Source organism: Gordonia sp. BP-119 (assembly GCF_016924115.1).
In the GTDB taxonomy this organism is placed as follows: domain Bacteria; phylum Actinomycetota; class Actinomycetes; order Mycobacteriales; family Mycobacteriaceae; genus Gordonia; species Gordonia hongkongensis.
Genome location: NZ_JAFFZF010000035.1, coordinates 1 through 57671, shown reverse-complemented (window position 1 = coordinate 57671; position 57671 = coordinate 1). Strand labels below are relative to the sequence as shown.

Annotated in this window: 45 protein-coding genes, 1 tRNA gene and 1 pseudogene (1 of these 47 running past the window's edge); 16 read left to right on the top strand and 31 right to left on the bottom strand. The window is 68.2% G+C overall.

The annotated features are described in order from the left end of the window. The 8 genes from JW364_RS18510 to JW364_RS18475 all read right to left on the bottom strand — a co-directional run. On the bottom strand, positions 1-156 hold the 5' end (the start) of the coding sequence (locus tag JW364_RS18510) for an amidohydrolase family protein (RefSeq protein WP_165629577.1). It extends 1245 nt beyond the left edge of the window; only the first 156 of its 1401 coding nucleotides appear in the window; it begins with the start codon at positions 154-156; its stop codon lies beyond the left edge, outside the window. Further along, positions 153-764, bottom strand: coding sequence for a pyridoxal 5'-phosphate synthase (locus tag JW364_RS18505; RefSeq protein ID WP_165629578.1), 612 nt, complete (start codon positions 762-764; stop codon positions 153-155). The genes JW364_RS18510 and JW364_RS18505 overlap by 4 nt, the downstream gene beginning before the upstream one ends. Then, complete coding sequence (locus JW364_RS18500; protein WP_058249771.1) at positions 761-1561, bottom strand: creatininase family protein; 801 nt, start codon at positions 1559-1561, stop codon at positions 761-763. Before JW364_RS18500 ends, JW364_RS18505 begins: the two co-directional genes overlap by 4 nt. Beyond that, entirely contained in the window at positions 1558-2889 is a 1332-nt protein-coding gene (locus JW364_RS18495; protein ID WP_205333965.1) for an FAD-binding oxidoreductase, read from the bottom strand. The genes JW364_RS18500 and JW364_RS18495 overlap by 4 nt, the downstream gene beginning before the upstream one ends. Beyond that, positions 2886-4064, bottom strand: coding sequence for an ABC transporter substrate-binding protein (locus JW364_RS18490; protein ID WP_205333964.1), 1179 nt, complete (start codon positions 4062-4064; stop codon positions 2886-2888). Before JW364_RS18490 ends, JW364_RS18495 begins: the two co-directional genes overlap by 4 nt. Before the next feature lie 147 nt (positions 4065-4211). Continuing rightward, on the bottom strand, positions 4212-5117 hold the full coding sequence (locus JW364_RS18485) for an ABC transporter permease (protein ID WP_165629580.1): 906 nt from the start codon (positions 5115-5117) through the stop codon (positions 4212-4214). Then, positions 5114-5884, bottom strand: a complete 771-nt coding sequence (locus JW364_RS18480) for an ABC transporter ATP-binding protein (protein WP_068970682.1) — start codon at positions 5882-5884, stop codon at positions 5114-5116. The genes JW364_RS18485 and JW364_RS18480 overlap by 4 nt, the downstream gene beginning before the upstream one ends. After that, complete coding sequence (locus JW364_RS18475; RefSeq protein WP_165629581.1) at positions 5884-7218, bottom strand: amidohydrolase family protein; 1335 nt, start codon at positions 7216-7218, stop codon at positions 5884-5886. Before JW364_RS18475 ends, JW364_RS18480 begins: the two co-directional genes overlap by 1 nt. A 212-nt stretch (positions 7219-7430) precedes the next feature. On the opposite strand from JW364_RS18475, the gene JW364_RS18470 reads away from it, so the two are divergent. Genes JW364_RS18470 through JW364_RS18460 form a run of 3 tightly spaced genes read left to right on the top strand, consistent with a single transcriptional unit; the run spans position 7431 to position 10392 of the window. Beyond that, positions 7431-8090 (top strand): helix-turn-helix domain-containing protein, encoded by a 660-nt coding sequence (locus tag JW364_RS18470; RefSeq protein ID WP_058249777.1) that lies wholly within the window; start codon positions 7431-7433, stop codon positions 8088-8090. A gap of 17 nt (positions 8091-8107) precedes the next feature. Then, positions 8108-9073 (top strand): PDR/VanB family oxidoreductase, encoded by a 966-nt coding sequence (locus tag JW364_RS18465; protein WP_068970684.1) that lies wholly within the window; start codon positions 8108-8110, stop codon positions 9071-9073. Then, a complete protein-coding gene (locus JW364_RS18460) occupies positions 9070-10392 on the top strand; it encodes an amidohydrolase family protein (RefSeq protein ID WP_068970685.1) in 1323 nt (440 codons plus the stop codon). Before JW364_RS18465 ends, JW364_RS18460 begins: the two co-directional genes overlap by 4 nt. Before the next feature lie 205 nt (positions 10393-10597). On the opposite strand, the gene JW364_RS18455 is transcribed toward JW364_RS18460, so the two are convergent. After that, positions 10598-11074 (bottom strand): cupin domain-containing protein, encoded by a 477-nt coding sequence (locus tag JW364_RS18455; protein WP_058249779.1) that lies wholly within the window; start codon positions 11072-11074, stop codon positions 10598-10600. Positions 11075-11238: 164 nt separating this feature from the next. Between JW364_RS18455 and JW364_RS18450 the strand changes: the two genes are divergently transcribed. Next, positions 11239-12327: an alpha/beta hydrolase family protein gene (locus tag JW364_RS18450; RefSeq protein WP_065631450.1), complete on the top strand. Its 1089-nt coding sequence runs from the start codon at positions 11239-11241 to the stop codon at positions 12325-12327. Positions 12328-12471: 144 nt separating this feature from the next. Further along, entirely contained in the window at positions 12472-16725 is a 4254-nt protein-coding gene (locus JW364_RS18445) for an AMP-binding protein (protein WP_205333963.1), read from the top strand. A 78-nt stretch (positions 16726-16803) separates the two neighbouring features. Here JW364_RS18445 and katG read toward each other — a convergent pair whose 3' ends face one another. The 3 genes from katG to JW364_RS18430 all read right to left on the bottom strand — a co-directional run bounded on the left by katG (position 16804) and on the right by JW364_RS18430 (position 20729). Further along, entirely contained in the window at positions 16804-19029 is a 2226-nt protein-coding gene (gene katG / locus JW364_RS18440; protein ID WP_205333962.1) for a catalase/peroxidase HPI, read from the bottom strand. A 46-nt stretch (positions 19030-19075) separates the two neighbouring features. Next, entirely contained in the window at positions 19076-19519 is a 444-nt protein-coding gene (locus JW364_RS18435; protein ID WP_058249784.1) for a Fur family transcriptional regulator, read from the bottom strand. Positions 19520-19712: 193 nt separating this feature from the next. Next, positions 19713-20729, bottom strand: a complete 1017-nt coding sequence (locus JW364_RS18430; RefSeq protein ID WP_205333961.1) for a ferritin-like domain-containing protein — start codon at positions 20727-20729, stop codon at positions 19713-19715. Between the two features lie 321 nt (positions 20730-21050). Here JW364_RS18430 and JW364_RS18425 point away from each other — a divergent pair, with 321 nt between their 5' ends. Further along, complete coding sequence (locus JW364_RS18425; protein ID WP_307814808.1) at positions 21051-22343, top strand: UDP-N-acetylmuramoyl-L-alanyl-D-glutamate--2,6-diaminopimelate ligase; 1293 nt, start codon at positions 21051-21053, stop codon at positions 22341-22343. A gap of 39 nt (positions 22344-22382) precedes the next feature. Beyond that, a complete protein-coding gene (locus tag JW364_RS24460; RefSeq protein ID WP_264186868.1) occupies positions 22383-22514 on the top strand; it encodes a hypothetical protein in 132 nt (43 codons plus the stop codon). A gap of 8 nt (positions 22515-22522) precedes the next feature. On the opposite strand, the gene JW364_RS18420 is transcribed toward JW364_RS24460, so the two are convergent. The 3 genes from JW364_RS18420 to JW364_RS18410 all read right to left on the bottom strand — a co-directional run bounded on the left by JW364_RS18420 (position 22523) and on the right by JW364_RS18410 (position 25531). Then, the gene (locus tag JW364_RS18420; protein WP_205333960.1) at positions 22523-23959 is read right to left on the bottom strand and encodes a CHAD domain-containing protein; all 1437 of its coding nucleotides are present in this window, start codon (positions 23957-23959) and stop codon (positions 22523-22525) included. A gap of 89 nt (positions 23960-24048) precedes the next feature. Further along, positions 24049-24945 carry an MBL fold metallo-hydrolase gene (locus JW364_RS18415; protein WP_068970182.1) on the bottom strand — a complete coding sequence of 299 codons (897 nt, stop codon included), beginning with the start codon at positions 24943-24945 and terminating at the stop codon, positions 24049-24051. Positions 24946-24976: 31 nt separating this feature from the next. Beyond that, positions 24977-25531 carry a DUF6328 family protein gene (locus JW364_RS18410; RefSeq protein WP_205333959.1) on the bottom strand — a complete coding sequence of 185 codons (555 nt, stop codon included), beginning with the start codon at positions 25529-25531 and terminating at the stop codon, positions 24977-24979. A 198-nt stretch (positions 25532-25729) separates the two neighbouring features. On the opposite strand from JW364_RS18410, the gene JW364_RS18405 reads away from it, so the two are divergent. Further along, on the top strand, positions 25730-26506 hold the full coding sequence (locus JW364_RS18405) for a DUF427 domain-containing protein (RefSeq protein ID WP_068970191.1): 777 nt from the start codon (positions 25730-25732) through the stop codon (positions 26504-26506). A 31-nt stretch (positions 26507-26537) separates the two neighbouring features. On the opposite strand, the gene JW364_RS18400 is transcribed toward JW364_RS18405, so the two are convergent. Next, entirely contained in the window at positions 26538-27857 is a 1320-nt protein-coding gene (locus tag JW364_RS18400; protein ID WP_068970184.1) for a TerD family protein, read from the bottom strand. A 151-nt stretch (positions 27858-28008) separates the two neighbouring features. Then, positions 28009-29247 carry a cytochrome P450 gene (locus tag JW364_RS18395; RefSeq protein WP_065631449.1) on the bottom strand — a complete coding sequence of 413 codons (1239 nt, stop codon included), beginning with the start codon at positions 29245-29247 and terminating at the stop codon, positions 28009-28011. A 136-nt stretch (positions 29248-29383) separates the two neighbouring features. Here JW364_RS18395 and JW364_RS18390 point away from each other — a divergent pair, with 136 nt between their 5' ends. Further along, complete coding sequence (locus tag JW364_RS18390) at positions 29384-31279, top strand: glycoside hydrolase family 15 protein (RefSeq protein WP_065631421.1); 1896 nt, start codon at positions 29384-29386, stop codon at positions 31277-31279. Positions 31280-31354: 75 nt separating this feature from the next. Here the strand turns inward: JW364_RS18390 and JW364_RS18385 are convergent, their stop codons facing one another. Both JW364_RS18385 and JW364_RS18380 read right to left on the bottom strand, forming a co-directional pair. Beyond that, positions 31355-32755, bottom strand: coding sequence for a glucose-6-phosphate dehydrogenase (NADP(+)) (locus JW364_RS18385; protein WP_068970185.1), 1401 nt, complete (start codon positions 32753-32755; stop codon positions 31355-31357). 107 nt (positions 32756-32862) lie between these two features. Then, on the bottom strand, positions 32863-33966 hold the full coding sequence (locus tag JW364_RS18380; RefSeq protein WP_068970186.1) for a hypothetical protein: 1104 nt from the start codon (positions 33964-33966) through the stop codon (positions 32863-32865). Between the two features lie 261 nt (positions 33967-34227). Here JW364_RS18380 and clpB point away from each other — a divergent pair, with 261 nt between their 5' ends. After that, positions 34228-36780, top strand: a complete 2553-nt coding sequence (gene clpB, locus JW364_RS18375) for an ATP-dependent chaperone ClpB (protein WP_068970187.1) — start codon at positions 34228-34230, stop codon at positions 36778-36780. A 67-nt stretch (positions 36781-36847) separates the two neighbouring features. Here the strand turns inward: clpB and JW364_RS18370 are convergent, their stop codons facing one another. After that, on the bottom strand, positions 36848-37138 hold the full coding sequence (locus tag JW364_RS18370; RefSeq protein ID WP_139115427.1) for a helix-turn-helix domain-containing protein: 291 nt from the start codon (positions 37136-37138) through the stop codon (positions 36848-36850). Between the two features lie 134 nt (positions 37139-37272). Here JW364_RS18370 and JW364_RS18365 point away from each other — a divergent pair, with 134 nt between their 5' ends. After that, positions 37273-38274, top strand: coding sequence for a zinc-binding alcohol dehydrogenase family protein (locus tag JW364_RS18365; RefSeq protein ID WP_223258838.1), 1002 nt, complete (start codon positions 37273-37275; stop codon positions 38272-38274). Between the two features lie 24 nt (positions 38275-38298). Here JW364_RS18365 and JW364_RS18360 read toward each other — a convergent pair whose 3' ends face one another. From JW364_RS18360 to JW364_RS18340, 5 genes are all read right to left on the bottom strand, one after another. Further along, positions 38299-39921, bottom strand: a complete 1623-nt coding sequence (locus tag JW364_RS18360) for an HNH endonuclease signature motif containing protein (protein WP_205333958.1) — start codon at positions 39919-39921, stop codon at positions 38299-38301. Between the two features lie 202 nt (positions 39922-40123). Beyond that, positions 40124-41917, bottom strand: coding sequence for a selenocysteine-specific translation elongation factor (selB, locus tag JW364_RS18355; protein WP_068971197.1), 1794 nt, complete (start codon positions 41915-41917; stop codon positions 40124-40126). Between the two features lie 10 nt (positions 41918-41927). Continuing rightward, on the bottom strand, positions 41928-43244 hold the full coding sequence (selA, locus tag JW364_RS18350) for an L-seryl-tRNA(Sec) selenium transferase (RefSeq protein WP_068971196.1): 1317 nt from the start codon (positions 43242-43244) through the stop codon (positions 41928-41930). 178 nt (positions 43245-43422) lie between these two features. Continuing rightward, positions 43423-43517, bottom strand: a tRNA-Sec gene (locus JW364_RS18345). 33 nt (positions 43518-43550) lie between these two features. Further along, complete coding sequence (locus tag JW364_RS18340) at positions 43551-43841, bottom strand: hypothetical protein (RefSeq protein ID WP_137810378.1); 291 nt, start codon at positions 43839-43841, stop codon at positions 43551-43553. 71 nt (positions 43842-43912) lie between these two features. Here JW364_RS18340 and selD point away from each other — a divergent pair, with 71 nt between their 5' ends. After that, positions 43913-44902: a selenide, water dikinase SelD gene (selD, locus tag JW364_RS18335; RefSeq protein ID WP_374100851.1), complete on the top strand. Its 990-nt coding sequence runs from the start codon at positions 43913-43915 to the stop codon at positions 44900-44902. Positions 44903-45362: 460 nt separating this feature from the next. Here the strand turns inward: selD and nrfD are convergent, their stop codons facing one another. The 3 genes from nrfD to fdh are packed head-to-tail and all read right to left on the bottom strand — an operon-like array spanning position 45363 to position 50851. Then, positions 45363-46475: an NrfD/PsrC family molybdoenzyme membrane anchor subunit gene (gene nrfD, locus JW364_RS18330; protein WP_137810376.1), complete on the bottom strand. Its 1113-nt coding sequence runs from the start codon at positions 46473-46475 to the stop codon at positions 45363-45365. After that, positions 46472-47521 carry a 4Fe-4S dicluster domain-containing protein gene (locus JW364_RS18325; protein ID WP_205333957.1) on the bottom strand — a complete coding sequence of 350 codons (1050 nt, stop codon included), beginning with the start codon at positions 47519-47521 and terminating at the stop codon, positions 46472-46474. Before JW364_RS18325 ends, nrfD begins: the two co-directional genes overlap by 4 nt. Then, a complete protein-coding gene (fdh, locus tag JW364_RS18320) occupies positions 47522-50851 on the bottom strand; it encodes a formate dehydrogenase (protein ID WP_277243149.1) in 3330 nt (1109 codons plus the stop codon). It abuts the gene before it with no gap. A 165-nt stretch (positions 50852-51016) separates the two neighbouring features. Here fdh and JW364_RS18310 point away from each other — a divergent pair, with 165 nt between their 5' ends. Beyond that, positions 51017-51904 (top strand): alpha/beta fold hydrolase, encoded by an 888-nt coding sequence (locus JW364_RS18310; protein WP_068971115.1) that lies wholly within the window; start codon positions 51017-51019, stop codon positions 51902-51904. Positions 51905-51918: 14 nt separating this feature from the next. Here JW364_RS18310 and JW364_RS18305 read toward each other — a convergent pair whose 3' ends face one another. After that, positions 51919-53466 carry an MFS transporter gene (locus JW364_RS18305; protein WP_205333954.1) on the bottom strand — a complete coding sequence of 516 codons (1548 nt, stop codon included), beginning with the start codon at positions 53464-53466 and terminating at the stop codon, positions 51919-51921. Next, positions 53463-54047 carry a TetR/AcrR family transcriptional regulator gene (locus JW364_RS18300; protein WP_068971108.1) on the bottom strand — a complete coding sequence of 195 codons (585 nt, stop codon included), beginning with the start codon at positions 54045-54047 and terminating at the stop codon, positions 53463-53465. The genes JW364_RS18305 and JW364_RS18300 overlap by 4 nt, the downstream gene beginning before the upstream one ends. Positions 54048-54155: 108 nt before the next feature. On the opposite strand from JW364_RS18300, the gene JW364_RS18295 reads away from it, so the two are divergent. Together JW364_RS18295 and JW364_RS18290 are read left to right on the top strand one after the other, a co-directional pair. Continuing rightward, a complete protein-coding gene (locus JW364_RS18295) occupies positions 54156-55253 on the top strand; it encodes a GIY-YIG nuclease family protein (RefSeq protein WP_205333967.1) in 1098 nt (365 codons plus the stop codon). Positions 55254-55349: 96 nt separating this feature from the next. After that, positions 55350-56166, top strand: a pseudogene (locus JW364_RS18290) (SDR family NAD(P)-dependent oxidoreductase). Positions 56167-56179: 13 nt separating this feature from the next. Here JW364_RS18290 and JW364_RS18285 read toward each other — a convergent pair. Continuing rightward, complete coding sequence (locus JW364_RS18285; RefSeq protein WP_068971106.1) at positions 56180-56902, bottom strand: hypothetical protein; 723 nt, start codon at positions 56900-56902, stop codon at positions 56180-56182. 384 nt (positions 56903-57286) lie between these two features. Between JW364_RS18285 and JW364_RS18280 the strand changes: the two genes are divergently transcribed. After that, entirely contained in the window at positions 57287-57547 is a 261-nt protein-coding gene (locus tag JW364_RS18280) for a hypothetical protein (protein ID WP_205333953.1), read from the top strand. The last annotated feature ends 124 nt before the right edge of the window (positions 57548-57671 follow it).

Sequence of the window (57671 nt, the reverse complement as noted above, 5' to 3'; positions counted from 1 at the left end):
GTCGAGATCGTGGCGGGGGAGCGGTGCGTCGGCCGGCGGTGAGCCCTCGCCCATCCCGGAGATCCGGCCGTCCTCGCCCACCGACAGCCATCCCCAGAACCAGGGCCTATCGCCGCTGACCGGCAGTACGAGGGCGTTGTGGTAAGTGCCGGTCATCCCGGTAGAACCTCCGAATTCCAATGATTTCCGTTGTCGGTGAACCGTACTCGCTGCGACGGCCCGTCCGGGTCGCCGCGCCAGAAGGTGATCTCCCGCAAGTCGACGGCGTACCCGGTCCAGGTGGGCGGTGCGGTCAGTCGCGGGTGGGCCGAGTCGTAGTCGGACCATCGCCGACGCCGCTCCTCGGGTGGCAATGCGGCGAGGTCGTCGTCGTTCAACCATGCCAGGAGTTGCAGGTACCGGGAACGGCGCGAGTAGGCCTCGGACAGTTCGTCGTCCGACGCTCGCCGGACGTCACCGTGCGCGACGACCTGCCGGCCGACGGCGGGCCAGGCGATCGCGATCGAGGCCCGGGGGTTGTCGGCGAGTTCGGCCACCTTGGCCGACCGGCTGTCGGTGTGGAAGTAGACCGCGGTGTCGTCGGCCTCGGTGATCAGCACGTGTCGGACCCGGGGATAACCGTCGGGGCCGCACGTCGCCAGTGCCATCAACGGCCGTGGCTCGTCCGACGGGGGAAGCCAGTTCCGCAGCAGCGTCATCGGGTGGACCGAGAGCTGATCCGCGCTCGCGCAATCGGTTCCGAACCCGGTACCGCTGGTGATCAACGCCCCACCCGGCCCGGGTCGAAGGTGGCGATCTCCGGCAGCGCGGCGACCAGGTCCTCGACGCGCTCGTCGAAAAGCTTCGCGCCGATCGAGGCGTCGGCTCCAGTGGGGTCGCCGATCACCCCCGACTCGGCGAAATCGGTGGACAGCCAACCGAATCGGACGGTGCCGGCGAAACCGACGTGCCCGGCGTCGGCGACCGCGTCCGCCACCGTCGCGACCGCCTTGTCCATGTGCACGAGATCCGGCCGGAGGTGCAGCATCATCGAGGTCTCCGCCCAGCCCGCGTGGATACCGAGTCCGCGCTCGGTGGGACCGGGGTGACCCGGGCCGGAGGAAAAGAAGGTCTGCAGGTCGAACCGTCGTCGGAGTTCGCGCGCGGCGACCTCGATCAGTGCGGAGTTGCCGCCGTGCGCGTTGAGGAACAGCACACGACGCGCCGGGGTCTGTGCGAGCGACGCCCCGATGTCGACGATCGTCTCGAACAGGGTGCTCGCCCGCAGCCAGATCGTGCCCGGGAGCCGCGAGTGCTCGTCGGATTTGGTGTAACCCAGCGCCGGCAGGAGCCAGACATCGTGCCCCGCGGCGGCACCGCGGTCCACGACGGCCTCGGCGACCGACTCCGCGACGATGAGATCGGTGGCCAACGGCAGGTGCGGGCCGTGCGGTTCGATTGCGCCCGTGGGTAGTACGAGAATCGAGTCCCGCGACAGGGTGGTGCCGATCTGTTCGGTGGTCAGCTCGGCATAACGCCGATGCGCGGCCGGGCGCGTCGTCCTGGTGGTCACCGTGTTCACATCCACCTTCCGGGATTGAGCAGACCCTTCGGGTCGGTCTGGTGCGCCAGCGCGCGGACGCGCTCGGCATCGAGATCGACGTACCACTGGTGCGGGGAGTGGACGCCGACCCCGAGATCCTCGAGTGCGGCGACGCCGTCGATGACCTGCTGCGGACTGCGGTAGATCCCGTTGAGCATCCCGAACATCATCTCGTGGCCGACCTCGAGATGCAGCATGCCGCCCTCGTACACCTTCTCCACCTCCTCGAGCCGGGTGACGAGTGCGTCCCCGCGTACCTCCATGTGGAACCACCTGTCCGGCTGCGACTTCTGCAACCACCACGTCGGGTGGTTGTAGGACAGCGTCGACAGCTTGACCGTCTCGGCGATGCCCTCGCGGACCGCTTCGACGCGGCCGCCGGCGGCGACGACCAGGTCGGTGGTCTCCGCCAATGCCCGGGCGTCGATGATCCCGCGCACGCTGGCGCGACCGCGGACGAGCGCGGGGTCGTCGGGCAGCGCCCCCGTGATGACGGGGCCGTCCGCGGACAGCAGACGCGGCTTCGGTTCGACCGCCGCCAGTCGGAGCGCCGCGTCGAACGCCTCGCGTGTGGAGCCGAAACTCGCGTACACGCAGCGCCATTCCTGCAGCGGTTCCACCCGGATGGTGGCGCCGACAATGATGCCGGCGACCCCGTAAGTGTGCACGAACGGGGTTGCGTCGTCGCCCTCGAGATGGACCACCTCGGCCTCGCCGGTCGCATGGACGACATCCAGTGCGTCGACGAACCCCTGATGGTTGCGGCCGTGCACGATCGTGCCGGTACCAGCCGAACCTCCCGCCAGGAACCCGCCGAGCGTCGACTGGACGGTCGACGGGTACATCCACAGCTGGCTGCCGTGCGACCATGCGGTCTGTTCCAGGTTGATCATCCGCGCGCCCGCCTGGGCGGTGACCGACCGGTCGGTGACGTCCCCGATCGCGGTCAGCGACGTCATGTCGAGGACGAGTCCGCCGAAGCGCGGGATGACCTGGCCGTAGTTCCCGGTTCCCTTGCCGCGCGTGGTGATCGGTACGCCGCGGGCGACCGCCGCGCGGACGATGTGGGGCACCGCGTCGGCCGTGCGTGGGTAGCACACGAGATCGGGTCGGCCGAGATCCTGCGCCGACAGGATCGGACTCATCCCCGAGCCGTCGCGGGCCGCGCGTTCGAGCGCGCGGGGAAGTGAGCTGATGCCGCGCGGGCCGACGATCGCGAGCAGGTCGTCGGCCAGCGCATCGACGTCCTCGGGGCCGAAGTCGGGGCGTCCCTCGTCGGTACCGACCGCGACCACCGGAGCGGTCATGACGGCAGGCCCACCGAGGTGTCGATGAAGCGGTTGGTCGCGATCGCCTCGGGCGTCAGGCCGTCGGCTGCGGGCGTGCCCTGCTCGGTGAAGATCGGCCCGGTCACCTCCATCACCCGGGCGACGCGCGCGGTGTCGAAGTTGCCGATCGTCGTGTCGGTGCCGTTGCTCACCAGGTTGAGGTCGGCCATCGTCTCCCGTGCGTAGTCGGCGTTCCGCTGGGAGTACACCCACCCCGTGTCGTACTGCTCGACGGCGTCGAGGATGACCGCGTCGGCCGCCTGCGGCGACGCCAGATAATCGACCGAACCGCGCTGCAACACCGGCACCAGCTGCTCGAGGCAGGCGGCGTTCTCTTCCAGTGCGTCCGAGCGAACCGCCACCGACGACTTGTAGGACGGGAAGCCGACGTCGTGGATCAGCTGGTACTTCACCGGCTTCTGCCAGCCCTCGACCTCTTCCTGGTAGACCTGTGGCTCGGAGCTGGCGAACCCCTGCTGGGCGGTCTTGCCGCCGTCGGAGACGAAGTTGGCCGGCGACCCGTCGTAGCTGCCGTCGACCTGCGCGGAGGAGAGGACGCCCGACCCGGTCAGGTAGTCCATGTAGGTGGCCCCCTCGAAGTACAGGACGCGCGCGTTCGCCGCCTTGAGGTCGGCGATCCCCTGGACCTGCGGGTAGGTGGCGGGATCCCACATGATCATCTGCGGACTGATGTCGAGCGGTGCCATGACCGCCGTCGTCGGGTTGTCCTTCGAGTTCTGGATGGCCTGATCAGTGTCGACGTAACCGAGGAGGATCTCCGGGTCGGAGTACATCTGCGAGGTCACCGACTGGAAGCCGATGGCGGGTCCGCCGGCCCGGATCTCGATGTCGACGCCGGTGTATTCGCCGCGGTCGAAGAGCGGACCGACGACGCGCTTGTTGCCGGCATTGATCGTGGGGTCGGGGCCGAGGAGTTGGTAGAGGTGGCCGTGTTCGGCCTCCGGGTTCCAGTCGGTCTGGATGACGACCTTGTCGGGACAGTTGGCGCTCAGGTCGACCGGGCCGACCGCCCCCGTGTAACCGGAGGATTCGGTGCTCTCCCCGGAACTGCATGCGGCGGTGAAGGCGAGGGCGGCGGCGACGACGGCGACACCGGTGGTCTTGGACAGGCGACGCCAGACGGGTGTGTTCATGAGATGAGTTCCTTTTCGGGCTGAGAGATTTCGGAAGTTGAATGGAGGATCATGGGGTGTCGACGACAGGGGACCCACCCGCTGGTTGAGCCGGCACCGAGCGAAGCGAGGAGCCGAGTCGAAACCACCCGGCGAGAGAAGATCAGGTCAGCGCTGGTACCAGCGTCCGACGATGCGGTTGCCGAGCCAGCCGAAGAACCAGAAGACGGCCACGCCGAGAAGTGAGGCGAGCACGATCGAGGCGAACAGTTCCTCGGCTTGCAGTCGCGACCGGTAGTTGTCGATCAGGATGCCGATGCCGGGATTGCCCTGCTTGAAGAAGAAGTCGCCCACGATGGCGCCGACCACCGACAGGCCCGCCGAGATGCGGAGACCGGCGAAGATGGCCGGCATGGCGGCGGGGAACTCCAGCTTGCGCAGGATGGTGACGCGGCTCGGATGGTGCAGGGCGAAGAGATCCCGCATCTGCCGGTCGACCGATCGCAGGCCGAACAGGGTGTTGGAGACGATCGGGAACAGCGAGATCAGTACACACACGAAAACCCGTGCACTGAAGCCGAATCCGAACCAGAATCCGACCAGGGGGACGAGCGCCAGGATCGGGACGCACTGCAGGACCACGGCATACGGGAAGAGGGCGTTCTCCATCAGCCGCGACTGCGACATGATCACCGCCCACGTGATGCCGATGATCGCGGCGATCGCCAGGCCGGTCAACGCGACAGTCGCCGTGCGGCTCAGGGCCTCCCACATCGCCTGGGCGGAGTCGCCCAGCAGTCCGTCGGTGACGACCTGGTGCGGGGGCGGCATCAGGAATCGACGGCCGGGATCGAGCACCGCGTAGCTGACGAGGTACCACGCGCCGATGACCAGCGCCAGCACGACGAGCGGTGCGGCCACTCCGACCATCTTCGAACGGGAACGGCCCCGTCGACCCGTGCGCGCGGCCACGGCGAGCTCGGTGGTCGAGCCCGGGTCGGGTGTACCGCCCTTGCCGGTTTTCGGGGTTCGCACGCCCGGGGCGGTCTCGGTGCCGGTGTCGGGGGCGCTCATGAATGTGCCTCTCGGAGTGCGCGGGAGATCCGGCCGGCGATCGTGCCGAACTCCGGCTCGAAACGCAGGTCGGGCGACCGGGGATAGTCGAAGGGGACCTCGATCTCGTCGACGATGGTTCCCGGCCGTCCCGACATCACCAGGACACGAGTGGACAGGAACGCCGCCTCGGCGACCGAGTGGGTGATGAACAGGCCGGCAAAGCGTTTGACGGCGAACAGCTCGGTCAGGTCGGTGCCGAGCCGTTCGCGGGTCAGTTCGTCGAGTGCGGCGAACGGCTCGTCGAACAGGAACAGGTCGGGATCGAGCGTCAGCGAGCGGGCCAGCGACACCCGCATCCGCATGCCGCCGGACAGCATGTGCGGCAGGTGCTTGTCGAACCCGGTCAGCCCGACCGTCTCCAGTGCCGCGCGAACTCGTTCGCGCCGTTCGGCTTTCGGTGCACCGTCGAGTTCACCGAGCAGTGCGACGTTGTCGGCCACGGTCCGCCACGGGAGCAGGGTGGCGTCCTGGAACACGTAACCGATCCGTTCGGCACCGCTCTGCAGGTAACCGTCGGTGATCGTCTCCAGTCCCGACGACAACCTCAGGAGGGTCGACTTGCCGCAACCCGATGGGCCCACGACGCTGACGAACTCGCCCTCCCGCACGGTCAGGTTCACGTCGCGGAGGGCGTGAGTGCCGTCCGGATAGGTGAGCTCCACGTGTTCGAAGCCGACGAGCGGGTGACCGAGTGCCGGTCTGGGGGTCGTTGCTGGTGAACTCATCATCTCTCCATGCCGACGGGGGACAGGCCCAGCGGTGATGCTGCGGCTGAGGACATTCCGGCCGGTGATGCTCCTGCCGGGGACGGAACCGGGAACGACGGGAACGCCGTCCAGGTGGTGGACTCGGTGCGTGCGACCGCCGTTCCGTTCACGATCACGACCCGGTCGGCCGGCGCGGTGGCGATGACCTCGGTGAGATCGGCGCCGCGGATGGCGACGAGGTCGGCGCGGGCTCCGACGACGGGGCCCGCGGGCTCCAGTCCGAGCACGGCACGTGCGTCGGAGGTGACGAGATCCGTTGCGGTGTCCGGGTTCTGATGTGCCGCGGTGATCAGCAGGGCGGCGGTCTCGAGCGGGTCGGCCCGGCCCACGGGATTGAACGGGTCGCGGATGTTGTCCGCACCACCGGCGACGCGGACGCCGTGGTCGCGCAGCACGTCGATCGGCGTGATGCCTCGTCGCCCCGCGGACGGGCCGGATCGGCCCTGGAGGTACAGGTTCGTCACCGGCAAGGCGACGACCGAGACACGGGCCCGTGCGAGCGCCCGTGCGACCCGTTGCAGGTCGGCGGCGGCCAGGGTGTCGAGGCGGCAACAGTGGCCGGCCGTGCGGATCCGGTCGTCGGGCCACTCGGCGACGCGGTCGGCGAAGGCCTCGATGGTCAGGTGGTCACCGTCGAGGAATTCATCGACGTGCAGGTCGGCGCCGATACCGCGCGCTTCGGCGAGGTCGAGCAGTCTCGTGAGCTCGGCGAGCGGGTCATCGGCGATGTGCGGGGCCCCGCCGACGAGGTCGACGCCGGCGTCGAGCGCGGCCTCGATGTGCGCGGTGGGCGTGAGTGGGCTCGCCAGGACCGCGACCTGGATGTCCATCAGTCCGCGCAGGTGCTCTCGGACCTCGGTGAGCACGCGGACGGCTCGCAGTGGGTCGTCGTGCGAGAGCACGTCGGCGTGGGTGCGCACCGCGGTGATGCCGTTGCGCAGCATGGACGAGGTCGCCCGGAGAGCGCGCGTCCGGAAGGACTGCTCATCGAGGGAGACGCTGCCGGCCCGCCAGGAGGCGATCGCGGCGTTGAGGTCGCCGCTCGGCGGTGACAACTCCGGCCACGACAGGGCCTTGTCCAGGTGGGCGTGGGGTTCGGCGGCGGGTGGGAGCAGCAGGTGGTCGCGGAGATCCAGCCAGTCGGCGGGATGTGGGACATCGGGAGAAAACGGTGTGACGGCGCGGACGCGGTGGATACCGTCGGCATCGGCGGACAGCTCGACATCGACCATTGACCCGTCGGCCAGTGATCCGGTGATGCCCGGCACGGGCGCTGTCTGCTGAGTCGGCATTGATGACACTTCCTCGAGAACATCGAAATGGCGTGCGACGGTGCACGACTGGGTCGGTGGTCCCGCTGTGGCTGGGGTCGGCGGGGTTGGGGCGGTTCGTGATACTTGTTGATCACGTCAACACGTCCGAATATAGGAATGCGCTGTTGCCACGACGTTAACCAGCGCTGCGGGCGTGTAACCATCGGTTCTGCAGGAAGGGTGTGAGCCACATGGCGCTCGACGAGCCGGACGTCGCGCAGGTGTCGCTGGGTGCCGAGATCCGCCGACGACGTAAGCAGCATGGCCTCACGTTGACGAATCTGGCTGCGCAGGCCGGTATCTCGCATCCGTTCTTGTCGCAGCTCGAGCGCGGATACGCGCGTCCGAGCATGACGACCCTGGAACGGATCGCCAGGGCGCTGGACACAACCCAGGTCAGTCTGATGCTGGCCGCGGACCCTGCGCACGTGGCGGGGGCACCGTCTCCGGCACCCGTCGGGACGCAACTGGTGCGTGCCGGCGAGGGCGCGATCCTTCCGCAGGCCGGCGACAACGCCGGATACGCCCGGTTGCTCGTTCGAGGAGACGCCGCGTTCTTCCCCCAGGAGCAGTTGTTGAACCGGCGGGACTACGGCGAGTACTTCCAGCACGAGCAGGACGAGTGGTTGCATGTCGTCGACGGCGAGGTCGAGGTCGACCTCGGCGACGGAAGTCTCCTCGAATTGCGAAGAGGCGACAGCCTTTACTACGCTGGCGGCATTCCCCACCGGTGGCGGCTCACCGGTTCCGAGGCCGCTCGGCTCGTCGTTGTCCAGGCGTCAACGCAGGTGTCGGAGATCCGCGACGGTGGGGGTGGTTCCCGTGGCTGGGAATCCCGGCGGAGATCGTAATACCTAGGAGATCTCCGATGTCTGTGTCAGCGAACGACCTTCGAGATGGACTGCGTGTCCGTGTGGTGTCACGGCGCCGGCTCGCCCGTCGGGTGGACGAATTCGTCCTCGCGCCGGTCGGTGTCGCCGCGCTGCCGTCGTGGACCGCTGGATCGCACGTCGATCTGCACACACCGGCCGGCCCGGTCAGACAGTACTCGTTGTGTTCCTCCCCTGACGACACGAGTACGTACCGGATCGCCGTCGAGCGGCGGATCGACAGCCGGGGCGGTTCGGACTCCGTGCACGACGACATCCAGGTGGGCGGCGAGGTGTGGATCAGCCCGCCGCGCAATCACTTCGCGCTGACACGTGCACTCGGTTATGTGTTCGTGGCCGGTGGTATCGGCATCACCCCCGTCCTCGCCCTCGTCGACGAGGCCCGCCGTACCGGGCGGCCGTGGCGGCTCGTCTACGTCGGACGGTCCCGGGCGGAGATGGCCTTCGTCGACGAGATCGAACCCAGGTACCCCGGACTGGTCACGATTCACGAGTCGGCCCACTCGGGGCGCCTGGATCTCGGTGGCGTCTTGGCCGGGCTCGCCCGCGGCACCGCCGTGTACACCTGCGGACCGCCGTCGATGCTGGAAGCCGTTGCGCAAGTGTGTGAGCCGCAACCGGCCGTGGATTCGTTCGCCGAGAAGTTCACCGCCACGACGACGCAGTCCGCGGCTGACGCGGAGTTCGAACTCTCCCTTGCCTTCTCGGGCGTGACGGTGACGGTGCCGCAGGATCGCACCATCCTCGACGTCTTGGACGGACGTGGGGTGGTGGCGCCGTCGTCGTGCCGCGAAGGTGTCTGCGGAACCTGTGAGACGGGGGTGGTCAGCGGCGAGGTGGACCACCGCGACTCGATCCTGTCGCCGGAGGAGCGGTCCGAGAACGAATCGATGATGATCTGCGTGTCGCGGTGTACGAGCGGTCGTCTGGTGCTCGAGCTGTGACGGTCACGGTGCTCACCGGCGCCGTGGCGGTCCTACGTGACGCGTCGATGGTCACGCGCGATCCGGTCGTGGTCGACGACCGGCGGATCGGGGCCGCGGTCGGCGGCCGGACCGCCGCGGACGAGGTCGTCGACGTCTCGGGGTGCGTCGTCACGCCCGGTCTCGTGAACGCGCACCACCATCTGCTGCAGACCGCGTTCCGGTCGCGTCCGGAGAGCCGGTCGGTACCGATGCCGCAGTGGCTCGGCCTGATGGCGCAACGCTATTCATCGGTCGGTGTCGACCCCGAGCTCGTCGCCGCGGCAGCGGCTGCCGGTCTCGCGGAATCCCTGCTGTGCGGTGTGACCACGGTCGCCGACCATCATCTGACCTGGCCCGGTGGTCAGGACCCGGTCGCGTTGGCCGGAGGGACCATCGATGCCGCCGCACGGGTCGGTGCGCGATTGGTCTTCGTCCGGGGCACTGCTCGCGACGACCCGCAAGCCGCAGCCACATCGGTCGAGGACATCCACCGAACCCATCTGGGTGCGGGGGCAACCGGCACGAGCGCGGACGGGATGCTGCAGCTGGCCGTCGGCCCGTCCGGCGTGCACAGCGACGGGCCGGAGACCTTCGCGACGCTCGGCGAGGTCGCATCCCGACTCGGCCTGCGTCGTCGTACGCAGGCGAACGAGCAGGTCGATGTGCAGGTCGCCGCGGAACGATATGGGCGGCGTCCCCTCGAGTTGCTCGACGAGTGGGGTTGGCTCGCCGACGACGTCACGCTGGCGCATCTGTGCGAGATCACCGACGACGAAGTGGCTCTGGTCGCGCGATCGGGAGCGTCTGCGACCCACGCGCCCGGGTGCGACGTGCCGATGGGATGGGGCGTCGCGCGGGTTGCGGCGCTCGTGTCCGCGGGTGTGCGGGTGGGACTCGGCACCAGCGGCGGCGGGAGCAACGACGCCGGGCACCTGCTCGCCGATGCCCGCCTGGCCGTTCAGGTCTCGGGATTGATCGGCGAACCCGTCACGGCCCGAGAGGTTCTCGCGATGGCGTCCGAGGGTTCGGCGGCAGGTCTCGGCCGCAGCGAGCTGGGGCACCTCCGGCCCGGTGCCGCCGCCGACCTCTGCGTGTGGGACTGCTCGGACGTCTTCGACGCCGGGGTCACCGACCCGGTCGACGGCCTGCTGTGGGCCGGCCCGGGCCGGCGACCCCGCGACGTCATGGTCGCAGGTCGGTGGGTGGTACGCGACGGAGAACTCGTGACCGCTGATTCACGTTCGCTCGCAGCCGACCTCGGGACACTGCTCGACTGGCGGCAGCGTTCTGCTCCCTGATCCGAGTGAACCACAGAACCGCTGGTCCGTTGGGTGCAGCGACGGCCTCCCTCTGCTCCCTGAGGTGCGAGCGAAGCGAGCCACGAAGGGCTTCGCAACATGCCTCACCAGGCCCTTCGTGGCTCGTCGCTATCGCTCCTCACTCCTCAGGGAGCAATGGGGTCGCTTCTTTCGGATCAGCAAGCAGGGGCTGGCTCGCCCGCCGTCAGGAAGTGGCCGTCGCACACGGCGGTGCGGGTGCGTCCTCGGACAGCGGCTTGTTCAGGGGCATCAGGTACAGGACGACAAGTACGACCGGGGTGGTCCCGAGATTGGTTCCCTCGTGGGTGTTCGCCTTGCCCCCGGGTTCGGCGATGATCTCGCCGGTCCGGTACACCACCGGCTTGCAGTCGGAGCCGGGGTGGGTAAGCGTGCCCTGCCGGACCAGTCCGTAGAGCGGGCCGTCGTGATAGTGCCACCCGGTGGTGCCGCCGGGGGCGATGGTGATCTCCCGGACCTCCACGTGTACGCCGTCGGGCACGAAGGGTAGGAGGTCGGCCGGGATGTCCGCCTTGGCCAGGCTGACCGCCGAGATTCCGGACGAGGGCGTGGAATTCGCCGTCCCCGACGACATCGCGAGCGGCGTCAGGAGAGCGGCCGCGGCGGCGAGCGTCGCGACGGCGGTGCGCAGGAGTGGTGTCATCGTCCGACCGTACGTCGGGCCGACCCACCTCATACCCGATTCGTCCGATTCTGTTGTGCAACAGTCCTGGACGATTGACCCGAACGGTCCTGGGTACAGAGCGGTGTGCATACGATGACGGGACCGAGTCGGTGATGATTCGGTACGAACTCGAGGAGCCGCGGATGTCTCGCTTGCCGAATGTCGTGGTCGTCGGCGTCGCCGTCCTGTCCATGGTGATGGGCGTGGCGGGTGTGCTCGTGCCCTCCGCGGGAACCGCGGCGGCGGACACCCTCACCGGTGTCCGATACGCCAAGGCGACGGCCGGCGCGCCATACCGGGAGACCTGGGTGTCGCCCCGCAATCTCGTGGTGTCGGTGTGGTCACGGTCGATGCAGACCCAGGTCCCGTCGCTCGTCCAGACGCCCGCGAACCGGAACCAGGCCGCTCCGGTGATGTACCTGCTCAGTGGATCGTCCGGGGGCGAGGACAACGACGACTGGACGCACGCCACCGACGCCAACGCGTTCTATGCCAACAAGAACGTGTGGACCGTGACCCCGATCGGCGGTGCCGCGAGCTACTACGCCGACTGGCGCCGCGTCGACCCGGCCGCGAACTTCCGGTTCGGCGTGAAGACGTCACGGCCCCTGCGGTGGGAGACCTTTCTGACCTCGGAGCTGCCCGCCGCCTTCGAGAACGCGCACGGGGGACGATCCGGCCCGGGACGCTCGCGCGGTGTCGCGGGGATCTCGATGGCGGGTACGGCGGTGCTGCGGATCGCCGAGAACCACCCGGGGTTCTACCGGGCGGTGGGCTCCTACTCGGGATGCGCCGACACCGCGTCGCCCACCGGGCAGTTGCTGTTGCGCAACGTGGCGTTCGTCCCCGGACTCGCCGACGCCAGCAACATGTACGGCCCGCCCGGGGACCCGCAGTGGGCAGCCCAGGATCCGGTGATCAACGCCTACAAGTTCGGGCGTCGCACCCCTGCCCTGTGGATCAGTGCGGCGACCGGATTGCCCGGTGCACACGACAATCTGTCCGACCGGCGGATCGCCGGCAACGTGGGGGAGCTCGCCGAACAGGTCGCGGCCGGCGGATTCGCCGAAGCGACCGCACGATCGTGCACGGTGACGATGGCAAACCGCCTCGCCGCGCTGCGCATCCCGGCCGTCGTCCGGCTCCCGGCGACCGGTACGCATTCCTGGGGGTACTGGGAGGACCAGATGCATGAGTCCTGGCCGATGTTCGCCCGCGCGCTCGGCGCGTGACGCCGCGGGAGATGCACCGCGGACGGCGGTCGTCGTCGACCGCCGGACCTCGCATTTCAGCGTCCGTTCAACTCGGCGCACCTACGGTCGGGGCGTGATCTCCGGGCACGGCTCCACCCGACGAGGCCCAGGGGGCGATCCGCGATGACCGTGACCCGGCGCGGCCTGTGGCTCTCGCAACTGCTGCATCCCGAGGTCTCGCATGTCGTCGCGTTCGGCCTGACCCTGAGCGGCCCGCTCGATGCCGAACGACTCCACCGCACGGCCGGTGCCGTGCTCGACCACGTCGGCTGGTGCGACGTACGTCTGAGTCCTGATCGTTCGCCGGCCGACGGTCATCCGCATCCCCTGCAACCAGCCGGTTCCGGACTGGACCCGGTGGAATGCGTCGACCTGTCCACGTGTGCCGATCCGGCGGCGGCGAGCGACTCGCGCGCCCAGGATTTCCTCGATGACCCCGCCGGTGCCGACCTCGGACTGCCGTTGTTCCGCAGCGAACTGCACGTTCTCGCCCCCGACTCCCACCGATGGGTCGTGCGGGTGCACCACGTGCTCACCGACGGCGCCGGCGTCCTGCGGGTGATGGCGCACATCGCCGCTGTCTACGCGGGTACGGCGCGCCCGGACGAGTTGCGCCTCGCCGACGACCTCGAACTCGAGGCCGAAGAGGAGAGGTACCGCGACTCGCGACGCCGACAGGCCGACGAACAACACTGGGCCCGACGGCTCGACGGCCTCGCGCCGTCCTTGCTGGCCGGTTCCGTCCCGCATTTCACGTCGTCGATCGTGCGCGTCACCGAACCCCTGAGAAGTCCGCGGACCGCATCGTCGGCCGAGTTCGTCACCGCGTTCGCGGGCCTGTGCGCCCGGCTCCTCGACACCCCCGACGTGGGGCTGAGTCTCCCGGTCGCCGCACGTACCTCGGCGGCACGTCTACGGGCGGTGCAGCCCGTCTCCAACGTCGTGCCGTTGCGCCTCGACGGAATCGGGGACCGCGACGCCGGGCAGGCCCGCGTCGACGTGTCGTCGGCACTGATCGAGGCACTGCGTCACCAGCGCCACCATCGCGAGGACATGCTGCGGAACCAGCACGGGCTCAACAGCTTCGGTGCGGTGGTCAATCTCCTGCCGGGCTTCGAACCGCCCGCTGTCGACGGCTTGCACTGGGGACTCGAGGTGATGCGGACCGGACCGATCTCCGACGTCGCGGTGACCCTGCACCCCGCCGATCAGAACGGCCGCCGGGCGGTCACCTGGGAAGCCCCGGCCGCGGTCTTCGACACCGACGCGCTGGCCACTCTCGCCCGACGCTTCGACCGGCATCTGACCGCCACTCTGCGCGAACTGGACGGCGGCCCCCGGATTCCGGACGATTCGGTGTTCGTCGACGGCGAGTGGGAGCGGTTCCGGTGCCGGAGCGGTCCACCGGCACCGGCCTTCACGCCGACCGTGAGTCATCTGGAGGACCACTGGTCGTCGGATCCGGCGGCCGTGGCGATCATCGACGGTGAGGTGTCGGTGTCCCGGCGCGAGTTCGAGCGCCGGGTGACTCGCGGAACCCGCCTGCTCCTGGAAGCCGGAGTCGGGGCCGGTGACCGGGTGGCGGTGTCCATCGAGCGGTCGGCGGCCTCCGTCGTCGCGTTCTGGTCGGTGCTGTGTGCGGGCGGCGTATGGGTGCCGGTCGGCGATCCGTTCGCACCGGACGCGAGAACGAGGGATCTGCTCGATCGCTCCGGCGCCAAGGTCGGATTGTGCGTGCCGGGCGCCCCACGCCCGGGCTCGATCCGGTGGCTCGACCTCGAGCACGACGACCCCGGCTCCCCGATCGCCGATCGGTGGCCGGGTTTGGAACGCGGGCCCGACGATGCCGCCTACCTGCTGTTCACCTCGGGTTCCACCGGAACGCCCAAAGGCGTGATCATGCCCCACCGCGGCCTGCCCGCCCTGATCTCGGAGATCCGACAGACGTACGCTCTGACACCCGGGTCACGCATCCTGCACGCGTCGTCCCCGACCTTCGACACCGGGATCGTCGAGATGCTGTGCGGGGTCGTCTGTGGGGCGACCGTTGTCGTCGCGCCGAGGTCGGCACCCGGCGGTGATGCACTGGCACAGCTGATCCGACGGCATCGCGTCAGTCACCTCATCGTCACGCCGTCGGTCCTCGACACCCTGCCCCTGGATCTGGCCGACGATCTGGTGCAGGTGATCATCGGTGGCGAACCGCCGTCGCCGCGGGTGGTCGACCGCTGGTCGGGTCGCGTCCGGCTGCGGAATGCGTACGGACCCACAGAAACCCGGTGCAGCATCAACATCTCCGCTCCGCTGCTGCCGGGCGAGGCGATCACTGTGGGCCCGCCGATGGTCGGAGTCGACGAGGCGGTCCTGGATCGCCTAGGCCGGCCACAACCTCCCGGGGCGATCGGCACGCTCCACTGTGCCGGACCGCAATTGGCCGACGGCTATCTCGACGATTCGGCGTCCACTGCGGAGGCCTTCGTGCAGAGCACGTTCTCGGCCGAGGAGGTGATGTACCGGACCGGCGACCTGGCCCAGTGGACCGAGGCCGGTGAGATCCGACTGCTCGGACGCCGCGACGGACAGATCACCTTGCGGGGCTTGCGAATCGAACTCGCTGAGATCGACGCTGCGCTCGGACGATGCACCGACGTGCGGAGTTCCGCGACGATTCTGCGCGAGTTGCCGTCGGGCCGTACCGCGCTGGTGTCATTCGTCGTGCCGCAGGGCACCGGAACGGATGTCGACGCACCCGGGCTGCGTCGCGCGGTCGCCGGTGTCCTGCCGTCGTACATGGTGCCCGCGCTCGTCATCGGCATCGACGCGCTACCCCGTACCGGCAACGGCAAGCTCGACGTCGGAAAGCTGGCGGACCACCCGCTCCCCGGCCGCCGGTCGGCGCGCGGACCCGTCGGCTCGCACGAGACCCTGCTGGTTCGGGTCGTGGGCGAGGCGCTGGGCACTGATGACGTCGATCTGTTCGCCGGCTTCCTCGAGCAGGGCGGCGACTCCCTGGCGGTCATGCGGGTCGTCGGATCGCTTATCGCGGCAGGACATTCCGAGATCGGGCCCGACGACGTGCTCACCGCGCCCGACCTGAAGATTCTGGCCGAGCGGATGGTCGAGCCGGTGCGCCCGGACGTCACCGTACGGCGACCGACCGCACCGGCCGACGATCGTCCGCTCACGTCCGCAGAACGGACGGTCGAACGCGCACCGGGACACCCGCACGGGCAGCTGGTCCGCGTCGGATGGGTTCCACCCGAGACCGGGCGGCCCACCGCTCCCGAATTGCGAGACTTGCTCCGCGCGTTGGCCGATCGGCACCCCGCCCTGCGGTCGAGCTATCCGGACACCCCCGCCGGACCGGTCCAGCGGGCGCTGGCCGGCGGCGCTGACGCAGCGGTCGATGTTGCCGTGCAGGTGGTTTCGGACCCAGACCCGAACCCGGGACGCGAGAGCCTACGCGCACACGCCGAACAGATGTCGGCGTCGCTCGATGTCCGGACCGCGCCGCCGTTCTGCGTGCGGATCCTGGCGGATGCCGACGGCGGTGTGATGGCCGCGGTCGCGGTGTTCCATCACATCGCGGTCGACGGGCACTCGCTCGGAACGCTGGCCCGAGAGGCGGACCTGATCGCCCGCGGAGTGGATGTCCCCGCAATGCAACCCATCTCGCCGCGCGCACCACGCACTGACGACGACATGGACGGCCGGTCGTGGCACCAACTGCTCGGCGAGCCGCCCGCGGGGTCCTTCACCCTGGACGGGCTGGCCCCCGTCTCCTACGCGCAGTCCACGGCGGTTCGTCGCCGGGTTCTCGTCGACGCCGACGCCTACGCACGGTTCCGTGACGGTGCGTCCGAGCAGGGCATGACCCCGTTCGAGGCATTCGGAAGATCGGTGTCGGAGGCGCTCGCGCGACTGACCGGACAAGACCGGGTGATGGCGGCCACCGCGGCGTCGACGCGACCGGCGGGTGCCGAGGACACCGTGGGCGACTTCGTCGTCGCTGCGGTCACGCCGCTCGACGCCCGCGAGGACGTCCGCGACTCGGTCGAGCGCACCCGTCGGTGCATCGCTGCGGCGACCGGGCCGATGGAGGACGTGCTGGACGTACTGGGCCGGCCGGTCGTCGACGGGCGCCTCTTCCCGGTTCCGGTGCTGCTCGGCTGGACCCCGACCATCACCCGGCCGAGTGTGGGCGGTCACCTCTACGTGTTCCCGCCGCGGGCCACGCGATGGATGCTGCAGATCGAGGGCTCGCCGACCGCGCAGGGGGAGCTGCAGGTCCTGGTGACCGGCGCGGCCTCCGCGCTCACGGGGTCCCGGGTCGAGCAGGTGCTCGCCGAGGTCGTCGCGTGCCTGCGGGAACGGTGACTCGAGAATCTCACCGGCAGAGCAGAACACCCCGCGGGCAACGTGCCCGCGGGGTGCCCTCGATCGTGAGATGCCGGATCAGGCCAGATCGAACCGATCGTTGTTCGAGACCTTCACCCACGCCTTGACGAAGTCGTTGACGAAACGCTCCGCCGAGTCGTCCTGCGCGTAGACCTCGGAGAGTGCGCGCAGCTGCGAGTGCGAGCCGAACACGAGGTCGGCAGCCGTTGCCGTCCACTTCTTCTCGCCGGTGGCGCGGTCGGTTCCCTCGTAGACGTTCTCGTCGGAACCGCTCTTCCACTCGGTGTTCATGTCGATGATGTTGCGGAAGAAGTCCGTCGACAGGACGCCGGGCCGGTCGGTGAACACGCCGTGCTTGCTGCCACCGTAATTGGTGTCGAGCACGCGGAGACCACCGACGAGGACGGTCAGCTCCGGCGCGGTGAGGTCCAGCATGTAGGCACGGTCGAGGAGCAACGACTCCAGCGGAGTCTTCTCGCCGTCCTTGCTGTAGTTGCGGAACCCGTCGGCGCGCGGTTCGAGGACCTCGAACGAGTCGACGTCGGTGCTCTCCTGCGAGGCGTCCGTACGGCCGGGGGTGAACGGCACGGTGACCGGGAAACCGGCTGCCTCGGCGGCCTTCTCGATCGCCGCCGCTCCGCCGAGGATGATGATGTCGGCGAGCGAGACCTTCTTGCCGCCCGATGCCGAGTCGTTGAAGTCCTTCTGGACCTGCTCGAGTACCGGCAGCACCTTGGCGAGTTCACCGGGCTCGTTGATCTCCCAGTTCTTCTGCGGCTCGAGACGGATGCGGGCGCCGTTGGCACCGCCCCGCTTGTCGGTGCTGCGGAAGCTGGCCGCCGACGCCCACGCGGTCTTGATGAGCTGCGTCGGGGACAGCGCGTCGAGCAACGTGCCCTTGAGAGAGGTGATGTCGTCGGCGTCGATCAGTTCGTGATCGACCGCGGGCACCGGGTCCTGCCAAATCTGCGGCTCGGGAACCCACGGGCCGAGGTAACGGCTGACCGGACCCATGTCGCGGTGCAGCAGCTTGTACCACGCCTTGGCGAAGGCCTCGGCGAGCTCCTCGGGATGGTCGAGCCACCGACGGGTGATGTCGGCGTAGATGGGGGACTCGCGCAGGGCGACGTCGGTCACCAGCATGGTGGGCGCGCGACCGGGACCGCCGAACGGATCGGGGATCGTGCCTGCTCCCGCACCGTCTTTCGCGACGTACTGCCAGGCCCCCGCGGGGCTCTTGGTGAGCTCCCATTCGTAACCGTAGAGGTTCTGGAGGAACCCGTTGCCCCACTGGGTCGGGGTGGACGTCCAGACGACCTCGAGACCACTGGTGATCGTGTCCTCGGCCTTGCCCTTGCCGTAACCCGACTTCCAGCCCAGCCCCTGCTGCTCGATCGGGGCGCCCTCGGGCTCGGGCCCGATCAGGTCGGCGTCGCCGGCGCCGTGGGTCTTGCCGAAGCTGTGGCCGCCGATGATGAGTGCGGCCGTCTCCTCGTCGTTCATCGCCATGCGACCGAAGGTCTCGCGGATGTCCTCGGCGGCGGCGATCGGGTCCGGCTTGCCTTCGGGGCCTTCGGGATTGACGTAGATGAGACCCATCGTGGTGGCGCCGAGGGGCTGGGCGAGCTCACGTTCGCCGGAGTAGCGCTTGTCGGTGCCGAGCCAGGCGTCCTCCGGGCCCCAGAACACCTCCTCGGGCTCCCAGATGTCCTCGCGGCCGAAGCCGAAGCCGAAGGTCTTGAAGCCCATGGACTCCAGTGCGACGTTGCCCGCGAACACCAGCAGGTCGGCCCAGGAAAGCTTGGTGCCGTACTTCTGCTTGATGGGCCAGAGCAGACGACGGGCCTTGTCCAGGTTGGCGTTGTCCGGCCAGCTGTTCAGCGGGGCGAACCGCTGAGCGCCCTGACCGCCGCCACCGCGGCCGTCGAAGATGCGGTAGGTACCGGCGGCGTGCCAGCTCATACGGATGAACAGGCCACCGTAGTGGCCGTAGTCGGCGGGCCACCAGTCCTGCGACGTCGTCATCAGCGAGACCAGGTCGGCCTTCAGGGCCTCGACGTCGAGCTTCTCGAATTCCGTTGCGTAGTCGAAGTCCTCACCGAGCGGGTTGGACAGCGAGGAATGGGCGTGCAGGATCGAGAGGTCGATCTGCTCGGGCCACCAGTCCTTGTTGGTCAGCGGCGCATGCGCTTTCGGCTTCGGCGAGGGGATCGCCGGGTTCTCGCTCTCGCTGGCACTTGCGGTGTCGGCGTCGGAGTTGGGCGGGCGGCTGTCGGAGGTCACGACATTCCTTTCGAGGGGACTGACAGGCTGCGATCACGGGAGGTGATCAGGTCGGGGCCTTGCTGAGACAATCGGGGCACAGGCCCCAGAAGATGACCTCGGCCTCGTCGAGTGCGAAACCGTGGTCTTCTGAGGGGGTCAGGCATGGGGCTTCCCCGATTGCACAATCCACGTCGGCGATGACACCGCAGGCGCGGCAGACGACGTGGTGGTGATTGTCTCCGGTGCGAAACTCGTAGCGCGACACCGAACCCGAGGGCTGGATGCGGCGGATGAGCCCGCGCTCGGTCAGGGCGTGCAGCACATCGTAGACGGCCTGACGTGAGACGGTGGGCAGGGTTTCGCGTACCGCGTGATAGATGGTGTCCGTGTCGGCATGCGGGTGCTTGTCGACGGCGGCCATCACCGTCACCCGAGGCTGGGTGACACGAAGATCTGCGGCCCGGAGTTGCTGGGCGTGGTCCGATGTCGATGCCACGTCCCCCACCATAGGGGCGTCACCGCCACTTCGCACGGTTTTTCTGGATCTGATCCAAATTCGTGCAAGAGCGGGTGGGACCCCGCGCAGTTGTCGTGTCTCGTTGCGTCTGGCGCCACGTCTCGCGACATCTGCAGATGCTTCCGACAGGCCGACGGCCGCCATCAGGTCGATGGCGGCCGTCGGGGTCGGTCGGTTCGGCAGATCAGCTGTCGATGCCGACCAGGTCCTTGGCGATCTCGGCGAAGCGGATCTCGATCGCGGAGACCACGCGCTGGCGGTTCTTGTGTGCCTCCTCGTAGGCGAGGGTGACCCGCAGGTCGGCCGGCTTGGTCAACTCCTTGACCGCGGCCACCGCGTCGGTGACGTTGAGGTCGACGTAGCCCTCGATCGGGAGGTCTTCCGCCTCAACGGTTCCGGTGATCTCGCGGAGCTGGTGGAGCGCGTCGGCGGCACCCTCGGCGCCGCTGTCACGGGCACTGTCCTCGACTGCCTCGAGTGCGGCGTCACGGCCGGCGGCCACGGTCTTCGACACCGCTGCGCCGGCGTTGCTGACGGCGTCACCGGCTCGCGAGGCGGTCTCGGTCGCGTCGTCGACTGCTCGTCCGAACCGGCTGCGCAGGGTCTCCACGGGGTCGGGGAGCTGGCGGGCGAACTCGGCGGTGCGGTCGATCGCCCACGATGCGCCGAGCGCCGGGGCGGTCAAGGCTCGCGCGGCGAGGCCGCTCGCCCACTGCGACGGGCCGCGACGCAGTGCGGCCGGGCCGCCGAGAGCCTCTTCGGCGAGAACCGTCGTGAGCCAGTGGACGGTCGCCGTGTGGGCGTCGATGAGCTTGTCGGCCAGGCCGACGAGTGATTGGTCATCCTGGCCGGTGGCCAGTGCCTTCAGGTACGTGGCGCGTGCCACGAGCCGCTGCTCGAGTGCGAGGTCATCGAGCAGGGCCTCGTCGAGCGGTTGGGTCTGCTCGGCCAGCGTCTTGGCGACGGCACCGACGCGGCCGAGTACCGGCCGGACGACGTCGACGAGTCCGCCGCGGTCACGCAGGGCGGTCTCGATGGTGAGTGCGCGCTCGCGGGCGTTCTCGGCGTTCTGGGCCAGTTCCTTGCGGATCGCGTCGGTACGGGCCTGGGCCTGCCGGGTCTCGGCGATCTGGATCTCGGTGTGCGTCAACGCGAGGATCGCGCGAAGTTGCTGGTGAACGGTGGTGGTGGAAACGGTCATCGGTTCTTGCTCCCCTCTTGAGCGGGTTGGATCGGCTACACCCCGAGTGTTGCCACGACGAGGGCAGATGTAACACCCCGGTGTGAATCAACCCGGCGCGCCGACTCGAATGCGTTGAGCCACAGCGGGTTCTACAAATTGTGAGGAGCGTCACAACGGTCTACGAGAGCGTGCGCTATGACCGTTTGCCGAGATTTGTGTGGTAGCGGGCCTGCGTCGGGCCCGTACGTCGAGGTTTGGATTCGCCCTCGTCACGGGTACGTCGCGGCGATGGACCCGAAGCGGCGTGTTCGCCACGCGGACCCCGACCCGGGATCCGGAGTGACGGTCGCGCAGATCGCCGACCACCTCGACACCGCCATCCTCGGCGACCTCACAGCCGGGTCGACGGTGGTCCGCGACATCGACGACGATTCCCGCACGATCCGTCCCGGGGACGCGTACCTGGCCATCCCGGGCCGCCGCTGGCACGGACTCGACTTCGAGCGGGACGTGGCCGCGGCCGGTGCCGTCCTCGTGATCAGCGACCGCCCGTCGTCGGTCCTGCCTTCTCTGGTCGTCGACGAACCTCGCCGCATCATGGGGCCGCTGACCTCGTGGTTCCACGGTGAACCATCACGTGATCTGCGGATCTTCGGTGTCACCGGCACGAACGGCAAGACCAGCACGACCCACTTCGTCGATGCGGCCCTCGCGGCGACGGGGGAGGCGGGCGGGCTCATCTCCGGTGCGCGGATCCGGGGCCCCGGGTACGACGTCGTCCCCGCCCGCACGACGCCGGAGGCGTCCATGCTGCAGCGGACCCTGGCGACCTTCCGACGCCACGGCGTCACCTGCTGCGCGATGGAGGTCTCCTCGCATGCGATCGATCAGGGAAGGGTCGACGGCACCGCATTCCGCGTGATGGCGTTCACCAACCTGTCCGACGACCACCTCGACTATCACGAGTCGATGGAGGGCTACTTCGCGACCAAGGCCGCGATGTTCACGCCTGAGCGGACGCAGATCGCAGTGGTCGACATCGACGACCACTGGGGTGTGCGTCTGGCTGCCGGGACCACGACGGAGACCTGGACGTGCTCGACTCGACGCACGGACGCCGACGTCGTCGCCACCGACATCCGGGCCGGGCGTCTCAGCGCCGAATTTACCGTCCACACGCCACACGGGCGATCCCGGGTCGGGCTGCAGGTGTTGGGGCCTCACCAGGTCGGCAACGCTCTACTGGCGCTCACCGCCGTGGTGGCGGACGGCGTCGACCTCGCCGCTGCGGCCGAGGGCGTCTCCTCGGTGACCGGCATCGCCGGACGGTGCGAACCCGTGCATGCCGGACAGCCGTATCGCGCGATCGTGGACTACATGCACAACACGGCGGGACAACACGCGATGTTCCCCTACCTGTGGTCGTTGACGGAGGACGGTCGGCTCATCGCCGTGGTCGGGGCAACCGGCGGACGCGATCCAGGGAAACGAGAACCACTGGGACAGGTCGCGGCGCGTTACGCGGACGTCGTGATCGTCACCGACGAGAGCCCCGAGGACGAGGACCCCGGCGAGATCAGGGCCAGTGTGCTGCGCGGCGCGCACCGGGAAGCGTCGGCGGTCGTCATCTAGGAACCCGACCGGCGGAGCGCATTCTCGACGGCCACGTCCATGGCCGGTGACCGCAACGTGGTCGTGATCACCGGCCGGGGCAGCGACACCTTCCGCAGGTACGGGACCGAGACGTCGTTCTTCGACGATCACACCGAGTTACGGCGCGCGATCCTCGACACGTCGAACTGAACGGGCGATCACTTCTTGCCGGACAGAACGGCGTCGCGGGCCGCGGCGGCCGCATGGAGCTCGCGCTGATACAGGATTCCGTAGGTGAAACCGTTCTCGCCCTTGCGGATTCCCGCGGCAGCGCCCAGTTCCCGCAGGGCGCGGGCGGCAACGGCGGCATCCTGGTGTTCCCCCAGGACGGTCTGGATCTTCTTGTAGCGCTTGGCCTGCGCACGACCGATCGACCCGACGACGGGCGTGGCCAGCTCACCGGCGTAACGGGCCCGCTTGGCCGCCTTGCGCGCCCGATGCAGATCTTCCTCGTGCCCGGAGGCGAGGGCTTGCTTCAACCGCTTGTCCGCCTTGCGCGCCGCGCGGGTGGCGATCTGACGGACCTGCTTCTTCGAGATCTGGTCGTCGACGAGCGGGACTGCCTCGTTCCAGGTCGTGAGGGTCGACAGCAGCCGACGATACCGGTCCGATGTCATCTCGGCGGCGACGTTCTCTCGATGGTGATGCTGCTGAGCGGAGAGTTTTTCCTCGATCCGGGCCGCCACCGGTCCGAGCACCAGCTCGTCGGGCAGTTCGGCGAGGGCAGTGGCGAATCGTGCGCGCAGGACCTCCCGGTCGCGCACCTCGCCGAGAACCCCTGCGAACCAACGCAGTTCGTCGTCGAGTCCCACGAGGTCGCTCGGCTCGAACAGCGGTGCCGCGGTCCGCAGCGTGCTCCGGAGACGGCGGATGGCGACGCGAACGCCGTGCACCGGGTTCTCACCGCGACGCAGCGCGACATCGCCGGCGAAGATGGTCGCGATCTGCTCGTGGACGTAGTCCAGTGCGGCGGCAGCGGCCGGCGACGCCGAGCCGGCTCGGTGCGGTGCCTCGTGACCGATGGCGCGCTCGTACGTCGACGACGCCGACGCCGGACGCGCGCCGGCCCCGACCATCCGTTTGCGTACACCCTTGGGCACCGCATCCGACGACGCGGAGCGCACCGCGACCTCGCGCCAGGACGTGGCGGTGGCGACCGGGCCGGCGGCGGTGGCGGAGACGGTGTCGTCGATCACCTCGTAATCCGTCTCACCGTTCGCGTCGAGATGGCGGTGGCGGGTTCGGTGCGTGTGGACGATCGCCGCGACGCGAAGCGGTTTGCCGCCGCTCAGCCCCCAGAGGGCATCGGCGATCGTCGGCGGAACGGCCGTCGAGGGGGCGTCGATTCGTTCGGTGATGACCTCACCGGGGGAGGGGGTGACGACCCGCCAGCCGGCCGGACGCTCGTCCCCGTCGTCCCCGTCGACGTAGACGACCGTGGTGCCGTGCGCGAGCAGGTCCCGGTCCTCGGTGTCGTAGTACGTGTCGCTGAAATCCGTCGACGTGATCTCGACGTCGCCGGGGTCTCCGAGGTCGGGGATGGCGCTGTCCAGACCGAAATCCCAAGTGTCCGCGCGGGTGGTGTCGGTGTGCACTCCTCGCTCCTCACTCTCGCTGTGTCGCTGACACACCGAGGGTGTCCGAATCGGACATTCGGTAAACGTCGCGGAGCGGAACGATCGCCCTACGAGCGGTGGTAGACGCCGTCCTCGGAACGCGTGACCTGGCCGTGGCGCACGAGCCGTTCGAGGTGGAGTTCGGCTGTCCGTTTCTCCACCGCGTCGACGAAGGGCAGCTGGACATGCGGGCGATACACCAGCCGCTCGGTGGCGATCCCCTCGACCGTGAGTGGGCGGCGCAGCAACTCCAGCAGGCGTTCCTCGCGTCGATGGATGACGGCCTCGTAGTCGGCGAGACGTGATCGGAATTCGTCGGCGCCGGTGACCACGCCCTTCTGATGGAAGGTGCCGTACCAGCGGGCATCGATGTCGCGTACTCGCGCAATCGACGCGAGATAGTCGTCTACGCTGCTCCCCAGGTCGCCGTACATCGGTCCGAACGAGGTGAGGTCGATGTCGGCGAGATAGAGAAAGCCCGTGGGTTCGACGAGGATGCCGGAATGCCCGGCGGTGTGCCCGGGCAGGTGGACGACCGTCGCGGTGACCCCGCCGAGTTCGAAGGCGTGTCCGTCCTCGACCCCGGCGGCCTCGGGGAAGCCGGACGTCAACCGGAAGGTGTCGCCGATCTGGGCGTCGACGCCGGCCCTCTCCTCGTCGGTCAGTCCGTAGTTGTCGAGAAGGACCTGCAGGGATCGCACGCCATCGACGTCGGCGTGATGGGCGAACTTGTCCGCGGAGAAGTACCGGAGGCCAGCGATGTGGTCCTCGTGTGCGTGACTGATCATCACCGCGTCGGGTTGCACCGGGTCGTGGTCGACCTCGAGGGAGGGATCGACCACCAGGGTCCCGGCGGAGCCGCGGACCACGACCGTGTTGCCGTAAGGAAACGCACCGCCATGCGCCGACGCGAGCACGGTCACCTGGTCGAAGTGTTCTTCGATGAAACTCGGCGCGAGGGTCACGTCGTCTGCGTACCGCGGCGGGGGAACGCTGTCAACGGCGGGGGTCGTCGACGGAGTCATCCCGCGCGCCGGTCACTGCGCGGAGCCACAGCGGCACGATCAGCCACGCGAGGGAGAACGTCACGAGGGTGACGATGCCCGCGATCGCCGACGGAACCGGTCCGGCGGTCGCTCCGAAGACGACGGTGACCGCACCGGACAGCGCCAGGCCGAGCAGGGTGAGGCCGGCGAAAGCCAGGTAATGCGCGTAGGTGACGATCAGCGCGAGCTGGTGCTGACGGAACAGGGCCCGGTGCAGCGCCACGGGCGCCGCCAGGAGGATCGCGGCGCCCACGGCACACGACACCGTGATCAGGTAGATCACTCGCAACGTGCCGCCGAGCTCTTCGAAACCGTCATGGAAGGGCAGCGTGAGTAGGAATCCGGTGAGGATCTGCACGCCGGTCTGCACGACCCGCAGCTCTTGCAGCAGCGAATTCCAGTTGCGATCCAGGCGTTGGGTTTCCGTTTCGTCGCGCTGGGCGTGATTCCACGCGGCGTCGCCGGACCCGGGTCTGGTGGGGTCGAGGTCCGACGGGCTGGTCATCTGCTCATCGTCGCACCACGGGGTTTCGTCGAGCGGTGCCTTCGCGTCTCGAAGCGGTTACTGCGCCGGGGCGGGTTCCCGCCGTCGTCACCAGATGTCCGCCCACGACGGAGCCGAACGGTTGACCGATCACGACCGGCGATGCAAAAGCCCGATCTGGCCTGGCGCGCGCGGCGTGACCGGAGGACCATCGGTCACATGGCCACGTCGATGGATGAGTTCACGATGTCCCAGCTGGGTTCACTGCGCTGGGCGGACATGCGGCGACGGGTGCGCGCGCTGGTCGACGGAGAAGTCGTCGTCGACTCCGCGAGGGCCATCCAGGTGTGGGAGCCCTACCGGGTGGTCGGATGCTATGCGGTGCCCGTCTCCGATGTCGTTGCGCCGCTGACCGATGCACAGTCAGTCGACGCCGCCGACGACCACGGACCGATCCTGACACCGGTCGATCCCTTCGACGTGCACACGACGCCCGGTACGACCTGCGACCTCGTGGCCGGCGGACGGACGCTGGCCGGCGCCGCGTTCCGTCCGGACGATGCCGATCTCGCCGGCCACGTCCTGCTGGACTGGTCGGGCTTCGACGAGTGGCGCGAAGAGGAACAGACGGCGGTCGGTCATCCGCACGATCCGTTCCAGCGCATCGACTGCCTCGACACCGGCAGACATGTGATGGTGACGGTGGGAGGATCGGTCCTGGCGGACAGTCGACGCCCGACCCTGCTGCTCGAAACCCACCTGCCGCCCCGACACTATCTGCCGCGCGAGGACGTCCGGATGGATCTACTCGTGCCGTCGGACACGGTCACGGTCTGCGCGTACAAGGGCGAGGCAACCTACTGGTCGGCCGTCGTCGGCGACGAGGTCATCCCTGATGTGGCATGGACCTACACCGATCCGCTCACCGACGCCGAGCCCGTCCGGGACCTCATCTGCTTCTACGACGAGCGGGTCGATCTGACCGTCGAAAGGTGAACAGCCGAAACCGAATCGGTCCTCTCGACGGTCAGAGTTCACCGTCGTAGCGGTCCAGACCGGACCCGCTGTTCTTCTTGCTGCGTCCGGTCGGCGCCTCCTTGGCGCTGCGCACCCACTTCCCGGTGCGGTCGAGCGTGGGCATCCGCTCGGAGAAGAACTTGCTGTAGCGGGTCGTTCCGTCGACCTTCAACACACCGTCCTGCACGTCGATGTGTGCGACCGTCGCCCAGAACGAGTTCTTGCCGTTGCCGACATGGATGAGGATCTCGTCGCTGTCCGGCCCGGGCAGACCGTCCTTGCCCGGTCTGCCGTATCGAATCGCCACTCTGGGCCTGCCGAACTTGTCGATCGCGCCGGCTCCGTTGTCGACGGATTGGTAGACGTTGACGAGGAGATCGCCGTTCTCCTTCGGCAGGACCGTGACCTGCTCGACGGCGGGCTTGTTGCCTCGCCCTGGACCGCGGCTGTCCCCGTGGTGCTCGATGAAGGGCCAACTCCGCAAATCGCCGCGATGCGCCTTCTCGCCACTGATGACCACGTACCGATGAGCGACCTCGTCACGGCAGAAGAAGTACACGTCGAGGTCACCCTTGCCGTACTTCGTCACCCGACCGTCGGCCCCGTACTCCGCGCCCCGTCCGTCCCACTCGAGGCCCACGGTGAGAACCCAGTCCGACGACCCTTTGCGCAGGTCGATCGACGCGGTCTTGTCGCGGGAGTCCTTCGTGATGGAGACCTTGACCTTCGAAAGATTGGCCGGCGGTGCTGCCGAAACCTCCTGCGGCGACTCCGGAACCTGCTGCGGCACAGCGTTCACCGGGGCGCCGGTTGTTGAAGCGGCGAGCTCGGGCGGTTGTTCCGGTGCGTCGTCGACGGTGATCCCGAAGTCGGTGGCGAATGCCGCCAGCCCCTGGCTGTAGCCCTGCCCGATCGCGTCGAGCTTCCACTGTCCGTTCCGGCGGTAGAACCCCACCAGCTGCAGGACGGTCTCGGTTCCGGGATCCGGTGGCGTGAACGTCCACGTGCCCGAACCCGAGATGGTCGCCGTCAGCGAGCCGATCTGCTCGAATGTCTTGTGCTGCGCCTCGGTACTCGCCGCGACGACGATCCGTTCGACGTCGGCGGGCACCGACGTCAGGTCGACTGCACACGAACTCGGCCCTCGGAGCCGGACTCCGGAGGAACTCGGGTTGTTGAAGAAGATCAGGTCGTCGTCGGTGCGGACCTTGTCGGCGGCCGTCAGGAGCACGGCGATGAGATCGACGTCGCCGGGCCACGCGCTCGCGATCTCGACGAGGTGCGCGGTCGTACTTAGGGTGGTCTTGGAGCCCTTCGTGAGCTCGTGCACAACTACTCCTCGAGATGGTGGCCGGACAGTCCCGATGGTAAGCGAGGTGCCGCCCCCTGGCGCATCGCCGACCGATCGGGATCCCGGTCTGTCGACTGTCGGAATGACGCTCCGCCACAACGCTTGTCCGGTGCGCGAATCCGAGGACAGCTCAGCGCAGTGAATACCTGATCGGCAGGTGCTTGAGACCGCCGACGAACACTGTTGCGGCCAGTTCTGGCGTCCCGGCCAGTTCGATGGAGTCGAGCCGCGGGATCAGTTCGGCGAAGAAGCTCCGCATCTCCATCCGGGCCAGAGCGGCGCCGAGACAGAAGTGGACGCCGTAGCCGAACGACAGATGCTTGTTGGGGAACCGGCCGATGTCGAAGGTGAACGGGTCGTCGAAGACCTCCTCGTCCCGATTGCCCGACGTGTAGGCGAGATAGACGGATTCGCCCTTGGCGATGGGCACACCTCGCACCGAGGTGTCCTCGGCAGCGGTGCGCATGAACTCCTTGACCGGTGTGGTCCACCGGATCATCTCCTCGACCGCGGTCCCCACGAGTTCGGGCTCGCGTCGAAGTCGTTCGAGTTCACCGGGGTTCTCGATCAGCGCCCGGAGGCCGCCGGAGATGGCGTCCTTGGTGGTGTCGTGCCCGGCGCTGGCCACGATCACGTAGTACGACGCGGTGTCGACGTCGGACAGGGGCTCGCCGTCGATGAGGCCGTTGGCGATGGCGGACGCCAGGTCGTCCGTGGGGTGCGCGCGGCGTGATGCGGTGAGTTCGCTGAAGTAGGCGAAGAAGTCCAGCAGTGTCGCCATCCGCTCCTCGAGCGTTGCTCCGCGCCGGTATTCGACGTCGTCGGCGCCGAACAACTCCTGCGTGAGCTGATGCATCCGCGGGAAGTCCTCCTCGGGGAGGCCCAGCAGCGACAGGATCACATACAGCGGGAAGCCGACCGCGATCTCCTCGACGAAGTCGCACTCGGGTCCGATGTCGCGCATCCTGTCGACGTAGCGCTTCGCGAGCTCGTCGACGCGGGTCTGTAGGTCGCGCAGGGCTTTCGGACGAAACCAGTCGGCGCCGATGGCGCGGACCTTGCGGTGGTGCGGGTCGTCCATGTGGATCAGGGTGCGCAGTCCGGCACCGGACTCCAGCTGAGCACGTGCCACATCGTCGGCGGCGGCGGTGGTCAACACCGGACGCGGTTCGCTCAGCCACAGGTTGTTGTCGCGCTCGATGTCCATGATGTCGGCGTGCTTGGTGATCGCGAAGAACGGCCGGTAGGGGCCGTGGTCGACACGCGGTACCGGATTGTGTGCCCGCAGGTGGGCCATCGCGGCGTTCAGTCGCGGCTCGTCGGCGTAGGCCTTGGCGTCGGCGAAGACGTTGGCGGCGTCGTCGGTCATGCTCGTGTCCACGCTGCTTGTCGGCACCGTTGTCCTTCCGTCGAGGGTCGATCGCTGTCGAGTGTCCGGTATCGGCGGGTTTCAGACCGGCGTATTGGGGAACCCGGTCGCCCATCCGAGATCAGGCAGGCACCGAATGGCCGGCATGAGCACCCCTTCCGAATCAGGCGAGGACGCGGCTGCGACGGCTCGATGCGACGGCGCGACGACGGCCGACGCCACCGGTGACTATCTGCCGATCGCCGACCACGGTGTCATCGGGGACCTGCGTACCGCGGCCGTCGTGGGAGTCGACGGGCGGATCGACTGGTTCTGTTGTCCGCGGTTCGACTCGCCGAGTGTGTTCGGTTCGTTGCTCGACGCCCGCCGCGGCGGTGCCTGGACCGTGGAACCCATCGACGGAGAGGTCACCACGCGGCAGTTCTACCTCCCCGACTCCAACGTGCTCGTCACCCGCTTCCTGAGCGAGGACGGCGTCGCCGAGGTCCAGGACCTCATGCCGATCGCGCGCCCGCACGATCCTGAACATCGCACGCGGATCATCCGTCGGGTCTCCTGCGTGCGCGGCTCCGTGGAGTTCCGCGTGACGGTTGCGCCGCGGTTCGATTACGGGCGCCAGGCGCACACCGTCGTCGTCGAGGACGAACGCCGACTCCGTTTCGAGACCGACGATCTGGTGCTGCATCTCGCGTCGACGATCGATGTCGACACCGTCGACGACCGGGATGCACAGGCCCACTTCACCGTCGAGACCGGTCAGTGCGTGACGTTCGTCCTCGCCCCCGACCCCATCGGGTCGGAAGTGCTCGACCACGACAGTTCTCCCGCGGTCGTCGCCGCGACGGTCGCATTCTGGCAGGACTGGGTCTCGCGCTCCTCCTACACGGGCCGATGGCGGGAGATGGTGCACCGGTCGGCGCTCACGCTCAAACTGCTCACGCACGAACCGTCGGGGGCGGTGGTGTCCGCGGTGACCGCCGCGCTTCCCGAAGAGATCGGCGGCGAACGGAACTGGGATTACCGCTACGTGTGGATCCGCGATGCCGCCTTCACGCTCTACGCGCTACTGCGGCTGGGTTTCACCGACGAGGCGGGCGCCTTCATGGACTGGCTGACCTGCCGGTTCGACGATGGCGCCGATGAAGCGGGGGATCTGGGGCCGCTGCGGTTGATGTACACCGTCGACGGGGATCCGCCGCCGAAGGAGACCGAACTCGACCACTGGGAGGGTTACCGTCAGACCTCGCCGGTATTGGTCGGAAACGCCGCCGCCGACCAGCTCCAGCTGGACATCTACGGCGAGCTCATCGACTCGGTGTACTTGTACAACAAGTACGGACCGGGGATCTCCTATGGGTCCTGGACGCATCTGTGCACGGTGGCCGGATGGCTCGTCGACAACTGGGATCGTCCGGACCAGAGCATCTGGGAGGTGCGGAGCAAGCCGCAGGACTACGTCTACTCGCGAGTGATGTCGTGGGTGGCCCTCGAGCGGATGATCCGGATGAGTCGGCAGCGCGGTCTACCGGGCGACGTCGCCGGTTGGATGAAGGCCCGCGACGACATCTTCCTGCAGATCATGGAGCGGGGCTGGAACGATGACGTGGGGGCCTTCGTCCAGACGCTCGACTCCGATCGGCTCGACGCCGCGCTGTTGCTCATCCCCGCCGTGAAGTTGTTGTCGCCCACCGATGATCGGTTCCTCCGCACGCTCGAGCGGATCGAGGAAGAACTGGTGAGCGACTCCCTGGTGTTCCGGTACGACACCGACGGCGGGCACGACGGGCTCGACGGTGCCGAGGGGACGTTCTCCCTGTGCTCGTTCTGGTATGTCGAAGCACTCACCCGGGTCGGCCGCCTGGCCGACGCCCGGCTGGCGCTGGAGAAGATGTTCACCCACGCCAATCACCTCGGCCTCTATGCCGAGCAGGTCGGACTCACCGGCGAACAACTCGGCAACATGCCGCAGGCGTTCACCCACCTCGCACTCATCAGCGCGGCCATCAATCTCGATAGACGGCTTGGTGATTGAACTGAGCGCCACGGGATCCGGTTGCGCTTTGTGCCGGTAACCGGGACAAACCACAACCGGATCTCATGTCCGCGTTCAGATCCAGCCGGACCCGCCGCACAGGTCGTCGGCGGCCGCGGGGCCGGTCGATCCAGCCGCATACGGTTGCGGCGCCGGCGGATTCGCCAGCACCGGTGCGGCCACCTCCCACACATGCGCGAGGCCGTCGGGTCGGGTGAACAGCGACCGATCGCCGCGCAGCACGTCGACGATGAGTCGGGCATAGGGCGACAGGCCGTCGGCCACCTTGTCGAGCTGTTCGGTCATGTGGGCGACGGAGAGGTCGGTGCCCGAACCGGGTTCCTTGACGGTGACCGCCAGATCGATGGCACCATCGCCGGCCAGATCGAAGGTCAGCACGGTGCCGTCCTCAGGGGTATCGGTCAGCGGACCGTCGGCGGGGGAGCGGAACACGAGGCTGAGTCGCTGGGAGCTGTGGTCGAGCATCTTGCCGGTCCGCAGCAGGAACGGGACGCCGTGCCAGCGGTTGGTGTCGACCCACAGGCGGACTGCCGCGAACGTCTCGGTGGTGGAGTCCGCGGGGATGCCGTCGGTGTCGCGGTACCCCTCGTACTGGCCGAAGACCACCTCGGTGGGGTCCAGCGGCCGGAACGCCGCGATGACCGACTCCCGCGCGTCGAGCAGGTCGTCGGCGCCGAGCGACACCGGGGGTTCCATCGCGACTTCGGCCGCCACCTGGAACAGGTGGGTGACGATCATGTCCAGGAATGCGCCGGTGGCGTCGTAGAAGGCGGCGCGGTCGGCGATGTCGAGGGTCTCCGGGACGTCGATCTGGACTTCTGCCACGTGTTCGCGGTTCCACACCCCCGAGAACAACCCGTTGGCAAAACGGAGGACGTGAAGGTTCTGGGTGCTCTCCTTCCCCAGAAAGTGGTCGATCCGGTAGATCTGCTTCTCGTCCAGGGATTCGTGGACCGCCTTGTCGAGAGTCCGGAAGCCGTCGGGGGACGTACCGAACGGCTTCTCGTAGACGACTCGGGATCCCTTCGCAAGATCGTGCGCGGCAATGGCTTTCGTGTAGTCGACGAAGGTGGTCGGTGGGAGGGCCAGATAGTGGACCAGTTGAGCACCGTCGCCGACGGCGTCACGGGCCGCGTCGATCACCTCTGGCAGACGGCCGGGGTCGTCGACGGTGAACCCGCCGCCGGCGAAGCGGATGGTCTCGGCGAACGCTTCCCATTCGTCCGATGACACCGACCCGTCCGGACCGAACTCCTCGATCGCGTCCTTCACATGTTGCCGGAATTCATCGTCGGTCCGGTCGCCGCGTCCGTTGCCGATCAGCTGCCATCCGTCGGGGAGCAGGTCTCGCCGGTGGAGTTCGTACAGCGACGGCAGGACCATCCGCTTGGCGAGGTCGCCCGTCGACCCGAAGAGGATGAAGATCACCGGCCCGGTGGAGTTGTCTGTGGTCACTCAATCCATATTGCGCGAACAGATGTGCAGAGTGCGGGATGTGTGCTGGATTCCGTTACCGATCGCGCACTGTGGACGTCAGCGGATCCCTGCGCCGCCGGCCAAGTCTAGTCCTGCGGAGGTCCTGGCAGGGGGAGCGCAGATACCACGGCAGGGCGTAACGCGACGGGAACGACGTACCTGTCGCCCTCGAGCGTCAGCCAGCCTTCTTCGATGTACAACTCGAGCCGACGATGGATTGCCTCGACGAGGAACTCGCTGAGTCCGAGTTTGGGGACCCAGGCGTTGATCTCGGCGATACTCAGCGGTGAATCGCCGAGTCCGCTAATGACCACGCCGATCAAGGACGACGAGAAGTCGATGTCGGGGTTGTATTCCCGAGGAAAGCCGGACCGAACCCATGCGGTGAGACCCACCCGCAGCACGTCGATCCGGGGCTCGTCCCGCCACAGATGGGCGGCGCGCCCGGGACGTGCGCTCGAGGTATTGGCTTCGACGATATCGAGGGCCTGGGCAAAGCCCCACAGGTGATGTAACGACGCGACGTCGCTCATGCTCTTGACGTGAGCGGGGAAGTCGATGTCGAGTCGGCGGGCGAGGTCGCGGGCCTCGGCCGGTTTGAGCCACCGACTCTGCGTGGTGGGGCGGTGCGGACCCAGCCAGTCCAACAGCTCGGTGACCCGCCGGACGGGCTGTGTGTCCAGGAGGGCAGCGCGTTCGGTGGCCTCGTCGACTTCCTCGATTGTCGTGGTCCGTAACTCGAGCCCGGAGGCAAGGGCAAACTGCTCGGCGGCATAGGCCGATACGGATTCGGTGCTGAGCCACATGCCGGTCTCGACCAGGTAGCGGCGCAGCGTCTCGATCGCGATGGCGAGCGGTTTGGCGTCCTGCTGCTGGTTCGACTCGATGTGGTTGAGCATCGACACCATGGTGTCGACGTCGTCGGTAGTCCAGGAGAGCGGATCGAAACCGGGGTTCGTCTGCCCGACGGCGTCGAGCACGATGAACGCGTACGCCCCGATGTGGGTGACAGCTTCCTCGTCGCCGGGGAAGACCTCATCGCGGAGCCACGACTTGAATGATTCGGGAGCAACGTGTCGCCTTGCTGTGCCGAAAAGCGGTACCACGTTGGAGTGGTTGCCACTGCCGGAGTCGTGTTTGCGCTTACGTTGGGCGCGGCGCTTCTTCTTGTCGCGTGAAAGCTGTGACATCGGGCTCAAGAATAGGCGCCCGACTTGTGCGTCGTTCAATACTGCGGATCGGTTTGTCGCGTTCCGGAGAGTCTGTGGCGTCGGGTCCCGAGCCTGGACGGCTGTGAGGGCGGGGGATCGCCAACCCCCGACATCCTGGAGCAAGTGGTCTATGTCACAGAAACTTCAGGCTTGAGCGGAATGCACTCAACTATGTTGGCGTTGTAGACCGCGTATGGCTCATACTTGAGCCTGTTGGACTTAAGAGAAAGGTGCACGCGAGTGGACAGCTTCACCCCCACCACCAAGACGCAGCAAGCATTGAGTTCTGCTGTGCAGGCGGCGGCCAGTGCTGGCAACCCCGACGTGCGACCGGCCCACATCCTCGTGGCACTGCTCAATCAGTCCGACGGCATCGCGTCGCCGCTGCTCAAGGCAGTGGGCGTGGACCCGTCGAGCGTTCGTGCGCAGGCCCAGGCTCTGGTCGATCGCATGCCGACGGTGTCCGGCGCCAGCTCGACGCCTCAACTATCCCGCGAATCGATCGCGGCCGTCACCGCAGCTCAGCAGCTGGCCGGTGAGCTCGACGACGAGTACGTCTCGACCGAGCACGTCGTCGTCGGCCTGGCGACCGGTGATTCCGACATCGCCAAACTGCTGCACAACCTCGGTGCGACTCCGCAGGCTCTGCGCGAGGCGTTCGTCGCCGTGCGCGGCAGCGCACGGGTCACCTCCGAGGATCCCGAATCGACCTACCAGGCTCTCGAGAAGTACTCGACCGACCTGACCGCGGCCGCCCGCGAGGGCAAGCTCGACCCGGTCATCGGCCGCGACACCGAGATCCGGCGCGTCGTGCAGGTGCTCAGCCGGCGGACCAAGAACAACCCGGTCCTCATCGGTGAGCCCGGCGTCGGCAAGACCGCCATCGTCGAAGGTCTCGCGCAGCGCATCGTCGCCGGCGACGTGCCGGAGTCGTTGCGCAACAAGACCGTCATCTCCCTCGACATGGGTTCGATGGTCGCCGGTGCGAAGTACCGCGGCGAGTTCGAGGAGCGGCTCAAGGCCGTGCTCGACGAGATCAAGGGGTCGGCCGGACAGGTCATCACCTTCATCGACGAGCTGCACACGATCGTCGGAGCCGGTGCGACAGGCGATTCCGCGATGGACGCCGGCAACATGATCAAGCCGATGCTCGCCCGTGGTGAGCTGCGGCTGGTCGGTGCCACCACCCTCGAGGAGTACCGCAAGTACATCGAGAAGGACGCCGCACTAGAGCGTCGCTTCCAGCAGGTGTACGTCGGCGAGCCGTCGGTCGAAGACGCCATCGGCATCCTCCGCGGCCTGAAGGACCGGTACGAGGTGCACCACGGCGTGCGCATCACCGACTCCGCATTGGTCGCTGCCGCATCGCTTTCCGATCGCTACATCACCTCGCGCTTCCTGCCCGACAAGGCCATCGACCTCGTCGACGAGGCCGCGTCGCGGTTGCGGATGGAGATCGACTCGCGCCCCGTCGAGATCGACGAGGTCGAGCGGATCGTCCGCCGTCTCGAAGTCGAGGAGGTCGCCTTGCAGAAGGAGACCGACGCGGCGTCGAAGGAGCGGCTCGAGAAGCTCCGCGCCGAGCTGGCCGACCAGAAGGAGAAGCTCAACGAGCTCTCCGCCCGGTGGCAGTCGGAGAAGACCGCGATCGACGCGGTCCGAGACCTCAAAGAGGAGCTGGAAAGGCTTCGCGGCGAGGCTGATCGCGCGGAGCGCGACGGTGATCTCGGACGCGCCGCCGAGCTGCGGTACGGTCGCGTCCCCGGACTGGAGAAGGAGCTCGAGGCCGCGATCGAGAAGACCGGCACGGATCCTTCTCAGGACGTGATGCTGCAGGAGGAGGTCGGACCCGACGACGTGGCCCAGGTCGTGTCGGCGTGGACCGGAATCCCGGCCGGACGCATGCTCGAAGGCGAGACCGCCAAGCTGCTGCGCATGGAAGAGGAACTGGGACACCGGGTCATCGGTCAGAAGGATGCGGTGCAGGCGGTGTCCGACGCGGTGCGTCGTGCCCGCGCCGGTGTCGCGGACCCGAACCGGCCGCTCGGCTCGTTCATGTTCCTCGGCCCCACCGGTGTCGGTAAGACCGAGCTGGCCAAGGCGCTCGCCGAGTTCCTGTTCGACGACGAGCGGGCGATGGTCCGCATCGACATGAGCGAGTACGGCGAGAAGCACAGCGTGGCAAGGCTCGTCGGTGCTCCGCCCGGTTACGTCGGGTACGAGGCCGGCGGCCAGCTGACCGAGGCGGTGAGGCGTCGTCCGTACACGGTGGTCCTGTTCGACGAGATCGAGAAGGCTCACCCGGACGTGTTCGACGTGCTGCTGCAGGTACTGGACGAAGGTCGACTGACCGACGGTCAGGGCCGGACGGTGGACTTCCGCAACACCATCCTGATCCTCACCTCGAACCTCGGTGCGGGGGGCGACAAGGATCACGTCATGATGGCGGTGCGGTCGGCGTTCAAGCCGGAGTTCATCAACCGTCTCGACGACGTGGTGATCTTCGACGCCCTGAGCCCGGAGGAACTGGTGTCGATCGTCGACATCCAGCTCGACCAGCTCAAGAAGCGCCTCGCGCAGCGTCGCCTCGACCTCGAGGTGTCGACCAAGGCCAAGGAATGGCTGGGCGCACGCGGATTCGACCCGCTGTACGGTGCTCGCCCGCTGCGCCGCCTGGTGCAGCAGGCCATCGGTGACCAGCTCGCCAAGCAGCTGCTCGCCGGCGACATCCGCGACGGTGACGTCGTGCCGGTCAACGTCAGTGCCGACGGAGAGTCGTTGGTACTCGGCTGAGTTCGTGACTGACAAGTGAATGACAAAGGGACCCATCCTTCGGGATGGGTCCCTTTGTCTGCGCCGGCTACGGATGTGGGAAGCGGTCGAGGTTGTCCTCTACCCACAGGCGCAGTGCGTCCAGCGGCCCGGCGGCGTCCACCCCGAGTTCCGTCAGTTCGTATTCGACGTGCAGCGGGACCGCCGGATAGACGGTGCGGGTGAGCATCCCGGCTGTCTCCAACCGACGCAGAGTCGCCGTGAGGACTTTGGGGCTGATCCCGTCCAGCCGCACGCGGAGCTCTCCGAACCGCATCGGTCGATCGCGGAGGGCGCCGATGACCAGGGCGCTCCACTTGTCGGCGAGAAGGTCGAGCATCCCTCGGCAGGGACACGACGCAGAGTAGGCGTCTCCGCGATGGGACGGTAGTGACATGGCGCTGGCCTCGATGCTTTCTATTGGATACTAGGAGCCCTTGCGGGTAACTGGGGTCGTGGGGATACCTTAGCGCCATGACACGAGAGATGACAGCCCTGGTCGCGGTCGCTGCGAACTCCGTCGAGGACCCGAGCGCGTTCGCCGAGACGACAATGCCGGTGCCGGCCCCCCGTCCGCACGATCTCCTCGTCGAGGTCCGCGCGGTCTCGGTCAACCCGGTGGACACCAAAGTGCGTGCAGGCCTGCGTGACTCCGATCCGCCGCGTGTTCTGGGATTCGACGCGGCGGGGATTGTCGTCGGGATCGGCGACGAGGTGTCGAGGTTTGCCGTCGGGGACGAGGTCTACTACGCCGGTTCGATCGATCGGCCGGGAACGAATGCCGAGTTCCATCTTGTCGATGAGCGGATCGTCGGGCGCAAACCGTCGTCCCTCGACTTCGGCGCGGCTGCCGCACTGCCGTTGACCACGATCACTGCCTGGGAGTCGTTGTTCGAGAAGCTGCGGGTCAATTCCGCGGACTCGGGAACGATCGTCGTGGTGGCGGGTGCCGGGGGCGTCGGCTCGATGGTCATTCAGTTGTCCCGGACCCTGACTGATCTCACCGTGATCGCAACCGCGTCACGGCCTGAGTCGCAGGAATGGGCGCGAGGACTCGGTGCCCACCACGTCGTCGACCCGAGACGCCTGCGCGAGGACGTGCGGGCATACGCTCCGCGCGGTGTGGACTACATCTTCTCGCCCCACTCGGACGGAAATGTCGAGTCCTATGCCGACATCATGGGTGTACACGGTCAGGTCGTCGCCATTGACGAGCCCGAAGGTCTCGATACCCTCCCGCTGAAGCAGAAGAGCCAGAGTTGGCATTGGGAGTTGATGTTCTCCAAGCCGTTGTTCGCACCGGAAGACGACTCACAACACGAGATCCTCGGCCGGGTCGCCGAACTCGTCGACGCCGGCAAGATTCGCAGCACTGTCAACCGTGAACTGGCTGGTTTCACGATCGAGAATCTTCGTACAGCGCACCGAGTCTCCGAATCCGGAGGGGCGATCGGCAAGGTGGTCCTCACGCGCTGACCACCGCGGATGAGCCGGCGAACTTCACGAGGTGGCGAGTAACTCCATGAGGTGTGCTTCGACGAGGGAGGGCCGGGGCGTGCGTGGTCCGGGTCGGGGTGGTCGGACGTCGATGACGTGGCTGGTTTTCAGCCATGAGCGGCGCGCGTCATGTGGGCGTGGCTCGTCGCCGGACGTGGTGCGTCCGTGGATCTCTCGCCGCACCTGTGCCAGGTGGGCCTGCAACCGCTTGGGTATGTCGGGTCGGCGGTTGATGTATTCGGGGTTGGGCGGTGCGCCGGGTTCGACGTTGAGTCGCCAGGCGCAGCGGCCTTCGTCTGGCCCGGACCGGACGATCCGGGTGGTGTACTGGCCGGGTTGGTCGCCGACCATGCGGTTGTGGCGGGGACAGGCCGGTGCGAGGTCATCGATGTCGGTGAGTCCGCCCTTGGCCCAGTCTCGTTCGGCGTGATGAAGCTCGACCTGGGTGGCGGGCTGATCGCACCCGGGAGCCGAGCACACCTCGCCGTCGGGTCGGGCGAAGGAGACCAGGCGTTGTTCGCGGGTGGCGAGGCGTTTGCCCCGTCCGAAGTGCAGGGGGACGGTGGTGGCGTCTTTGAAGATCGCGAGCCAGGGTTGCATGTCGGCGGCCATCGCGATCAAGTCCCGGATGGGCAGCAGGGTTCCGGTGGCGGTGGTGGCGAGTCCGGCTTCGCGGGTCAGGTCGGAGAGGTCGGCTTTGATGATCAGTTGCACGGGCAGGCCTCGGTGCGAGGTTCCCAGTGTTCCGTCGGCGAAGCCTGCGGCCAGTGCGGCGTCGAGGGCGTCGTGATTGGTCTGGGCGAGAGTGCGGCCGTCGCGGTCGGCTGCCGAGGCCAGGGCGTCGGGGTCGGCGGTGCCGGCCGGTCCGCGAGGCGACTGCGGGTCGTCGGGGTTGTTGAGTCCGGGTTTGCCCCAGACGGCGAACATCATCGTCAGCCGGGCGACGAGTTCGGGTGTCAGGGTGCCCGATATCTTGGCGGTGCCGTCGGCGCGTTGCCGACCGATCCACAGGCCGCGGCGTCGTTTCTGGTCGGTGTCGTCGGCCAGGGTGCCGTCGGGGTCGAGATGGGCGAGCAGCCGCGCGCCGAGCCGGGTGATCTCGGCAGGCGTGTGGGCTTCGGCGATTTCGGCCATCTGTCGTTCAGCGGCGACCTTGATGTCGTGGTCGATGGTGCCCGGGATGCGGTCGAGGACGTCCAATGCGGCCTGGACGTGCGCGGTGCCGACCGTGCCTTGTGCGAACGCTTCGGCGAGACAGGGGTATTCGGGTGGGAGGACCTCGCCGCCGAGGCTGGTCCGGTGGGCGGTGGCGTCCATATGCTTACGGCGGCGCATCGGGTTCGACACTCGTAGCCGGTGGGTCATGAACTGCATCAGGGTGCGGCAGCCGGCCTTGCGTGGCAGGTCGCGGGCGACGGCCTGATCGATCTGCCGGTCCCCGGCGACGGTCAGACGAGCGATGGCGCGTTCGGTCTCCGCGGCCACCTCAGCGAGTTCGGCATCGGTACACGGCGACAGATCCACGGTCTGCAATTTGTCGAGGGTGCGGTGGAGATCGGCCACCAACTCAACGGCACGCGGTTGCGGCGCTGTCGAGTCGCCACCGACGTGTGCGGTGCTGGGCATGACGGTCACCTCCTCCGAGAACCGTTGCTGCGAATGTAGGTTCGAGTGTACACCAATCCAGACGTGCGGCAAGGCCAAACATACTGCTGTGCAATGCTATTCGTTGATGTCGACTTGTCGGTGTCGTGTGGTAGGGGCCTCGGACGGAAGCTCTTCCCGCGATTCACACGGCGACCTGTACGACAGGACCACCGCCCGTTGCTCAGCGCACGACCTCCCGGTGCCCGGCGTCAAGACGGCGGGTCCAACCGCGGGCGTCGAGGTACTCCAGTAGCGGAATGACCACGCGCCGAGTGGTTCCGAGCGCCTGACGAGCGGCGCTGGTGGTGAACGGCTGATCGAGCGAGGCGAGGATGCGCATCGCCAGGGCGGGGGCGGTCGGCAACAGCACGACACCGTCGCGCAAACGGAGAATTCGGCCCGTGCGCTCGGCGGCGGCGAGTTCTCGGGCGCCCAAGCCGAGTGCGGTGAGGTCATCGGCCTCGGGTGCACGGAACGGGTGGTCGGCGAGCCGGCGCTCCAGTGCGCTGACCGCGTCGTCGGCATCACCCAGGGAGGGCTTGTGACCCGGGATTGCCAGGTGCCCGTCGGACGATGACAGCCCGGCTTCCGAGATGACGGTCGCCAGCAGCGTCGTGTCCGGGAGCCCGAGCAGCGCGGGTGCGCCGGCCGCAGAGAGCCCGGCCGACAACGGGTCCCGTTGATGTAGTTCGCGGACGGCGGCGTGAAGCCGTTCCGCCCAGGCGGTGAGGGAGGTTTCGGCGACCCACCACTCGCCGATCACTCGTACGCCGTGGGGAGCGGGCTCGGCGTCGTCGACCAGGCCGAGTCGCGTCAGATCGGTGACGCGCATCGCGCCACGCCGATGCACTTCTTCGGCGGCCCCGGCGCCGTCGGACATGGCCGCCAGCGAGGCAGCGCGCCGTGTTGCGTCGCCGCGCCGGGTCAGCGCCGGGGGATCGGGGTGCAGCACGACGCCACCGCCAACAATCCGTTGGCCGGGATCCCGGAGCACCACCCGATCGCCCCGCGACATCGGCACGGCACGGGCGAGGGTCACACGCGCGTGGTCGCCGTCGAAGGGGCGCAACCGAACCGGTAGCGCCGCTGTGCCGATGTGTGCGACGAGGTGTTCCGGTGCCTCCTCGAAGGACATGCCGCTCACGCGCCGGACATCGGCGACTGCGGAGGTGTGCCAGGCTCCGGGCGTCACGAGTGCGTCGCCGCGCGAGACGTCGTCGACGCCGACGCCGCGCAGATTGATCGCGACTCGGCTGACCGGGCCGGCGCTGGTGAGAGTTGCACCCTCGCTCTGCAATCCACGGACATCGAGTCGCCGGCGGCCGTCAACCGTGAGCAGGTCCAGGGTGTCGCCGACCGAGATGGTCCCGGCGGATAGGGTGCCGGTGACGACGGTGCCGGCGCCGGTGCGGGTGAAGACCCGGTCGATCCAGAACCGGACACGCCCCGAGGTCGACGGCGGTGATGTCCCGGCCAAGACGGCGTCGAGCCGTGTGCGCAGTTCGTCGATTCCGACGCGATCGGGCGCCGACACCACGACCGCCGGCGCATCGGAAAGGCCGGTGCGGCTGAGGCGATCACGCGACAGATCGATCACTTCACGAACGCGGTCGGGCGAGGCCCGGTCGGCTCGGGTGATGACCAGCAGCCCGTACTCGATGCCGAGGGCGGCGACGGCATCACGGTGGTCGTCGGACTGGGCGCTCCATCCCTCGTCCGCGGCGACGACGAACAGGACGACGGGCGCCGGGCCCAGGCCGGCCAGCATGTTCGGGATGAACCGCTCGTGGCCGGGGACGTCGACGAAGGCCACGTCGGCACCGGAAGGCAGTGTGGTCCAGGCGAAACCGAGGTCGATCGTCAGCCCGCGGCGTCGTTCCTCCTCCCATCGGTCCGGCTCGATCCCGGTCAGAGCACGCACCAGTGTGGACTTCCCGTGGTCCACGTGTCCGGCGGTGGCCACCACGTACTTCACGAGCGCGACTTCACGACGCGCCCAGAGCCTGTCGGATCGCGGCGAGTACCCGCACGTCGTCGGCTTCGGGAACGCAGCGCAGGTCCACCAGACACGCGTCGTCGTGAACGCGGGGTAGGACGGCCGGATCGCCGACGCGTAGGCGGGCGGCCGTTGCGACCGGAAGCCGCACCGCCCACCCCGGCAGCGGCACGCCGGGTGCGCCACCGCCACCCACCCGTCCGTCATGGGCGACGATCGGGAATCCGACTGCCGTGCCCAGGGATTCGGTACGCACGCGAAGTCTGTCGGGATCGGCGTGGAGGTATTCCCAGACGGGGGGTCGTGGCCCGCCGACGGTTGCCTCCATCGCAGCCAGTGCCAGCTTGTCCGCGCGAACGGCCCGTGCGAGTGGGTGTTTCGCGAGACGCTGAACGAGCGCTCCATCGCCGAGGAGGAGTCCGGCCTGTGGTCCGCCCAGGAGTTTGTCGCCGCTGGCGATGACGAGGTCGGCGCCGGATTCGAGTGTCGTGGTGGCGTCGGGTTCGTCGGGCAGCAGCGGGTCGGGTTGCAGGAGTCCGCTGCCGATGTCGGCGACGACGGGCACGCCGTGCGCCCGGGCGAGGCCGCGCAGCTCGGAGAGCGATGTCTCGCTGGTGAAGCCCTCGACCCGGAAGTTGCTCGGATGCACCTTGAGAATTGCTCCGACGTCGTCGTCGGTGAGGGCGTCGGCGTAGTCGCGTGCGTGGGTGCGGTTGGTGGTGCCGACCTCGTGTAACCGGGCGCCTGTCGACGCGATCAGTTCGGTGAGCCGGAAACCTGCGCCGATCTCGATCATCTCGCCACGACTGATGACGACTGCACGCCCGGCCGCCAGCGCGGTCGTCGCCAGTACCAATGCGGCCGCACCGTTGTTGACCATCAGCGCGTCTTCCGCTGCGGGACAGGCTCGTAGGAGAGCGCTGCGGGTGGCCGCCCCGCGCTTCGACCGGGTGCCGGACTCGAGATCGAGTTCCACGTCGACGTAACCCGACGCCGCGCCGACGGCGTCGAGCGCCGCGGGTGACAGCGGTGCCCGCCCGAGGTTCGTGTGCACGACGACCCCGGTGGCGTTGAGCACGGGGCGGATCGACGAGGCATACGACGCGCTGACCGATTCCACGACGATCCGCTCGACGTCATCCGGTGGCGTCTCGCCGCGGCGGGCCGCGTCCTGGGCCTGGCGAATGATGTCGCGAATCGCTGTGTCGCCCAGTCGTGCACGCGCCGCGGACACCGCGGGCAGGGCCAACAGTGCGTCGGTTCGCGGAATTCGACGGCGCGGATCGGTGACGGGGGGCTTCGACACGGCTCCTCGCTTCGCTCGTCACCGGCTCAGCCGGCGGGGGGTGGGCTCTCGCTTCGCTCGTCTCCGGCTCAGCCGGCGGGGGTGGCTCTCGCTTCGCTCGTCACCGGCTCAGCCGGCGGGGGTGGCTCTCGCTTCGCTCGTCACCGGCTCAGCCGGCGGGGGTCACGGTCGACCCCCCTGGCGGAGGCGGACGGGAATCGAACCCGCCAGGCCGAGATACTCGACCTCCTCGGTTTTGAAGACCGGGGAGCCCACCAGGACCCATACGCCTCCACGCGGTCCCAACCTATCCGACGTGCGGCCGGGTCAGTCCTGCCGGTGCGGCCAGTTGCCCTCGGTGATGAGTTCCTCGAAGTGGCGGATCAACTTCGGGTTGAGATCGTCATCGACGGCACGCTCAAAATCGCCGTCCCACTTCGCAAACCACTCCTCGTCGCGCTTCATCAGGAAGATGGGCCAGCCGTGGGTGATATCGAGTTCGTCGGCGTACAGGTCGGTCGACCCGTCCTCCCGCATGTACCAGTAGTGGTGACCGGATTCCCAGAACGCCTGCAGCTCGCCGGCCGTGACGTAGTACTCGCCGTCTGCTTGCCTCATGAGCCCGATGGTAGCGATCGCCGGAGGACAGCATCGGAGATTACCGGAGGGCTACCCTCGACACGGTGACCGTGCGAAGCGAGACACCCATCCGACTGACCGGCTACGCCCACGGTGGTGGATGCGCGTGCAAGATCCCGCCGGGCGAGCTCGAGCAGGCGGTCGCGGGACTCACCGGCCAGGTCGGCGACGACATCATCGTCGGACTCGACGACGGCGACGACGCCGCGGCAGTGCGTATCCGCGACGACGTCGCGGTGCTCTCCACCGCCGACTTCTTCACCCCGGTCGTCGACGATCCGTACGACTGGGGCCGCATCGCCGCGGCCAACGCGCTGTCGGACATCTATGCCATGGGCGGCACCCCCGTCGTCGCCATCAACCTGGTCGGCTGGCCGCGGGAGGTGCTGCCGATGGAGCTGATGACCGAGGTGCTGCGCGGCGGTCTCGACGTCGGGGCGCAGGCCGCCTGTCCGGTGATCGGCGGGCACACCATCGACGATCCGGAACCGAAGTACGGCATGGCGGTGACAGGGGTGGCCGAACCCGGCCGGTTGTTGCGCAACGACGCGGCCGAGCCGGGGCTGCCGATCACCCTGACCAAACCGATCGGGGTCGGACTGTTGAACAACCGGCACAAGCAGACCGGCGAGGTGTTCGACGAGGCGATCGCCCTGATGACGACGCTCAATCGCGATGCGTCGAGCGCCGCGGTCGCGGCCGGCGTCCGCGCGGCGACCGACGTGACCGGCTTCGGCCTGCTCGGGCATCTGCACAAACTGTGCCGCGCGTCGGGGGTCGGCGCGGTAGTCGACCGCGCTTCGGTGCCCGCGGTCGACGGGGCGGCGCAGGCACTTCGGGACGGTTTCGTGTCCGGGGGTACCCGCCGCAATCTCGACTGGGTGCGTCCGCACCTCACGGTCGGTTCCGGTGTCGCCGAGGACGACCTGCTGTTCCTCGCGGACGCACAGACCTCGGGCGGGCTGCTCGTGGTCGGCGAGGTCCCGGGCTACCCGGTGATCGGCGAGACGGTGGCGGGCTTCGGGATCACGGTGCGCTGACCCTTCGTGGCTCGTCGCTTGCGCTCCTCGCACCTCAGGGAGCAGGGGTTATGCGCCTCTTTCGGATTAGGGAGCGGTGGGGTCGCCGAGACGGTTGCGGGGATGGGTATCCGGGTTCGCTGACTCGGTCGCCAAGACCCTTCGTGACGCGCCCTCCGCAAGCTCCGGGCGCTCCTCAGGGAGCGGGGGCCTGGCGGCCGTTGTGGACCACGAAAGAACACTCGTGAACGTCCGAAAAACATGCTCCCTGAGGTGCGAGCGAAGCGAGCCACGAAGGGTCACGCAACGTGTCTCACCAGGCCCTTCGTGGCTCGTCGCTTGCGCTCCTCGCACCTCAGGGAGCAATGGGGACCGCCTTTTTCGGATAGAGAGCGGAGGGGGTGGCGCTTGCGCTCGGGAGCGGAGTGCGGCGCTGGCGCTCAGGGAGCAGCAGGGGGCGGCGCTCCTCAGTGGGCACCGCTCAGGGCGCGGGCGGCCCGGTGGTGATCGAGTCGTCGGTGATTCCGGCGGCACGACGGGCCGCGAGGCGGCGCTTCTGCGGTTCGATCGTGTAGCGGGGGTTCTTGGCCGACTCGATGCCGGCGTCGAAGACGCCGAATCGCGTGCAGGCCGACGCGGCGAGCAGTGCGAGTCCCGAGACGACCGCCAGGGGGCGGGAGCGCCCGCTGAGCAACGCGCCCACTCCGCCGGCGACGGCGAGTCGCTCGCTCCAGCGCAGCAGGGTGCCGGCCTTTCCGTGGTGGAGCGGTTCGGCGGCGACCGGGTCCATCCGTCGCTCCGTGAGTCGCATCGCGACGAGGTCGCCGACCACGCCCAGCGCCGCGAGAGTCCGTGCCGGCCCGGCCTGACCGACCGGCGTGGTGACCAGCGCCAGCCCGCTCGACGCCAGGCTCGCGGAACTGACGAACACGAACGGCAGGTCCCGGTGCATGGCGTTCCAGGTCGGCACGGCGGTATCGGAGAGCAGGACCGCGGTGTACACCGCGAGCGGCGGACCCGCCAGCCCGGCGGCCAGCCCGGCGGGGGCCTCGACGGCGCGCAACACCGCACGAAGCGGCCCGAGCGGCAGCCGCGCACCGGTCATCCGGTCGACCTCGGCGACCGCCGCGACGCCGAGTGCCCCGCTGAACGCCGACAGCATCCAGGAACCGACGCTCATCGGCGACGTCACCTTGAACGTGCGCAACATGTTGTAGAACCGGTCCGGCCGTCCGAGGTCGGCGACGAGCGCGATCCCGCCCAGACCCACGGCACCCAGACCACCGAGGCGGGCGTTGCGGCGCAACGCGTCCCGCCCGGTGAGCTGGGCCCCGGCGGCCAGGACGCCGGAGCCGCCGGCGACACCGCCGAGGAACAGGTAGGCGGCCACCTTCTCGTCCCAGGGTGGTGGCTTGACGACGGGATGCCCGTAATACGAGGTGAATTCGGCATCGGGCACCATCGACATCTCACGGTTGCCGTCGCCCTGCCCGAAACCTCTACCCGGTCTGCGTTTTCCGCCACGGCCGAAACCCCGGCCGCGCCGCCGGGGCGGCTCCGGCGGACGGAAGGAGTCGAACTCCGACGAGGTCATCGGCCGCCCCGTAGGAACGAGAGTGCGGCGGCGGCCAGCATTCCGGCCGCCGCGATCCCGGCGCGCTTGTACATGGCCGGCAGGTCCGCGGTGCACACCCGCGGGTCCGGCGGCAGTCCGTAGACCTCCGGCTCGTCGAGCAGCAGGAACACCGATCCGGTGCCGCCGACACCGTCGTTCGGGTTGGCGCCGTAGAGCCGCGCCTCGGTCATGCCCTGCTCGTGCAGCGCCCGGACGCGGGCGTGCGCGTCGTCGACGAGGTCGTCGTGGTCGCCGAACTTGATCGACGTGGTCGGGCAGGTCTTCGCGCAAGCCGGTGTCTCGTCGTCGAGCAACCGGTCGTAGCAGAGCGTGCACTTTTGCGCGACACCGCGTTTGGGCACCTCGGGCTGCTCGCCCTTGCGTTCGCCGGAGCGGGTCGTCGGCGCGGCGGTGCCGTCGGCCCGGCGCTCGACGACGCCGAACGGACATCCGGCCACGCACGTCCCGCAGCCGTTGCAGACGTCGTCCTGGATCACGACGGTGCCGAACTCGGTGCGGAACAGCGCGCCGGTCGGACAGACGTCGAGGCACCCGGCGTGGGTGCAGTGCTTGCAGACATCCGACGACATCAGCCAGCGGAACTCGGGGGTGTCGGGGACTTCGACTCGGCTCGTCGCTTCGCTCCTCGCCGGCTCAGCCGGCAGGGGAGAGGGCCTGGTCGGCAGAGACGAACGATCTTCAGGCGAGGAGCCGGGCATCGCGGGCATGCCCAGTCCGACGAGCGCACGCCCGGACTCGCGGGCCTCGGCGATGCGGTCGGAATTCTGCTCGATGAAGGCGACGTGGCGCCAGGTGCTCGCGCCGAGGGCGACGGTGTTGTCGTACGACATCCCGGTGAGGGCGAGGTCGCCGTCGCGCGGGTTGCCGTTCCATTCCTTGCACGCCACCTCGCAGGCCTTGCAGCCGATGCAGATCGAGGTGTCGGTGAAGAACCCCTTGCGCTCCTTGTGGGTGTTCCAGTGCGCGTCGGTGCTGGGATCGGATGGCCCGGACAGCTGTCCCATCTACTCCTCCGCCTTCCCGGTGATGTGCTGGTTGTCGGTCTCGACGGTGACCCCGGCCCGCTCCTGGTAGGCACGCACCAGGTCGAGCAGTGCCCGGCCTTGCGGCCGGCGCCCGGCGATGACGTCGCACGAGCCCACCTTGGACTCCTGGATCTGCACGTTCGGATCCAGTGTGACCCCGATCAGATCGTTGGCGGCGTCGCCGCTGATCACGGCGTTGGAACCCACGCCCCAGTGATAGGGGAGACCCACCTGATGCACCTGCCGGCCGTTGATGGTCAGCGGCATCATGCGGTCGGTCACGAGCACCCGCGCCTCGATCGCGGCGCGCGGCGACACGATCGTCGCCCAGCCCTCGTTGGTGAGGCCCCGCTCTTCGGCGAGTTCGGGTGAGATCTCGCAGAACATCTCCGGCTGCAGTTCCGTCAGGTACGGCGTCCAGCGGCTCATGCCACCCGCGGTGTGGTGCTCGGTGAGCCGGTACGTCGTGAACACGAACGGGTACACCTCGGAGCCGGGGCTCTCGCCGCTGGGTGCGTCGAGATTGTCCGTGCGGGGGAACAGGACTCGCGATGGCGACTGCTGCTGGGGATACAGCGCGTTGACCACCGGGGATTCCTGCGGTTCGTAGTGCGTCGGCAACGGGCCGTCGACCAGCCCGCGCGGGGCGTAGAGCCAGCCCTTCCCGTCGGCCTGCATGACGAACGGGTCGTCGCCGCAGAGGGCTTCGACGCCGCCGACCGACGGGTCGGGACGAGCATCGGGAGCCAGGTCGACAGGGAAGTCGGGCACGTCGGGACCGACCCACCGCCCGGCGTCGGCGTCCCATTCCATGTACCGCTTGCGTTCGCTCCACGGGCGGCCGTCGGGGTCGGCCGACGCACGGTTGTAGAGGATTCGACGATCCGCCGGCCACACCCAGCCCCACTCGTGCTGGGTGACCCCGCCGCCGCCCTGCGGGACCCGGCGTGCGGCCAGGTTCGACGGCCCGTCGGTGTCCGCGCCGGTGTAGACCCCGGTGTAGATCCAGCAGCCGCCCGCGGTCGAGCCGTCGCGCTTCATCTGGGTGTAGGACGTGAGGTTCGAGCCGGCGTCTTCGCCGTTCACGTGGTAGCCGTTGATCTCCGACAGCACCGCTTCGGGGTCGGGGTTGCCGTGGTCGTCGAGGGGATAGTCCCATGTGACGTCGAGCAGCGGGCGGTCACGTTCGTCGGTCGACTCGGCGAGGCGTTCGCGGATGCGCCGCCCGAGCTCGAAGAAGAAGTCCATCTCGCTCTGGCACTGACCCGGTGGCTCGACCGCCTGGTGGCGCCACTGCACCATGCGCTGGGTCTGCGTGAACGAGCCGGCCTTCTCCACATGCGTGGCCGCGGGGAGGAAGAACACCTCGGTGGCGATGTCCTCGGTGCGCAGCTCGCCGGACTCGATCTCCGGGCCCTCCTTCCACCAGGTGGCCGTCTCGATCATGTTGAGGTCGCGGACGACGAGCCATTTGAGGTGCGACATCGCCATCCGCGCCTGGCGCCCGTTGGCCGATCCGACCGCCGGGTTCTGGCCGAGGACGAAGTAACCGTCGACCTTGTCGGCGAGCATGTCGACCGTCGTCTGGAAGGTCCCGGCGGGCCCGGTGAGCCGGGGCAGGTAGTCGTAACACCAGTCGTTCTCGGCGGTTGCGGCATCCCCGAACCACGCCTTGAGAAGACTCACCATGTAGTCCTCGGCGTTGGCCCAGAAACCCTTCTCGGCCTTCGACGTGATCGCGTCGATGTAGTCGGCGAAACTGTCATGCTTGCCCGCCGAGGGCATCGGCAGATACCCGGGCAGCAGGTTGAACAGCGTCGGGATGTCGGTGGACCCCTGGATGCTCGCGTGTCCGCGGAGGGCCATGATGCCGCCGCCGGGGCGCCCGACGTTGCCGAGCAGGAGTTGCAGAACCGACGCGGCGCGGATGAACTGCGCGCCGAAGGTGTGCTGGGTCCAGCCGGTCGCGTACCCGAAGCACGTGGTGCGCTCGCGGCCGGAGTTGTCGGTGACGGCCCGGGCCAGATACTCGAAGTCGCGCACCGAGATCCCGCACATGTCGCGCACCATCTCGGGTGTGTAGCGCGAGTAGTGACGCTTGACGATCTGGAACACGCTGCGCGGGTGTTCCAGGGTGTCATCGCGCACTGTCGCCCCGTGTTCCAGCGGCGGCCCGCCGGAGCCATGCTCGTGCCCCACCGCGCGGTCCTTCACCCGCGGCCCGTCGTCCGGGTGGCCGGGCGACTCGACCTTGCCGTCCTCGCTGTCGCGGCCACCGTCGTCGGAGTGGGCGGACGGTTCCTCGTAAGCCCAACTGGTGGCGTCGTATTCGCCGGTCTCCGCGTCGAAGCCGGAGAACAGGCCGTCGAGATCCTCGGTGTCGCGGAAATCCGCGGCGATCAGGGTGGCGGCGTTCGTGTAGGCGACGACGTACTCGCGGAAGTACTTCTCGTGCGTGATGGCGTAGTTGATGAGCGCACCGAGCAGGACGACGTCAGAGCCGGCCCGGATGGAGATGTGCCGGTCGGCCACCGCAGAGGTACGGGTGAAACGCGGATCGACGTGAATGATCGTCGCGCCCTTGGCCTTCGCCTCCGACACCCACTGGAAACCCACCGGGTGCGCCTCGGCCATGTTGCCGCCCATGAGAACGATGCAATCGGCGTTGGCCATGTCCTGCAGTGATTGCGTGGCGCCGCCGCGTCCGAACGAGGCCCCCAGACCGGGAACCGTGGCGGAGTGTCATATGCGGGCCTGGTTCTCGATCTGGATCGCGCCCGCCGCGGTGAAGAGCTTCTTGATCAGATAGTTCTCTTCGTTGTCGAGGGTGGCACCGCCGAGCGAGGCGACACCGGTGGTCCGCCGGAGCAGTCGGCCCTCGTCGTCGCGGTCCTGCCAGCCACGGCGTCGGGCCTCGAGGAAACGGTCGGCGATCATGTCGATCGCGGTGTCGCGATCCAGGTCCTGCCACTCGGTCGCGTACGCGGCCCGATAGCGGATCGAGGTCTGCCGCATCGGGTTGTTGACCAACTGCTCGCTCGACGCGCCCTTGGGACAGAGGCGCCCGCGGGAGATCGGGGAGTCCGGGTCGCCCTCGATCTGGACCACCCGCTCGTCCTTGACGTACACCTTCTGCCCGCAACCCACCGCGCAGAACGGGCACACGCTCTGGACCACACGGTCCGCGGTGGCGGTGCGCGGTTCGATGCCGCGTGTCCTCGCCGAGGTGACCGCCGGTCCGCGCCCGAAGACGTCGCCCGACCGCAACTGGCGGAACACCGGCCATTCGAGGGGGCTGAAGGCTGGCACCCGTCCGAGTCTAGACCTCATCGTCTGCGGTTGCGTCTCGACCGTTGCTATCGTGGCGGGTGGAGTGCCGGGAAGTCTGGTCGGCTGCACGTGTGTCGTTGTCATCCCTTGCCGGGCTGATCATCGATGCCGTGTGCCGTGAAGACGCGCCGATGGGATTTCCTGATGATCACCGCATACAAGACCGAATCCGGCCGCGACGTAATCCGACGATGGTGCGAGATCCGGTTGTCGGCAGCAGATTGTGTTGCCGCGCAATGGGAAGTCCAGACGTCGGCGGGGCGGACCAGGATCGTTGCATCCCGGTCTCCCGACCCCGGGACGGCGGCACCCGCCGACCGGCGCACTGTCGTCGTGGTGCCGGGTACGAACATGAACTCGGCGACGATGATCCCGCTGCTGTCCGAACTCGCGCGGAACAACGACGTCATCAGTCTGGACGTGCCCGGCCAGCCGGGGACAAGTGCACCGGAACGTCCGCGGCGACGCGGTCGGATCCCTGCCTACGGGCGGTGGCTCGACGAGGTGCTCGGCGCGACGGTCGCCCATCCGGTGATCGTGCTGGGTCACTCGCTCGGGGCTGCGATCGCGTTGGCCGGTGCCTCATCGCTGATCGCCGGACGCCTACTCGTGTCACCTGCGGGCATCACCCGTTTGGCGGTCTCGCCTCGGACATTGCGCACAACCGTCTCATGGCTGGCCTCGCCTCGGCCGGAACGCTCGTATGATCTGCTGCGAATGATGACGGCGCCGGACAGAAACGTCGATCCCGCGCTGATCGCATGGATGGATCTGGTTGCCGGACACTGCCGTACGAGTCTGGCGCCGGGGCCGTCTGATGAATTGCCGACGGACCGCCCCTTGATGGTGGTCTCCGGCGACCATGACGTCTTCTTGCCGACACTGCGGCTGGCTGAGGTGGTACATGCGCGGCTCGACGTCGAGCTGAAAGTCCTGGACGACTGCGGCCACCTGGCTCCGCACGATCAGCCGAAGCGGATCGCAGAACTTCTCGACCGTCTCAACCGGGAGCTCGTCACCCCGCCCGGATGACAGGCACGACTACGTCAGTGCTGCGCGGCCGTGACATCCGTGCCGCGCGGCACGAGCGCGAAGACGGCCACGGCGACGGCGACCAGCGTGACCCCGCCGACCAGGCTCGTCTGCTGCATGGCGTCGGTGAACGCGGCCGCCGCCCGCTCCGCGAGGCCCGGTGCCCCGGCGGCTTCGGCGAGACCCATGGCGGCGCCGAGGGATTCGCCGGCCGCGTCGGTCACCTCGGCGGGTACGCCGGGGACGGGCTCGGCCGTCAGCGTGGTCCGGTAGATGATCGACGCCACGCTGCCGAGGATCGCGACCCCGAGCACATTGCCCAGGTCGTAGGCGGTCTCTTCCAGCGCGGCGGCGTTGCCCGCCTTGGCATCCGGGGTGCCGGCCATGATCATCGCCGATGCGATGGCCAGTGATCCGATGCCGAATCCGACGAACACCTGGGCGGTGGCGACGGTGCCGTAGTCGAGGCCGTCGGAACCGAGGAACATCAGCGCCATCCCGACGCCGGCGATGCCGATACCGCCGGCCACGACGGCTCGGGCTCCGATCATCCGGGACAGCGGGGCGGCGATCATCGAGGACACGATCGCCGCTCCCGCCACCGGCAACAGCCGCACACCGGCCGCGATCGGGGAGTGGCCCTCGACCAACTGGAGCCACTGGGCCAGCAGCAAGAGCGCCGCCGCCAGTCCGAACATCGAGCCGAGCGCGGCGAGAACACCCGCACTGAACGGCCGGCTGCGGAACAACGAGACGTCGAGAAGCGGCTCGGTGCGTCGCATGCAGCGTCGGACGAACAGGGCCAGGATGAGGACCGCGCCGATCAGGGCCACCCAGGCGGCCGGTGCGAGGAGGCTCTCCTCCTTGGCGAACCGCTTGATGGCCCAGACCAGGGCGACCATGCCGGCGATCGACATCAGCGCACCGACGGCGTCCCACCGGCCCGGCTGCGGGTGCTTCGACTCCGGCAGGATCAGCACTGCGGCCACGATGGCGACCGCCATCAGCGGGACGTTGACGAGGAACGCGGCGCGCCACGAGAAGTACTCGAGCAGAACTCCGCCGACGATCGGCCCGACGGCCGCACCGAGGCCCGACACCGCGGCCCAGAGCCCGAGGGCGGTCGCACGCTCGGCGGGGTCGGTGAAGATGCTGCGCAGCAGGGACAACGTGGTCGGCATGATCATCGCGCCGCCGACGCCCAGCAGCACCCGGACCGCGATCACCGCCTCGGGTGACTCGGCCAGCAGGACCAGTGCCGAGGCCCCACCGAACACCGCGAAGCCGGTGACCAGCATCCGTTTTCGGCCCCACCGGTCGGCCAGTGAACTCATGGAGAGCAGCAGGCCGGCCAGGACGAGCGAGTAGGCGTCGATGATCCACAGCTGCTGATCGGCGGTCGGGCGCAGGTCGCCGGCCAGGTCGGGGAGTGCGACGTTGAGGATCGTGAGGTCGACGGTGATGACCAGCAGGCTGGCCGACAACACGGCGGCCGACGCCCATCGGCGCCGGAAGGACAGGCCGTCTGCGCTGGTGGTCTCGGTGGCGGATCGCTGGGTCATCGTCGGCTCCGGTCGTGCTCGGGGGAGGGCAGCCCGGTCAGGGCCGTCAGGGTGGCGGTCAGGTCGTCGAGGGACAGCGGCGTCCCGTAGAGGAGTGCGTGTATGGCCACGCCGTCGGTGTACGCGGCGATCGCGCGAGCGGCCGTCTGCCCGACGTGCGGGATGAGGATCTCGACCAGCCCGTCGGGCCAGCGAACCGCGAGCGGGCGGAGCGCGGGATCGAGGACGGCGGCCGACACGAGCGCGAGGTCGGCGCGGATCAACCGCTCGTCGGACAGATAGTCGTGGAGCGTCTCGGCGAAGACCGCCGCGGCTGGGCCGTGTTCGGCGAGGGTCTCGGCCACCTCGGCCAGGCCGGAGTCGATGTCGTCGGCCAGGCGGGCGAGCGCTGCCTCGCGCAGATCGTCGAGCGTGGCGAAGTACTGCGTCGTCGAACCGAGCGGCACACCGGCACGTTTCGCGACGAGCCGGTGGGTGAGCCCCTCGGAGCCCACCTCGGTGATGAGCGTGGCGGCGGCCTCGACAATGGTGCGTCGCCGTTCCTCGGGATCTCGTCGGCGGCGGGGCGCTGCCTCGGTCATCACTACCCTTCCAAGTTAATGTACGAATGTACATGTACAAACGTACACTAGCGCTTCGCGGGTTTGCGTGTCGGGTGCTGGCATCATGCGACCATGGCGGTGAACAGGATCGATGCGGTCGAGCTGCCCCGGACGGCGCTCGGCGACTTCTTGTCGTCGTCGGCGTTCGCGGAGATGCTCGACCCGGATGACGAGCGCACGTTCTCCCGCAGTGCGGCGGCCCGGCGCGCCGAGGTCGCCGATGTGGTGCGCGCCGTCGACCGTTTCGCCGGCCGACGATTCGTCGACCGGGAGCGCGCCGGCGAGGTCGTCTTCGGCGGGATCACCGCCGGGGGGCTCGGGGTCCGCCCTTCGGTGGTCGACGAGGTCCTCACCCTGCTGCGGCCGGTCGGCGTCCCCGCGCCCGGTGCCCCGAAACCTGTTCCCCACGAAGCGCAAACGGTGCTCGGTAGTTACGTCTATGCACTGGTCGATCCGCGTGACGCCACGGTGTTCCATGTCGACGCCGGCCGCGGGAACCGCGTATACCGCCATACCGCCGCCGCGCTGGCGGGCGACGCACCCGACCCTGCCGACATCGTCGGCGACGACGATCCGGCCGAGGTCGCGGCCGCCATCTCCGAGCGTATCCGCGACATCGACGCCGACGGGTTCGGCGTCGAACACTGGATTCTGCGGTACGATGTAGATTCTGTCGATTCGGCTGCAGCGCACGCGCTTTCGCTACGACGCACGGTAGTCGACGTCGTCGCTCTGGCCGGATCGGAACTTCCGGAGACGCCGGATGCACAGGGGCCGTGGCGCATCGAGGAGCTGATCCTGCGACATGCGGCGCCGGTGTCGCCGCCGTTGCCCGACGTGTGCGTGCTGGTGAAGGTCGACGAGTCCGCCCGCAGCGACGCCACTGCCGAGGTGATCTACGAATCCGCTCGCAGCGCTTGGCGTGCGGGGCCGCACCGAACCGTCCCCGATCTACCGGTGCTGGTGTTCGCCGACGATCTCGTCCGGGCCGTCCATCGCGTCGACTACTGGGAGTCCTACCGCGACGCCGAGGGAAACCTGGATCCGAAGCGGTGGGTGTACACCGGGAAACCCGACGCCGAACTCGAGGCCCGGTATGTGGGTACCAGCCTGCGCGAGGTCCGGCAAGAACGCGGCGGCAAGTGGAATCCGTCCGGCTGGCACCCGTACGGACACGTTCCCTGAGCCTGTTCGTTGGAACAAACTCGCCTGTCGTGATCCGACGAGGGACGCGCGGTCTGGTACTACTCGCGGCATCGTCCATCGACAGAAAGCCGGCGCATGTCCTCGGATCGACGCAGTTCATTCGACCACCGCACCGCCGTGATCACCGGCGCCTCCGCCGGGATCGGCAAGACGTTCGCGGAACATCTCGCCGCGGAAGGGTACGACCTACTGCTGGTCGCCCGTCGGGCCGAACGGCTCGACGAGTTGTCCGAGCGACTACATCGCGAGCACGGCGTTCGCTGTGAGGTGTTCGCCGGGGATCTGTCCGAACCCGGCACGCCGGCCGCGATCATCGAGCGCGCCGATGAACTCGGGCTGGACATCGACGTGCTGATCAACAACGCCGGTATGGTCGCTGAGCACCAAGTTCGCCGAGACGCCGTGGGAGGAGGTCGGAGGGCAGCTGCAGTTGATGCTGACCTCGCTGACCGAGCTGTCCCACCGCGTGCTCCCGGGGATGAAGAAGCGCCGGTGGGGGCGGATCGTGAACGTCTCGTCCATCACGGCGCTGCTGCCTCCGGCGGAGGGCCTGCTCTACTCCGCGATCAAGTCGTATGTGCTGCTGATGTCCCAGTCCCTGGACATGGAGCTGAAACCGCACGGCATCCACGTGACGGCGCTGTGTCCCGGTTTCACCAGGAGTGAGTTCCACGATGCGATGGGTGCGGAGACCCGCGAGACCGCCGATCGCCTGCCCGGCGTGCTGTGGCAGGAGCCGGAGGACGTCGTGCGCGAGGGGTGGAACGCGGTGATGAAGGGCGACGCGGTGTGCGTGACCGGCATGGTGAACAAGCTGGTCACGACGGCCGTGCGTCCCATTCCGCCGGGTATCCAGTACTTCCTCGGCCGGACGCTCAATCCGTTCAAGTAGACGCCGGGGCGGCTCACTTCTTGGTGCGCCGACTCCCGCCGTGCCAGTCCTCCTCGACACCCGCCTCGCCGTCGGTCACTCCGAAGGCCCGCAGTTGTGGCTTCTCCCGCAGGCTCCGCTTGAGCTCGGCGAAACCCGGGAAGCTCGCCAGCCCGATCACGTGGTCCCACAGCACGACCGCGTCGTCGTCACCGGGTAGACGGCTGATCACGGGCCCGAAGAATGCAACTCCCTCGGGCGGCTGGAAGTGGATGATCGGCGTACCCACATCACGACCGGTCAGGGACAGGGCCTCGTCGGTCTCGGTTTGGATCTCCGCGTCGAACTGGGCGTCGTCGAGGGCGTTCAGGTGGTGCGCGGGCAACCCGAGTTCGTCCAGGACGGGTCCGAGGAACTCCGCGGTACCGCGAAAGTCGGTGGTGTCGACGGTGTAGGAACCGGTGTGCGCGTCGAAGATCCGCGTGCCGAGGGCTTCGTAGAGCGGGCCGATGGCGGCCGGTCCGTGTTCGCGGCGGATGCTCGCCGCCGCGCGCAGGAGGCGGAGTCCGGCGGTGTGCCCGGCCTCGTACTCCGGCGGGAACTGCGCGTCGTAATCGACGTGTGCGTTCAGCAGACGTAGCGAGATGAACCGCCATTCCACCGTGTAGTCCCGCTGCGCCTGTACCTTTCGCACCCACTTGCTCGTCATCCACGCGAACGGACAGACGGGGTCGAAGTAGAAGTTGACGTCGGCCATGATTTCGACGGTAGACGACGGGACAGTCCTAGGTGTCGGCAGAAGCCGCCAACAACTGGTCGCCTAACCGGTACCGCTCGACTGAGTGACTGGTGAGCCTGTGACGGGCTCGTTGGGATGGAGGAGGTGCTGCACGGTGGCGAGCGACGGCTGCTCGAGTGGACCGGTGTAGAGCTCGGGTGCCCAGTCATACACGCCCCGTAATCAGCCGGGTGGGCGAAGCCGAAGCTGAAGAAGAATGGTTCAGGCGGACCGCTGCGAGACCAATCTCATTCGTTCACCTCCGGCAGGACCTGAGCCGGTGCGGACATCGAGGTCAATCGGAGTCCGGGTCAGGTGGAACGATTGCGGAGTAGTAGCGGTCTGCCGAGAGAACGAGTGACGGTGGAAGGGTTCTTCGTTCTGCTCACGCCACCGGTCGCCCTCGCGCTCATGTTCTGGGCGTGGACCATCTGGCTCTCCTTCAGCGCCGCTGGCCGAAACATCCGACGATCTTCGGCCGCAGTTTCTGCGGTGCTGGCGATCTGCGGGGCAATTGCTTTCCTCGCGTTGACCAGTCTCGACGATTACAACGACTACCCCGGTCACACGTGTTCGGTGCGTGATGGGTTTGTACCCGTCGGCTTTCCCCTGAGCAACTACTGAGGTTCCCCTGAAAAAGTGGACACGGTTAGCTTGTTTGCTGACTTGTGTGTGATCTGATTTCGAAGTCGATAGGTGAGACCATCCCTAGCGAGCTATGCCTTCTGTCATGGTTGTAGAATCGGAT

Bases quoted from the DNA above. Each gene is read 5' to 3' on its own strand.
- JW364_RS18495 (WP_205333965.1), bottom strand. From the start codon at position 2,889: ATGACCGCTCCGGTGGTCGCGGTCGGTACCGACGAGGGACGCCCCGAC.
- JW364_RS18490 (WP_205333964.1), bottom strand. From the start codon at position 4,064: ATGAACACACCCGTCTGGCGTCGCCTGTCCAAGACCACCGGTGTCGCC.
- JW364_RS18485 (WP_165629580.1), bottom strand. From the start codon at position 5,117: ATGAGCGCCCCCGACACCGGCACCGAGACCGCCCCGGGCGTGCGAACC.
- JW364_RS18480 (WP_068970682.1), bottom strand. From the start codon at position 5,884: ATGAGTTCACCAGCAACGACCCCCAGACCGGCACTCGGTCACCCGCTC.
- JW364_RS18475 (WP_165629581.1), bottom strand. From the start codon at position 7,218: ATGCCGACTCAGCAGACAGCGCCCGTGCCGGGCATCACCGGATCACTG.
- JW364_RS18470 (WP_058249777.1), top strand. From the start codon at position 7,431: ATGGCGCTCGACGAGCCGGACGTCGCGCAGGTGTCGCTGGGTGCCGAG.
- JW364_RS18465 (WP_068970684.1), top strand. From the start codon at position 8,108: ATGTCTGTGTCAGCGAACGACCTTCGAGATGGACTGCGTGTCCGTGTG.
- JW364_RS18455 (WP_058249779.1), bottom strand. From the start codon at position 11,074: ATGACACCACTCCTGCGCACCGCCGTCGCGACGCTCGCCGCCGCGGCC.
- JW364_RS18450 (WP_065631450.1), top strand. From the start codon at position 11,239: ATGTCTCGCTTGCCGAATGTCGTGGTCGTCGGCGTCGCCGTCCTGTCC.
- JW364_RS18445 (WP_205333963.1), top strand. From the start codon at position 12,472: ATGACCGTGACCCGGCGCGGCCTGTGGCTCTCGCAACTGCTGCATCCC.
- JW364_RS18435 (WP_058249784.1), bottom strand. From the start codon at position 19,519: ATGGTGGGGGACGTGGCATCGACATCGGACCACGCCCAGCAACTCCGG.
- JW364_RS18430 (WP_205333961.1), bottom strand. From the start codon at position 20,729: ATGACCGTTTCCACCACCACCGTTCACCAGCAACTTCGCGCGATCCTC.
- JW364_RS24460 (WP_264186868.1), top strand. From the start codon at position 22,383: ATGGCCGGTGACCGCAACGTGGTCGTGATCACCGGCCGGGGCAGCGAC.
- JW364_RS18410 (WP_205333959.1), bottom strand. From the start codon at position 25,531: ATGACCAGCCCGTCGGACCTCGACCCCACCAGACCCGGGTCCGGCGAC.
- JW364_RS18405 (WP_068970191.1), top strand. From the start codon at position 25,730: ATGGCCACGTCGATGGATGAGTTCACGATGTCCCAGCTGGGTTCACTG.
- JW364_RS18395 (WP_065631449.1), bottom strand. From the start codon at position 29,247: ATGACCGACGACGCCGCCAACGTCTTCGCCGACGCCAAGGCCTACGCC.
- JW364_RS18390 (WP_065631421.1), top strand. From the start codon at position 29,384: ATGGCCGGCATGAGCACCCCTTCCGAATCAGGCGAGGACGCGGCTGCG.
- JW364_RS18380 (WP_068970186.1), bottom strand. From the start codon at position 33,966: ATGTCACAGCTTTCACGCGACAAGAAGAAGCGCCGCGCCCAACGTAAG.
- JW364_RS18370 (WP_139115427.1), bottom strand. From the start codon at position 37,138: ATGCTCGACCTTCTCGCCGACAAGTGGAGCGCCCTGGTCATCGGCGCC.
- JW364_RS18365 (WP_223258838.1), top strand. From the start codon at position 37,273: ATGACACGAGAGATGACAGCCCTGGTCGCGGTCGCTGCGAACTCCGTC.
- JW364_RS18360 (WP_205333958.1), bottom strand. From the start codon at position 39,921: ATGCCCAGCACCGCACACGTCGGTGGCGACTCGACAGCGCCGCAACCG.
- JW364_RS18340 (WP_137810378.1), bottom strand. From the start codon at position 43,841: ATGAGGCAAGCAGACGGCGAGTACTACGTCACGGCCGGCGAGCTGCAG.
- nrfD (WP_137810376.1), bottom strand. From the start codon at position 46,475: ATGACCTCGTCGGAGTTCGACTCCTTCCGTCCGCCGGAGCCGCCCCGG.
- JW364_RS18325 (WP_205333957.1), bottom strand. From the start codon at position 47,521: ATGGGACAGCTGTCCGGGCCATCCGATCCCAGCACCGACGCGCACTGG.
- JW364_RS18310 (WP_068971115.1), top strand. From the start codon at position 51,017: ATGATCACCGCATACAAGACCGAATCCGGCCGCGACGTAATCCGACGA.
- JW364_RS18305 (WP_205333954.1), bottom strand. From the start codon at position 53,466: ATGACCCAGCGATCCGCCACCGAGACCACCAGCGCAGACGGCCTGTCC.
- JW364_RS18300 (WP_068971108.1), bottom strand. From the start codon at position 54,047: ATGACCGAGGCAGCGCCCCGCCGCCGACGAGATCCCGAGGAACGGCGA.
- JW364_RS18285 (WP_068971106.1), bottom strand. From the start codon at position 56,902: ATGGCCGACGTCAACTTCTACTTCGACCCCGTCTGTCCGTTCGCGTGG.